This is a genomic window from Gordonia jacobaea, from assembly GCF_001186365.1.
Classification (GTDB): domain Bacteria; phylum Actinomycetota; class Actinomycetes; order Mycobacteriales; family Mycobacteriaceae; genus Gordonia; species Gordonia jacobaea.
The window spans coordinates 173,014-214,903 of record NZ_LDTZ01000021.1; the positions used below are offsets into that span (position 1 = coordinate 173,014).

Sequence of the window (41,890 nt, forward strand, 5' to 3'; positions counted from 1 at the left end):
ACGTTGCACACCAACCCGACCGACAACCATGCACAGATCGAGCAGGCGGCGTTCGAGCCCAACAACGTCGTGCCCGGTATCGGATTCAGCCCCGACCGCATGCTGCTCGGCCGCGTGTTCGCCTACGCCGACGCACATCGTGCCCGGCTCGGCGTGAACTACAAGCAGATCCCGGTAAACGCGCCTCGCAACGATGTCCACACGTACTCCAAAGACGGTGCGATGCGTATCAATCCGGTGACCGACCCGGTCTATGCGCCGAACTCGAAAGGTGGTCCCGCAGCGACGTTCTCGGGTCAGCCGGAGCCGCAGTGGGCCGCCGACGGCGAGATCATCCGCAGCGCCTACGTCGACCATCCCGAGGACGACGACTGGAGCCAGGCGGGCACATTGGTCCGTGAGGTACTCGACGACGCCGCGCGGGATCGACTGGCGGACAACGTCGTCGGCCACCTGCTCAACGGAGTGTCCGAACCGGTGTTGGCCCGGGCGTTCGACTACTGGAGCCGCGTCGACGCCGACCTCGGCGCCAAGATCAAGAAGGGCGTCACGGAGAAGGCCGACGAGCCCGACCCCAAGGCCGCCGACCAGGGCAACCCTGCCCGGTCGTCGATGCAGCAGAAGGTCTGACGCGCACAGTCGCCTGCCTCGAGCGCCCAGTGGGCTGAATACAGCGCACAGTGGGCTGAATACAGCGCACAGTGGGCTGAATACGGCGCACAGTCGACGGGAACTCTCGTCGGCTGTGCGCCGAACTTCGTCGAGTGGGCGCTGTATTTCGTCGACTGTGCGCTCTGTCGTGCCGAGTGGGTGCTCTGTCCCGCCGAGTGGGTGCTTCATCCCGCCGAGTGGGTGCTCCGTCCCGCCGAATGGGCGTGCGTCACCCCTGCGCGGGCAGGATGCGGTGGAGGAATGCCAGCAGGTACATGAGGCCGGCGCCGTCGCGGACGTCGTCGTGGCCCGCGTTGACGGCGTGGAACTCGAAGCGCGTGCCCGCTCGCCGGAACTGCCGCAGCAGGCGCAGCGTCAGCGGCAGCGGTACGCGAGAGTCCTTCCAGCCGTGCACTATCAACACCGGAGCGCCGTAGCCGCCGGTGGGCACGGCCATGTACTCGGCCAGGGAGCGTCGAAAATCGCTGTCGCCCAGAGGTTTCGCCACCACCGAACCCGTCGATACCCCCGCTACGAGTTGTGGCCACGCGGCGCTGCACACACCGGTCATCTCGTCGGAGATTCGCTGACCGACCGGGGTGAGGTAGGAGGGGACGTCCACCTTGGTCGGCGTCGCCGTCATCCCGGTCAGCACCGCCAGCAGGCTGCCGACCGGAAAGCCGGGAATCGACGGCATCTGAGGCCTGGCCATGGCGAAGACGTGCTCGATGTTCGACGCCGGGGCAAGGGCCGCGGTGCCGTGGAAGATCAGGTCGGGTGCATACGTCGCGGCACGGTGCCCGGCCGCCAGTGCCGCGTGACCGCCCTGCGACTGGCCGGCGACGGCCCAGTGCTGCGACAACTCGTCGATGCCCATGCGCGCCGCGCAGACAGCGTCGATCGTCGCGGTCGATTCGGTGTCGGTGTGCAGGTACGGATGCGGACCGATGGTGCCCGGGCCGAGGCCGAGATAGTCGGGGGCGACGACGGCGTATCCAGCAGCGTTGAGCCGACCGATCACCTCGCCGGTCCCAGCCTCGAGATCCGGCGAGCCGGTCAACCCACAGTGCTCCGACAGTCCAGACGTCCCATGGGTCCACGCAACCACCCGCCAACCCTCCGCGGGGGCGGGACCGTCGGGGAGACACACCAATCCCGTTGCGGTGACCGACGTTCCGTCCGGCCCCGGAGTGGTGTACACGAGCCGACTCACGGCGTGCAGCCCGCCCCACGAACCTATCGGGTCGAGTCGCTGCAGCGTCGAACGTCGGCTCATCGTCACCCCCGTGATCTGTCCGCGTCGACCGCCGGTCGGCAATCGCGTGTCGACAGCCATTCAATCAGCACGGGCGCGTTGGTGCGCCGGATCGTCGAGTACGGCTCCCGCCGCCTGACCGGGTTGGCATAGTGAAGAGGTGGACTCCGACACAAGCACGAGCGGGTTCGACCTGAGCGAGGCGATGCGCACGACGTTCGCGGCGCGGTCGTACACCGACGATCCGCTTCCCGACGACGTGCTCTTCGACATCCTCGACGTCGCGCGCTTCGCTCCGAGCGGCGGCAACCGTCAGGGCGCGCACGTGACCGTGGTGCGCGACGCCGAGACGAAACGTCGGATCGCCGACCTCAGCAAACCTGCGGCCCGACGCTACCTCGCGCAAAAGGCGGCAGGCGAGAGTCCGTGGAATCCGGTCAACCCGACGTCGGTCACCGAGAGCGACCTCGAATCCGTCGACGGCGTCGACGCATTCGTCTCCCCGCTCATCAACGCCCCGGTGGTGCTCGTCGTGTCGGTCGACCTCGCCGTCGTCGCGGCGACCGACCAGGACCTCGACCGCATCGGTGTCATCAGCGGAGCGTCGATCTATCCGCTGGTGTGGAACATCTTGCTGCAGGCTCGCGCCCATGGATTCGGTGGCACGGTCACGACGGTGGCCGCGGCGAGCGAGCCCGCCGTCCAAGAACTGCTCGGGTTGCCGACGACGCACGCCGTCGCCGCGGTGCTGCCCATCGGCAGGCCCGTCAAACAACTCACGAAGCTGCGCAGGCAACCCGTCGACGAGTTCGTGACGATCGAAAGATTCGACGGTCCGCCGCTGCGGGCCGCACACGAGTGACACAGGAGACCCATGAGTGAACGCCAGGTGCTATTACCGACCGACGACCATCCGATCACCGTCGAACCTGCCCCAGAGCACGTGCGCATCCGCGTGGCAGATCGCGTCATCGCCGAGACTGACGACGCGCTCATTCTGCGGGAAGCGTCGTATCCGCCGGTCTACTACATTCCGCGCCACGACCTCGACGCCGACGTCTTCACTCCGAGTACGCATCAGACGTACTGCCCCTACAAGGGCGAGGCCGGATACCACGGGATAGTCGGTGCCGACGGTGCGACGCTCGCCGACAAGGTGTGGTTCTACGACGAGCCCTACCCCGCGGTCGCCGAGATCGCGGGTCACGTCGCGTTCTATCCCGACGCGGTGACCATCGATATCACACCGAATTGAGCAGGGGGAGAATCGAAGTGGATGCCCAGACCATCGGGGATACGGTGGAGATCCGGCAGTTGCTGACTCGCTACGCAACCGCCGTCGACGCCCGGGATTGGCCGCTGTACCGCACGGTCTTCACCGAGGATGCCGAAATCGACTACACGGCATCGCCGTTCGGAATCATCGGCAGCGTCGACGACGTCGTGGACTGGCTCGAGCGCGGGCTGTCGTCGCTGGAGATGACGATGCACTACGTGCTGAACATCGACGTCGAGATCAGCGGCGACACGGCGACGGTTCGCGCGCAGTTCCTCAATCCCATGCAGATCCCGGGACTCGGCGAGCAGAGTTCGTGCGGCGGCTACTACCACCACGCCCTCATACGCACACAGGACGGCTGGCAGAGCAGGTCGATGCGCGAGGAGATCGTGTGGTTTGTCAACTCCCCGTTGGGATCTCCCCGCTGACACGGCTCGCCATGCGTCGAGGTCAGTTGTCCGGGTAGTCGGCGAGCGCATCCGCGGCGCGCACAAATGCCAAGTGTGACAACGCCTGTGGCGTATTCCCGACCTGCCTGCGTGCGTCGACGTCATACTCCTCGGAGAACAGTCCGACGTCGTTGGCCGTCGCCATACCCTGAGCCATAACCTTTTCGGCGTCGCCACGCCTGCCGCTGCGGGCGTACTGCTCTGCGAGCCAGAACGTACACGCCATGAAGGGATGTTCGGTGCCGTCGAGGCCGTCGACGTGCGACGACGTCCGGTAGCGCAACACCAAGCCGCCCTGCATCAACGTTTGCTCAATGCCCTCGACAGTGGCGAGCATGCGCGGATCGTCGAAGTCGCAGAAGCCGACCTGTGGGAGTTGCAGTAGTGAGGCGTCGACCTCCGTCGTGCCCGGGTACTGGACGAACCGGCCGGTGTGCGGGTCGACCATGGTCTCCTCGATCTCGGCTCGAATCTTGTCGCGCAGCGCTTTCCAGTGGTTCGCGGGCCCCTTGAGTCCGTGCTCTTCGACGGCGCGTACGCCTCGGTCGAACGCCGCCCACACCATCGCCCGCGAGTGCGTGAACTTGCGCAGCGGCCCGCGGATCTCCCAGATGCCGTTGTCGGGTTTGTCGATGTTCTCCTCGGCCCGTTTGAGTAGTTCGCGCTGCAGCGACCACGAGATCTTGTTCTCCGGCAGGCCTGCGGCACGGGCGGCGTCGAGTGCGACGAGCACCTCGCCGATAGTGTCTGCCTGGAACTGGTCGACGGCGCCGTTGCCGACCCGTACCGGGGCGGAGCCCTCATAACCGGGGAACTGGGGCATCTCGATCTCGGGCAGTTCTCGCTCTCCCGCGATGCCGTACATGATCTGCAACTGACTGGGATCGCCGGCGATGGCGCGCAGCAACCACATCCGCCAGTGCTCGGCCACGCGGATGAATCCGTGGCAGACGAGGACGTCGAGCGTCAGGGCTGCGTCACGTAGCCACACATAGCGGTAGTCCCAATTACGTGATCCACCAATGGATTCGGGTAGCGACGTGGTTGCAGCGGCGACGATCCCCCCTGTGTCGAGATTACTCAACGCACGCAACGTGATCAGCGATCGGACGATCGCCGCGTCGCGTGACCCGGTGTGGTCGATACGGCCTGCCCACTCGGTCCACCAGTCGTGTGTTTCGCGCAGCGCCTGATCGACGTCGAGTGGTTCTGGCTCTTCGCGATATGAGTGGTACCAGGTCAACACCAAATCAAGGGTCTGGCCCGCGTGGATCGTCTTCGTCGCGCGGTGGACGTGGTCGGTGGCCTTCAGAGCGATGCCTCGGACGATCACGGCGTCTGGTCCCGCGACCGCCCTCAGCGCCGGTCGCTCGTTGTCGCCGTGCTGCAGCACCCAGGGGACGACCCGCGAATAGTCGAAGCGCATGCGGAGTTCCGTATCGATCTCGACCTTGCCGCTGATCCCGACCACTCGCCGCACGAGATCGACGCGCCCGCCGTCGATCGGCATGAACTCGTGGACCTCGGCGACACCGGTCGACGTCTCCCACCGCGTCACCAGGATCAACGTCTCACCGTCGTAGCGTCGGCTCACCGTCGCGTCGAGGTCGGTTGGCGCAAGGTGCCACGATCCGTGGTCGGGTTTGCCGAGGAGGCTCCCGAAGATCGAGGCGCTGTCGAAGCGTGGAACGCACAACCAGTCGACGTCACCGTTGCGTGAGATCAGCGCTCCGGTGCGGCAATCCCCGACGAGTGCGTAGTCTTCGATATAGGCGGCCATGCTCTCGATTCTGCCTGTGATCGCAGTTGTCCGACGAAACTTCGCGAGTCGGGCACACGCCAATAGAGTCCGCACGGACGGGCTCATCGTGGAGGAGGACTACGTGACCGGACCGGCGTCGGACAACACCTCGAGCGCTGATGACCAGACGTCACCGCAGGTGACGACGCTGATCATTTTCGGCGCCACGGGTGACCTGACCAAGCGGCTGCTGCTCCCCGCACTCGGCCAGTTGCTCGGTCTCGAACCCGATCTCAACGTGCGTTTGATCGGCGTCGGAAGGCACGACCTGACCGACGATCAGTGGCGGGACAAGGTTCGCGAAGCTTTCGCCGATGAGCGGTCGGACGCGGGGGACCGGGTGGCAGAACAGACCGTGTACCGCCGGGGCGACCCGACCGACGCCGACGATCTCAGAAGTGTTCTCAGCGATATCGACGGCCGTCCCGTGCTGTACTTCGCGGTGCCGCCGTCGGTGACCCGCAAGGCGTGCGAGGCGCTGCGCGACGTCGACCTTCCGCCCGGCACCACGCTCGCCCCCGAGAAGCCGTTCGGGAGCGACCAGAAGTCGGCCCGCGAACTCAACGAGCTCCTGCTGGAGCTGGTACCCGAGAACCAGATCTACCGCGTGGATCACTTCCTCGGTCAGTCGGTGTTGCTCGACCTGCTCGGTGTGCGTCTGGCCAACCGCGTGTTCGAGCCGGTGTGGTCGGGAACACATATCGAGTCGGTCGTCATCCGCTACGACGAGAGCCTCGGATTAGAGGGCCGCGCAGGCTATTACGACGGGGTCGGCGCGCTGCAGGACATGATCCAGAGCCACCTGCTGCAACTGGTGGCCGTCGTCGCGATGGAACCGCCTGCGACACTCGGCGAGCGCGATCTGCGTGACGCGATCGGCGCGGCGCTGCGTGCCGTGCACATCTGGGACGACGATGCCGTGGCATCGTCGCGTCGAGCCCGCTACACGGCGGGCGAAGCGGGCGGCGAGCAGTTGCCCAACTACGTCGACGAGGACGGTGTCGACGCGTCGAACAACACCGAGACCCTGGCGGAAGCCACGTTCGAGGTTCGCACCAACAGGTGGCAGGGAGTGCCGTTCACGCTGCGCTCGGGCAAGGCGCTCGATCCGGAGGCGAAGGAGATCGTGCTGACCTTCCGTCCGCTGCGGCACGTCCCCGAGCAGTTTGAGGACCAAGTCCAGCCCAACGTCCTGCGTTTCACGTTCGGTCACGACGCGATGTCGGTGCGGCTCAACGTCCATCGTGGCTCACATCCCTTCGCGCTCAAGACCGTTGACCTCGACGCCGACTTCGGCAACGCGTCGATGCGGGCATACGCCGAGGTGCTGTCGGGAATCATCAAAGGCGATGAGACACTTGCCGTTCGCGGCGATGCCGCCGAAGAGTGTTGGCGCATCGTCGATCCCATCGTCGACGCGTGGCGTGCCAACAAGGTGCCGATCGACGACTACGCCGCGGGCAGTGCCGGACCCGACGCCTGGCCGACGCTGCCGCTCTAGACGGTGACGTTCATGCGCATTCCGTCGACCGTCCGCCGTGCCGTCGCCGACGTGTCGGTCTCCTTCGACGCCCCGCCCGACGAGGTCTTCGACTACCTCGTCGACCCGGAGAACCGGCCGCAGTGGCAAGCCAGCCTGCGTGCGATCGCCGACCTGATGCCCCTCGGCGATCACCCCGGCGACGTCGGAACGTCGTGGACAGACGTCACTGTCGTCCCGTGTGTCCGCCCACGCATGGACGTCGTGCGGAGCGCTCGACCACGGCGCTGGGTCGAGATCGGGCAGTGGAGATTTGTCGACGCCGCGCTGGTGCTCACCGTCGACCGCGCATCCGATGGGTCGACGACCGTCGGGGCTCGAGCCGTCCTCACGCTGCCGATCATGCTCGCGCCTGTCTTCATCCCTCTGGCAGTGGTCGTCCCGCCTGCCGTTCGCCTCGACCTCCGGAGCGCGGCGTCGGCGATCACGGCGAGGCGGGAGCGTGCCGATCAGGGCAGTTGAATCGCGTTCACGCCTGGGATCACGCTGATCACTTGCGGCGCTGCATTCGGCTGCTCACGCAGCACGCTGACCGTCGCGACGACGGGACCCGACCCGGTCACCGCGACCGCGGACGTCTTCAGCGTCGACGGGTAGCCGCTCACCGGATAGCTCGGTAGCTGCCAGTGCCGCAGAGACACCACGCCGTGCTTGCCGGTCCGCAGGTTGTTCCACGAGATCGACAGGAACCGATGCGAGTACTGGTAGTGATACGACGCCGGTGAGGGCACGGAGAAGGTGACGGCGGCGGGCGGTGGCGGGAACTGCAGGGTGCGCGGCGCCGGTTGCGCGACGACGGTGACCGGACGCAGCGATCCGCCGGGCACGCCGGCCGGACCGGTCTCGACGCCGCCGATCGCGGGAATCGAGAACGTCAGCACATCTGATCGCGTGGGAGCCGATGGCGCGGCATTCGCCAAAGCCGGTCCGCTGACCAGGGTCAACGCGAAGAGAACGAACGCGGTCAGTAGGCGTCTAGCGGCGGTGGTCATCGTCGGCTCCTCTGGTGGTCAACACTGGCTGGTCTGCGTTCATTGGCAAGTCGTGCACGATCGGAGCATCGTGGGAACTACCTACGGCTCCGCGTGCCGCCGACACCACTGCACCACGACTGTGAGAGACGGGCAACGATATGCACACGCCTGCGCCGAACAATGGCTCTCCGGGGGTCAGCGCATCGTCGGCGAAGGGTCGCTGGCTCATCGCGTCGGCTGTCCTCGGTTCGGGTGTCGCCTTCCTCGACGGCACCGTCGTGAACGTCGCATTGCCGACCATCGCGCGCGACCTCGACACCGGGCTCGCCGGACAGCAGTGGGTCGTCGACGGGTACATGCTCACACTCAGCGCGCTGCTGCTGACCGGTGGTGTCGCGGGAGATCGGTACGGCCGCAGGGCCGTATTCGTCGGCGGTTTGATCGTGTTCGCAATCGCCTCGATCGCGTGCGGTCTTGCCCCGACCATCGAGTGGTTGGTGGTGGCACGTCTTGTCCAGGGTGTCGCGGCGGCCGCACTCGTGCCGGGCAGCCTTGCACTGGTCAATGCCGGTATCCGCGAAGAGGAACGAGGGCAGGCAGTCGGCCTGTGGGCGGGGATGTCGGGGGCGACGAGTGCGCTCGGACCGTTCGTCGGCGGATGGCTCGTCGACGCCGCGTCGTGGCGGTGGGTCTTCTTCCTCAGCGTGCCGCTCGCGCTCGTTGCGGCGGCGATCACGTTGCGGCACATAGACGAATCGAAGGAGCCCGACGTGGCAGGGCGGCCCGACATTCCTGGTGCCGTCACCATCACGCTGGGACTCGCGGGTGTGATCGTTGCGCTGATCGAGGGGCCGTCGCGCGGGTGGACGCCGTGGATCATCGCGATAGGAGTCGCTGGGGTTGTGCTTCTGGTGGTGTTCGTGCGGATCGAACTACGCACGCCTGCATCACTTCTCGAGTTGTCGATGTTCCGCTCGGCGCAGTTCACCGGAGCGAATGCGACGACCCTGCTCGTCTATGCCGCGCTCGGAGGGGCGCTGTTTCTTGTTGCGCTGCAACTACAACAGAGCCTCGGGTACTCGGCATTGGAAGCCGGCGCTGCGATGGTGCCGAGCACCGTCGTGATGCTCTTCGGGTCGTCCCTGTCGGGGCGGATTGCGCAGAAGACGGGTCCTCGCATTCCGATGACCGTGGGCCCGATCATCGCGGGCATCGGGTTGGCATTGATGGCGCGGATCGTCCCTGGGGCAAGCTATCTCGGCGCGGTGTTCCCCGCGGTGATCCTGTTCGGTGTGGGTATGACCATCACCGTCGCGCCCCTGACCGCCGCGGCGCTCGCTGCGGTCGACGATGCGCACGCCGGCGCGGCGTCGGGTGTCAACAACGCTGTGTCGAGGATCGCGGGTCTGCTCGCCGTCGCGGTTCTTCCTGCTGTTGCGGGGATCAGTGCTGGACCTGGCCAGCCGCTCGGTCCCGGATTCACCACGGCGATGCTCATCTCCGCGGTCTTCTGTGCACTGGGCGGAGTGGTCGCGGCTTTCACGATCCGGTCCGGTACCGGCTTCCGACCACAGGTGACACCGGCAGTGAACGCCGCGTGTCAGGACCCCGCGACACGGGTGCGTTCGTCGACGTCGGGCTGACGGGTCAGGAAAGCGCCGATCTCGCGGGCGACCGTGGCGGGATCGTCGAGCGAGAGGAGGACCGAGCCGTCGATCGTCCGCAGGCGCGCGGAGGGAATCAGGTCGGCGAGGCGGCGGCCATGCTCGGGCGGCATCACGTGATTGCGAACAGGCCAGAGAATCAACGCATCTCCCGTGAATTCGCGAAGAGCCTCGGTATCACGGATGAGGCTCGATGCGTCGAATCGCGTGGAGGCGTAGGAGGCCAGGTCGCGCGCAACGTTGCGGTCGGAGAGTACGGATTTCGTCCACCCCTCGACAACAGCGTCGGGAATCGGGCGAGCTGTCATCCAGCCGAAGAGCAACGGTGTGTTGCGCAGCCACCGGATTCGCAGTAGCCGTGCCGCGAGAGTCAGGCCGCCAGGAAGATGTGCCGACACGGTGGCCATTTTGCCGGGCAATCCTGGAGGGAAGTTCTCGAACGCCTCGCACGGCAGGATCACGAGTCGTCCCACCCGCTGGTCGCGTTTCGCTGCGGTCAGGAACAGTCCGCCGCCCCAATCGGAGTGAACGAGTGTCACGTCGTCGAGGTCGAGGGCGTCGAGGAAGTCTGCGACGAGGTTCACCATTCCCGGCATCCGCAGGTCGGCGTCGGAGTTCATTGCGCGACGATGCGCGCCAAGTGGGAGGACTGGTCTCAGGTAGCGGAAGCCGGACGGGAGCAACGGCATGACCTGATCCCAGAGGGTGTGGTCCATGAACAAACCGTGCAGCAACACCACGGGCGGACCGCTGCCCTCGTCTGCATAGTCGATGCTTCCTGCGGGCATGCCGACGGAGCTGAGTCGGTGGTTCATCGGACCTCCACTATTCAAGATCTACCGACCGATCTGGAGCAAGTGCTCTAGAGCAACCACTCTAGAGCACTTGCTCTAAGCTGTGAAGGTGTCAACGGGAGCACGGTCGGAAAAAGTCACAGCCGAGGACGGCCAGACTGCGGAGCGGATCGTCGTCGCGATGGGTGAGTCGTTGCGTCGTCGTGGTTACTCGGCCACGGGCATCAAGCAGGTTCTCGACGCCGCGGGAGTGCCCAACGGCTCCCTGTACCACCACTTTCCAGGGGGCAAGCGACAAGTCGCAGGCGCGGCCCTCCGCTCGATGGGTCAGGCATACGCCCAGTTGGTCGGCGGATTGATGATGGCGGGTGACGACATTCCGACGGCGATCGAGTCTGCCTTTCGCGAGGCAGCAGATGCCGCCGAAGGGACGGGCTGGGCCAATATGTGCCCGGTGGGGACCATTGCGGGCGAGGTGGCCGATGTGGAACCCGAGCTGCGCGCGACGACTGGAGAGATCTTCGACGAGTGGATCACCGCGGGCACGAAGCTGTTGTCTGCGCGAGGAATGACAACACCAGCCGCACGCGATCTCGTCGTCGCGGTACTGGCGGCTCTCGAGGGAGCATTCGTGATGGCGCGTACGTTGAGGTCCCGCGATCCGCTCATCTCATCGGGCAAGGCCATGGCCGCGTACGCGGCGCTACTGTCATCGGGTGACGTCGACATCATCGGGTAAGTGGGCCGGAACGTACGCGGGGATACTGGCGGTGCTCGGCATCGCCTTCGTGTTCGCGCCCGCCTATCTCGCGGGCGGCCATTACGGCGGATACGGCGACAACACGCGACTTGTGCAGTCGATGCGCAACGCATTCATCGACTACTCGGGCTCGGGAAGCGCGGTGCTCCCGGATAGCCTCAGGACCGTCGTCGACTACTGGGCGCGCTATCACGTCGCGAAAGCGGTGATCGCCGCGCTGGCGCTGCTGGTGTTGTGCTCGGCGTGCCGACGACTCTGGGCGTCGTATCAGGGTAGGTCGTCTCAGGGGCGCCAGGCTGATAGCCGCGGTCGGACGGTGGCGTACGTCGTCGCCGGCGTGGCTGTTTCACTCGGAACGATCAGTGCCGCTGCGTTGCTCATGGCCAACATCCAGGGTGCGATTGCGCCGCTGTCTTCTGCGGTGTCATTGCTTCCCGCGCAACGTGATTCGTCACTGGCGGGGGCGATCGACGCTGTGCGTCACGGGATCGCCACGCCGGGTGCGTCGCCGGTTGCCGATCACCTCGTGGCCGACTTCGCGCGCTACCACGTCGTGGTGGCGGTGCTGACCGCGGTATTCGTGGCGCTACTCGGCGTACTCGCGGTTCGACTGTGGCGCGGCCGACGTGCTGCATCGAATGGTATTGGTGCACTGAGCTACTCGACGCTTCCGGCAACCGCAACCGCCGCGGCCACGTTGACGGTGGCCGCGGCGGTGCTGGTGCTGTGCGTCGCCAACATATCGAGCGCGCTGGAACCCGCGCGGGCGCTCAGCTTGTTCTTCGCGGGCGGCTGAGGCGGCCCGTTCGCTGCGGTCAGGCGCCCGCTTTGGATACAGCTGTCAGATGCTCAGCAGACGCAGGACGATGTACGCGATCGAGACGAGCATCAGCACGACGACGGGCGCGATGTTCTTGTCGCCCGCGCGCAGGTGGAAGATCGCTGCGCCGAGGAAGTAGAGGAAGGTTCCGATCGCTGCTACGACGCCGATCGGCCACCAGAACAAGCCGACGATGAGGCCGATCGCTCCCGCGAACTCGGCGAGCGCGAGGAGGCCCACCTTGTCCTGGGGGAATCCGACCTCGGTCATCACGCCCATCTGCTTGGGGTCGTGGCGCAGTTTGCCCACTCCCGAGAAGACGAGCATCAGTGCGAACACGATGGCGATGACGACGGTGGCGATGAACATGACAGCTCCTGGGTAAACCGCTGCGGTGGCAGACGGGTTGTTGAATGTTCAACTAAAGCTACACGCAGTTACTTGAATGTTCAAGTCAGCGTATGCTGGGCACCATGTCTGATGCACCATGGCTAGACGACGCGCAGCTCAGGGAGTGGAAATCGGTGATGGCACTACTGACGACGCTGCCCGCCGCGCTCGACTCGCAACTCAAACGCGACGCCGGGCTGAACATGTTCGAGTACCACGTTCTGGTCCGTCTGGAGTCGTCGCCCGACCGCACCCGCCCGCTGTCCGACCTCGCCCTACTGACGCAGAGTTCACTGTCGCGGCTGTCGCATGCGATGACGCGACTCGAACGTTCGGGCTGGGTGGCGCGCATTGCCAACCCTGGCGGCGGGAGGCACACGCTGGCGCAGATCACCGATGACGGCGTGCGCAAGCTGACCGACTGCGCACCCGGACATGCGGCGGAGGTCCGTCGGGCGGTGGTCGACCCGCTCAGTCACGCGGATCTCGCCGCACTCGGGAGATCTGCGCGCTGCATCCTTCGCGAGATCGCCCCGGATGTCGCCGACGTTCTCGAGCGGGAGGGCTAGGTTCGGGGGTTAGTGCTTCACGGGTGAGCACTCGGATCAAGGGAGATCGATGTCGATTCAGCGCAGGGTCCAGGCTCTCGTCCAGCGACGAAGCTTCGTGCCGGGATTCGTCGACGCCGCGCTGGCGGGGCGCGGCCGCGACGTCGCAGGTCTGACCGTCGTGATCACCGGGGCGTCGGCGGGTATCGGTCGGGAGTCGGCGCGCCAACTCGTTGCGAGTGGAGCGCGGGTGATCGGTGTGGCGCGGGGTGAGGAGAAGCTGCGCGAGCTGGCCGCCGAGACCGGCTGCGAGTACCGGGTGTGCGATCTCTCCGACGAGGCGTCCACCGACCGACTCATCGCCGACCTCGCCGAAGAATCCGTAGACGTTCTGGTGAACAATGCAGGCCACTCGATTCGACGCACCATCGTCGACTCGACCGAACGGTTCCACGACTATCAGCGCACAGCACGACTCAACTACCTTGCCGCCGTGCAGCTCTCACTCGGGCTGTTGCCTGGCATGGTCGAACGTGGCGAGGGGCAGCTCGTCAACGTGTGCACCTGGGCGCTGCACGCCAACACGTTTCCGAGGTTCTCGGCCTACGCGGGGTCGAAAAGCGCACTGGCGATCTTCGGTCGCAGCCTGAACGCCGAACGGCCAGAAGGAGTTACGGCTACCAACGTCTACTTCCCGCTGGTACGTACCGAGATGATCGCTCCCACAGCAGAATACGACGACGTCGGCGCGCTGGAGGTCGACGAGGCGGCGAGGTGGATCGTTCGTGCGATCACCCACCGACCCGAGGAGGTGTCGCCGGCTCTCGTGCGCTACCTGCTGCCTGCGATCGACCTGATGTCACCACGCATGTCGGATAGGACCATCGCTGCGATCACGTGAGGCAAGGCTCCGAGTCTCAACTGGCAGTGCGGCTTTCAGTTTGGAGCTGACGAGTGGCGCGACCGGGCCACCACTTCGGCACCCACCAGTTGGCGGGACCCAGCGCGGCAACGAGAGCCGGAGCCAGAACGCCGCGAACAATCGTGGCGTCCAAGATGATTCCGAGTGCCAGCGCTGTCGCGAGTATCTTGACATCGGTCACGGGCACCTGCGCCAGTGAAATGAATGCCAGGAACAGGATGAGCGCAGCCGAGGTCACCAGACGTCCGGTCCGCGCGACGCCGTCGATGGTGGCGGTGTCGGTACTGGCGCCGGCATCGTGCTCTTCCTTGATGCGGCTCAGTAGGAAGACCTCGTAATCCATGGAGAGTCCGAACAGGAAGGCAAAGACGGCCACCGGAATCCATATGGTGATGGCACCTGCACCGTCCTGGCCGAAGAGCAGCGACGTTCCGTGGCCCTCCTGCCAGATGAACACCGTGACCCCGAAAGCCGCCGCCAGCGAGAATGCGTTGAGCACAAGCGCTTTCAGCGGCAGCACTATCGAACGTAGTGCCGTTGCGAGCAGGGCGAACGTCACGACGACGATGAGAAGTAGTACCCACCAGATGTTTCCGTACACGGCGTCGATGAAGTCCGCGTTCTGGGCGGTTATCCCACCGACTCTCCCGCCGTGCTGTTCGGCAACCGTGCGGATGTCGGCGGCGGCGCGACCTCCCTCCGGAGTGGACGAGTCCACCGTCGTCCAGGCGTCGACGATGTGCGTCGAGCCGCGCTGCCACTCGGTCGGTGCCACAACTCCTGCAACTCCCGGCCGGCCGCGAAGTGCTTCGACGATGCTCTGTGGTGAGTCCGTGACGATCTCGACGGGCGTGGTGAGCCCGGACCCGAGTCCGGCGTCGGCGACGGCGTCGACTGCCTGCCCGGCCGGGCCGCCGACAGACGCGAGCGAGGCGTTTGTCGGGGACGAGAGATTCAGCGAGGCAACAGGTATCGCGAGGACGGCCAGAACGATCACGGCGATCGCGGTCGACGCCCAGCGGTGTCTGACCACTACCGTCCCGACGCGTCGCCACAACCGGCTGTCCGGCGATGTCGATCTGCGGTGGGGCCATTCGAGCTTGGTTCCCGCGACGGACAGCAGCGCGGGCACCAACGTCAGCGCGGCGACCACACTGATCAGCGGGATGAGCAGCCCGGTGAATCCGATACTCCGCAGAAACGGCACTGGTAGAGCGATCAGCGCCGCCAGACTCACCGCGACGGTGATGCCCGAGAACAGCACGGCGCGGCCTGCGGTCGCCAGAGTCTGCTCGACTGCTTGCTCGCCGTCGTACCCATTGCCGCGGGCCTCTCGCCATCGGGTGACGATCAAGAGCGCGTAGTCGATCGCCACTCCCAAACCGATCAGCGCGAGGAGATACTGCACGATGAACGACACCTCGGTGATCGACGTCAGTCCCCAGAGAATGAGGAACGTCGTGAGGATCGACGCCGCCGCGGTGAGCAGCGGTGTGATGGCCAAGAACGATCCGAAGACGAGCGCCAGCACCACCAGGGCTCCGACGCCACCGACGATGGTCTCCACGAGAACGTTGACGCCGCCCCCGCCTCCCGCGTTCAGGGCGTCGACGCCGGTGACCGCGACCGATGTGGTTGCCGACGTCGACTCCTTCGCCACCTGCTGCAAGGCGGGCAGGCTTGTGACGTAGGGGTCGGCGCCCGGAACCACCTTCGGATAGACCACCGTGACCGCCGTCGACCGATCGCGGGAGATCAGTTCGGGATGGGTTGTGTAGGAAGCGATTCGGGCTCCCGGTGCCGCCGACGCCGCCGCTGCCGCGATCCGGCTACCGGACTCGACGTCGACGCTGCCGCCCGGCGCGGCCTTGCTGACCACCAACACCGGCGCATTGTCGCCACCGGAGCCGAATTCTCGTGTGATGTCGGCGTTGGTCTCATACCCGGACTGACCGGGGAGGCTGAAGTCGTAGCTCAGTGCGCTTGTCGCGCGGGATGCCCCGAACGCACCACAGAGCGCGACGACGATCCATGCCGCGATAACCCACCACCGATGACGAACCACCAGCCGTGCAAGCGTTGTCACGTGGCCGTCTCCATATTCGTCCGTTGCCTCCGGCGGGGTGTCCCCCACTCACTGTTCGTGGACGGCGGCACATCGGATTGGTTGGCGCGGGGTCACAGTCGACGCGCCTCGCCCTGAATGTGTGTGCAATCGAAGGATGTGGGTGCTGCAGCACCCACATCCTTCAATACGACACATATTTAGCTGGCGGGTTGGCGCCGAAGGCGATGCTTCGGAGCGCTCTAGCCCAGTTCGAACATCCAGGGCGGGTTCTGAATGAGTTCGACGGGCAGATAGTCGGAGTCGACGTCGATCGTCATACCCTCGTCGAACGCCATGGCGCACAGGCCGAACAGCGGGAGCGAGAAGAAGCCGCGAGGATTGCCGCTGCGTTCTTCGCTGGCACCCCAGTACGCCCGGTGGTCGGTCAGGGCGTCGGTCAGCTGCTCGGTGAAGTTGCCCTGGTCGTCGGGTTCATTGCCGATGGTGGCCAGTACCCCGAACAGGTCCAGCTGCAGCAGCCTGGCCTCTTCCTTCGTCGAAATCGTTGGCGTATTGACTTGTGAGACACAGGCGCTGAGCATCTCGGCCCACTGTGGGTCTTTGCGGTCGCGTGCCTGTAGCGCCTCGACGAGTCCGAGCATCGCCGCGTCGTTGCGGCTGCCCTGCGTCAGCAATGCGGGGTCGACGGCGTCGAGCGTCTCGCGTGCAGTCCCGTTGCGTGTGGCGCGCGCCCACCAGTAGGCGTCGAGCCAGGTCTGTGCGTTCACCGCGCGGGGATTGTGCCCGGTGCCTTGACTGCGCAGACCCGCAGAGTCCATCTCGAGGACGAATGGTTCGCCCGGCGGGAGCGCTGCGAGTTGGTACATCCCGAGGTAGATCTGCTCGGCCCGTCGGGCAGCGACGCGGGTCCCGACGCGTGCCCCGGAAGGGTCCGATCCAAAGTGGAGTGCTGCGGCGCCGGTGGCCGCGAGTGCCGCGGTCGGCATCGTCGACTCCGGGTAGAGGCTGATGTCCTCGAAGTGCGATACCAGGGCGTCGTCTGATTCGGTTGCCGATTCACGCAGTTCGTCGATCGATCGGCCAAGTGCGTGCCTTGTCACTGATTGCATCGTGTCGTCCTATCCGATGTCGAAGTTGCGAACGCTGTAGCCTGCCCACTCGTCACCCGACACGCGCGCCTTCACGAGACGGTAGCTGAGTGCACCGCGGTTGAGCGCGCTCCGCATGCTCAATGCGCGTGGGTCGCCGTTTCGGGCCATCTCGTCGATCAGTGCATCCAAGTAGCCGCGGGTTCCCTGTTCGTACCGTTGGCCATCGAGGCCGATCCGAGATCCCGCCTTGGACGACGGCCCCTTGACCTCCTGGACGACCATCCTCTCGGAGCCTCCCGCTTTGGGTCGCACCACGAACACCTGGTCCGGGCTGCCGGCACCCGATTGTCCACGGGCGCTTGTCAGCTCACGAACGTCGTACTTCGACGACGGGTAGTCACGCGCGATGGCCTGTCGTCCCGCCGCCTCGCCGAGCTGCTCGCCCTGCGTGGTTTGCCGACGGTAGGCATCCTTCAGCTCGGACTCGGTCCGTGGATCGACCTTGCCGTCCGTCTTCTGCTGGGTCGCTCTTTCGGCCTTGAGTCGCTTCACGTCACCGACGGCACGATTTCGGGCAGCAACACTCTCGCGCATCTGCGACGATTCGGTACTGGTCGGCGCGCGTTGCTGAGCCGGGCCGTCGAATTTGGCACGGACTGTCGGCGACGAGTGGGATTCGACGAAGCTCCCCGGCTTCTTCGGATTCTCGCGGATGGCCGGAACCAGATCGCCATTCGCGTCGACGCCGCTGCCCGGCTTACGCTTGATGACACCGTCGGATCCCTGCTTCTGGTAGTACTTCGCGCGGTACTCCGGATCGTTGACCTTGGTCTGCATCGGAGCGTTGCGCTGCTCGACGCCGGTCGGCTTCGCGGTCGTGGTTTGCTTCGGTGCGGACTGCTTCGGTGCGGGTTCCGCGGTCTGCGGTTTCGCGGGCGTCGGCTGCGCAGGTTTCGGTGCGGTGGGTTTTGGCTGTGCGGGTGCGGACTTCTGCGGCGCGGGCTTGGCGTCCGACTTCGGGGGCGCGGGCTTCGCAGGCGCCTCTGGCTTCGCCGGCGCAGGCGGCGCAGGTGGCGTCGGCGTGCTGCCGTCGGTATTCGGGATCGCCGGTGCTGTCTCCTTCGAACCGCACGCTGAAAGCTCCGACTGCAGCCCGTTGGCCTGTGCCTGCAGGGCATCGCGCTGGCCGTTGAGTTGCTGAGCTTCGGCGTTGTAGGCGCCGACGGCCCCGGCGTTCGTCCTGTCGACGCCGCCGGCGCGGGAGTTGTGTGCGTCGATCTGGCCCTTGAGCGTGTTCGCCTGCGACTGGAGTGCCTGGACTCGCGAGTGGAGCGTCGAGCAGTCCGGTGCGGGCGCGGCAAACGCCTGTGACGGCGTCGCCACGATCAGGGCGATCGACGCCATTACGGCGAGAATCACGCCGACCACTGCTCGTCTACCAGATCTGAGCAGGCTCCCCGCTGTCGATGGTGGGTGAGCACTCGTGCTTCGAGACATTGTCGGACCTTCCGTGACGTCGAATCGGTATGTGTCGGTTCGATTCGTCCGGCCACCCGAAATGTTCCGGCAGCTGTGAAAGTGGTCCGTTCTCGCAGCGTCGGGGAGTGATTAGGCCCCCGCGCCCCTCAATGTGTGTCCAATCGAAGGATGTGGGCGTTGCAGCACCCACATCCTTCGATAAGACACACATTTAGCCCGGGGCGGCTACGTTCGGCCGGCGCGGGCCCGGCGGCAGATCTCAACGCCCCCCAAATTCCGCCCCAGGCGAAATCTGCCCGGGAACAAACATCCTGCCACCCAGGTTGAGTCCATCAGACTGAACTTTGGAGGTTAAATGTCTGACACGTATTCAGTGCCCGTCCTCTTCGTTCCTGATCTGGTCGTCCTGCCCGGCATGGTTGTGCCGGTGCCTCTCGACGACGCTGCTCAGGCGACAGTGGACGCGGCCCGGGCCAGTGAGTCCGGAAAACTGCTGGTCGCTCCGCGCCTGGACGACCGGTATCCCACCTATGGCGTTCTGGCGTCGATCGTGCAGGTCGGGCGTATGCCCGGCGGTGTGCAGGCTGCCGTCGTCAAGGGCGAAACGCGCGCCCACATCGGCACCGGAACCACCGGCCACGGCAACGCGCTGTGGGTCGAGGTGACCGAGGTCGACGATGTCGAGGCGACGCCCGAGACCAAGGCGCTGGCCGCCGAGTACAAGAAGCTCGTGCTGGCCATGCTGCAACGTCGTGAGGCGTGGCAGATCATCGACGCGGTCAACAAGATGACCGACCCGTCGGATCTCGCCGACACGTCGGGCTACTCGTCGTGGCTCGACGACGTCCAGAAGCGACAGCTTCTCGAGACGCCGGACGTCGGCGAACGACTGCAACTGCTGATCGACTGGACCAGCGAGCACATCGCCGAGACCGAGGTCTCCGACAAGATCGCCGACGACGTCCGCAACGGGATGGAGAAGCAGCAGAAGGAATTCCTGCTTCGCCAGCAACTCGCCGCGATCCGCAAGGAACTCGGTGAGGACGAGCCCGACGGTGCCGACGACTACCGCGGTCGCGTCGAAACGGCCGATCTTCCCGACAACGTGCGCGAAGCCGCACTGCGTGAGGTCGGCAAACTCGAACGCGCAAGCGACCAGTCGCCCGAAACCGGTTGGATCAGAACATGGTTGGACACCGTGCTCGATCTGCCGTGGAGCGTCACCACCGAGGATTCGACAGACATCAAGGGTGCCCGCGAGATCCTCGACGCCGATCACCACGGTCTCGACGACGTGAAGGATCGCATCGTCGAATATCTGGCGGTGCGTGCCCGACGTGCCGAGCGCAAGCTGCAGGTCGTCGGCGGACGCGGTTCCGGTGCCGTGATGGTGCTGGCCGGTCCTCCCGGTGTCGGCAAGACGTCGCTGGGTGAGTCGGTTGCCCGTGCACTCGGTCGCAAGTTCGTGCGCGTCGCTCTCGGCGGTGTGCGCGACGAGGCCGAGATCCGCGGTCACCGTCGTACCTACGTCGGCGCACTGCCCGGACGCATCGTGCGTGCCATCGGCGAGGCGGGATCGATGAATCCCGTTGTGCTGCTGGACGAGATCGACAAGGTCGGCTCCGACTTCCGGGGCGATCCCGCGGCCGCGCTGCTCGAGGTCCTCGACCCCGCGCAGAACCACACGTTCCGCGATCACTACCTCGATCTCGACCTCGACCTGTCCGACGTCGTGTTCCTCGCGACAGCCAACGTCATCGAGAACATCCCGTCGGCCCTGCTCGACCGTATGGAGCTCGTCACGATCGACGGCTACACCGAGGACGACAAGGTGGCCATCGCCCGCGACTTCCTGCTCCCACGGCAGGAGGAGCGAGCCGCGCTCACCAACGATGAGGTCACGGTGACCGAGGATGCGCTGCGCGAGATCGCTGCCAACTACACCCGCGAGCCGGGTGTGCGGCAGTACGAGCGACTGCTCGCCAAGCTGTTCCGCAAGGTCGCGACCAACGTCGAAAGCGGCAAGGCCACAACGCCTGTCACGATCGAGGAGTCCGATCTCAAGGAGTACCTCGGCCGCGCCCGGTTCACGCCGGAGTCCGAAGAGCGTACGGCTGTGCCCGGTGTTGCCACCGGACTTGCCGTGACCGGAATGGGCGGCGATGTGCTGTTCATCGAGGCCAATCGCACCGACACGGGCGAGGGCAAGGGCGGTCTGCAACTGACCGGCCAGCTCGGCGACGTCATGAAGGAGTCCGCGCAGATCGCACTGTCGTATGTCCGTGCACACGCACGCGAACTCGGCGTCGATCCGAAGAACCTGGAGGGCACGATCCACGTGCACGTCCCGGCGGGCGCGGTGCCCAAGGACGGTCCGAGTGCCGGCATCACCATGGTGACGGCCCTGGTGTCGATGGCAACGGGTCGCAAGGTCCGTGCCGAGGTGGGCATGACCGGCGAGGTCACACTCAACGGTCGCGTGCTCCCGATCGGCGGGCTCAAGCAGAAACTGCTTGCGGCACAACGTAACGGTCTGACGCAGGTGTTCATCTCACCGCGTAACGAGGCCGACCTCGACGACGTCCCGGCAGAGATCCTCGACGCCGTCACGGTCACTCCGGTGGCCGATGTCGCCGACGTCGTCGCACAGGCTCTCGAGCCGGTCGCCGACGCCGCGCGGACTGCCGCTTGATCCTGGTCGATCAACCCGACCTCTGAACACGACGGGGCGCACCGATTACGGTGCGCCCCATCGCTTTATCCAGAGAACCTCATCGGTGAAACGATCACATGGTCGGCGGCATGAGCACCGTGTCGATCATGTACACCGTGGCGTTTGCGGTCTTGACGCCACCACAGACGACGCCTGCGTTGTTGACCTTGAGATCGTTGCCCGATCCGGTGACCGTCACATCTTGACCCTCGAGGGTCTTGTGTGTTCCGTCGATCATGTCGGGTGCGATCTGTCCCGAAACGACGTGGTAGGTAAGGATTTTGGTGAGCAGATCCTTATCGGTCTTCAGCTTGTCGATCGTCGCGGCGTCGAGCTTCGCGAAGGCGTCGTCGGTGGGCGCGAAGACGGTGTACTGGCCGTTGTTCAGCGTATCCACCAGGTTCACCTGGGGATTGAGCTGCCCCGACACCGCCTGCGTCAGCGTCTTGAGCATCGGGTTGTGGGATGCCGCAGTGGCTACCGGGTCCATCGCCATACCCTCGACCGAGCCACTGCCCGACGGATTGGCCTTCGCGTAGTCGGCACATCCCGGCCCCACGAGCGACGCCGGTTCGGCGGTACCGCTGCTCATCGGCATTGCCGACGACGACATCGGGGCCATCGACGACGTGGCCGAATCCGACGACGAACTGCTGTCGTCAGAGCATCCCGCGATCACTCCCACGGTCAGTACGGCGCCTGCTGCTGCGAGAGTCAGGCGTTGAAATCTGTTGGCTACCATGATCGATCCCATCATTGAGGAACAAACCCACCGTGCTGTGAGTCTCGGAGGGCATTCGCAGGAGACCAGACCCCGGATGGGTGGAAAGAAAAGAAATCTCACGACCCATCCGCGCAGGGCACTCGAACGAAGTACTGCAGAAGTCGACGATCGACGACGCTGACTTCGGTGAGGAGTGTGGCCATGGGTCAGCGATTGAAAATGCGTCAGCGATCCGAAATACGTCGGCCGTTCGAAACGTGGCTTCGTGCTGTGGTTTCCGGCATGCTTGCCGTGTTCGGCGGTATAGCGGCAGGCGAGTTGGCGGCTATTCCCTTGTCTCGCATGGCCTCGCCTTTCCAGGCGGTAACCGCATTTCTCGTCGACAACTCACCCGCTCCTGCTCGGGAGTGGGCCATCACGACGTTCGGAACCAACGACAAACCGGCGCTGATGATCGGTGTCGCAATCGCTCTCGCCCTACTCTCGATGCTGGCGGGCATTCTGCAGGTGGCGCGGCCCCCGGCGGGCGTCGTTCTCGTCATCCTCGTGGCGGCGTTCGGCGCATTCGCGGCGGCCACACGTCCCACCGCAGACGTGAGCTACGTGATACCGGCGATTGTCGCAGGTGTGGTCGCAGTTGCAATTCTCATAGTGCTGGGTCGCAAATCGATTGTGACGCAAAAGGTTAGCTCAGGTCCCGATGAAGTACTCGAAAACGCCGACGACACAACGAGTTCCGGAACATCGCGACGCGCCTTCCTTGTCGCGGCAGCGGTCGTGGCAGGGGCATCCGCGGTCTCGCTGGTGGTTGCCCGACGCGTCGCCGACGCGGGCGGAGTGATCGCGGAGCGAGCCCGACTCGTGTTGCCCCGCGCAAAGTCTGCTGCGCCACCGATTCCGTCAGGAGTCGACGTGGACGGTGCGACCCCGTTTCTCACCAGCAATGCGGACTTCTATCGCATCGACACAGCCCTGCAGGTCCCGCAGTTGTCGACGTCGGATTGGCGACTGCGAATCCACGGCATGGTCGACCGCGAGATCACGCTCGACTGGAACGATCTCATGGCGATGTCGGCGCAGGAGCGGATCATCACCCTGACGTGCGTTTCCAATGAAGTCGGCGGCGATCTTGCGAGCAACGCGAGGTGGATCGGCTATCCGATGCGTGACCTTCTCGCGATGGCGAAACCGCACGCCGACGCGGACATGCTGCTCTCGACGAGCGTCGACGGCTGGACGTCTGGCACGCCGCTCGAAGCGATCACCGACGGACGTGACGCGATGTTGGCGGTAGGTATGAACGGCACGCCACTGCCACTCGAGCACGGGTATCCCGCTCGGCAGGTCATTCCGGGACTCTACGGCTTCGTCTCCGCCTGCAAATGGGTGATCGATTGGGAGATAACAAGATTCGACCAAGCCCAGTCGTACTGGGCGAAGCGTGGCTGGGGCGTGAAAGCGCCCATCAAGACGGCCTCGCGCATCGATACCCCGGCGCCGCTGTCGAATATCGCCGCCGGTCCGGTCGTCGTCGCGGGAACTGCCTGGGCGCAGCACCGGGGCGTGCGCAAGGTCGAGGTGCGCGTCGACGACGGTGAATGGAACACGGCGACGCTCGCGACCGAATACTCGACCGACACCTGGCGACAGTGGAGCTGGACCTGGGGTGCAACGCCCGGAAACCACACGTTGTACTGCCGCGCGACCGACGCCGACGGCAAGACGCAGACCGACCAGCGGGTGGCGCCGATACCCGACGGCGCCACCGGATGGCACAGCCGCGTCGTCCGTGTTGCCTAGCGCAGGGTCACTTGCGAGACGTCCTGCACAAACACGAACGACGCGGCTGTGCTTTTGGTGTTCGGCTCAGCCGACCTTCAGTGCCAGTGCCTTCTTGCGGCGAGTGAGCACGCCCGCTGCGCCTGCGGCGGAAGCGACCAGAGCGGCAATGCCTGCACCCTCACGTGAGAGGGGATGCTTCACGACGGCGTCGACGGAGTAGCGTCCCGGCCCGGTCAGAGCCAGTGCGGCAGAGGCGAGTCCGAGCACGGCCGGGTACTCGAAGCCGCCCTCCTGAGCGAAGAATCCGCTGGGACGGTGCACGTCGGCGGCGGCGATCATCGCCGCGGCGCCTGCCGCTGCTGCCACGCGGGTGCCGACGCCGAGCGCGACGAGTCCACCGGCGGCCTCGCTGACGCCCGCGGCTACGGCCGAGGTCTTGGCGGGCTCGAAGCCCATGTGCTGCATGCCCGCGGTCGTCCCGTCGATTCCGGGACCGCCGAACCAGCCGAGCAGCTTCTGGGCTCCGTGCGCGAACAGGGTGGCGCCCACGGCGACGCGCAGGGTCAGCAGACCGGCATCGAGCGCGCGGGAGTTGGTTGTCTTCTTCGACATTGTTCTTAACCTTCCTACAGATATGTCCTAAGAGGACTGTAGTCCGCTTAGCGTCGAGCGGCCACGTGTCCCTGGTCACGCAGCCATTGCGGGCGTCCGCGGGCGTCGCGCACGGTTCATGCGAGTAGGTTCCGTGCGCATGCCGGCGGTCGTAGGCTGGCCATTGAGAAGTTTTAAATTGTGGAGTTGCCATTGCGATCGCGAGGAGCCGAGATGCCCGACCTGCCCGAGATCACCGACGCCGAGATGCAGACGATTCTCGAGTACGCCCAGCCGTACACGGTGTCGATCCTCCGTTCGGGACCGAACTTCAGCTCGGCCGATGCCGGACAGTTCCTCAAGGAGCACGGCCGTCGCACCCTCGCGCTGCGCAAGGCGGGCGAGCTGGCCGTCGTCTTGCCCATCCGCGGCAACGCCGACATCCACGGCGTCGGCATCTTCGACCGCGACGTCGACACGGTCACCAAGATCATGAACAACGACCCGGCCGTGCAGGCGGGCGTCTTCACCTTCGAGGTCTATCAGGCCGAAGGTCTACCGGGCGACGCGCTGCCGCCGGCTCCGTGACCAGCGAGACATCGACCTCCACATAGTTGCGCGAACTGCGCTCAACTTTTTTCTCCGAATCGGGAACAACCCGGATCTGTGCACAGTTGGACCTATCGAGAAACCTGAGTCGGTCAGACTCAAGTAGACTTGACGCGGTGAGGCTCAACCAGTAGGACTTGAGTCGGACGCGCTGAAGTCTCTGGTCCCCGACCAGACGCAGGTTTGCATCGACCAACCCCCTCGGTCGTGCCGTCAGCTCGACCAGGGGACCGAGAACTTGGGTGCACACCCACAAACTAGGAGGAAATAACAGATGTCTCGTGCTGTTGGAATCGACCTCGGCACCACCAACTCCGTGGTGTCCGTGCTCGAGGGCGGCGAACCGACTGTCATCGCCAACGCCGAAGGCTCGCGGACCACTCCGTCCGTCGTCGCATTCGCGCGTAACGGTGAGGTACTCGTCGGGCAGCCCGCCAAGAACCAGGCCGTCACCAACGTCGACCGCACCATCCGGTCCGTCAAGCGCCACATGGGCGAGGGCGACTGGAGCGTCGAGATCGACGACAAGAAGTACACCCCGCAGGAGATCAGCGCGCGCACGCTCATGAAGCTCAAGCGCGACGCCGAGTCCTACCTGGGTGAAGACGTGAGCGACGCGGTCATCACCGTGCCCGCATACTTCAACGACTCGCAGCGTCAGGCCACCAAAGAGGCCGGTCAGATCGCGGGCCTCAACGTCCTGCGTATCGTCAACGAGCCCACCGCTGCCGCACTGGCATACGGACTCGACAAGGGCGAGAAGGAACAGACCATCCTGGTCTTCGACCTCGGTGGCGGCACCTTCGACGTCTCGCTGCTCGAGATCGGCGACGGCGTCGTCGAGGTCCGTGCGACCTCCGGCGACAACAACCTCGGTGGTGACGACTGGGATCAGCGCATCGTCGACTGGCTCGTGGAGAAGTTCAAGAGCAGCTCCGGCATCGACCTGACCAAGGACAAGATGGCCATGCAGCGTCTTCGTGAGGCTGCCGAGAAGGCCAAGATCGAACTGTCTGCCTCGCAGAGCACCTCGATCAACCTGCCCTACATCACCGTCGACGCCGACAAGAACCCGCTCTTCCTCGACGAGCAGTTGAGCCGCAGCGAGTTCCAGAAGATCACCTCTGATCTGCTCGAGCGCACCCGCGCTCCGTTCCAGGCCGTCATCAAGGACGCAGGCATCTCCGTCGGCGACATCGATCACGTTGTGCTCGTTGGTGGTTCGACTCGTATGCCCGCCGTCACCGATCTGGTGAAGGAACTCACCGGAGGCCAGGAGCCCAACAAGGGCGTCAACCCCGACGAGGTCGTCGCGGTCGGTGCTGCTCTGCAGGCCGGCGTGCTCCGCGGTGAGGTGAAAGACGTTCTGCTGCTTGATGTCACCCCGCTGTCGCTCGGTATCGAGACCAAGGGCGGCGTGATGCACAAGCTGATCGAGCGCAACACCACGATCCCGACCAAGCGGTCGGAGACCTACACCACGGCCGAAGACAACCAGCCGTCGGTGCAGATCCAGGTCTATCAGGGTGAGCGCGAGATCGCCTCGCACAACAAGCTGCTCGGTTCGTTCGAGCTCGGCGGTATTGCTCCTGCGCCGCAGGGTGTTCCGCAGATCGAGGTGACCTTCGACATCGACGCCAACGGCATCGTGCACGTCACCGCGAAGGACAAGGGCACCGGCAAGGAGAACTCCATCCGCATCCAGGAGGGCTCGGGCCTGAGCAAGGACGAGATCGACCGGATGATCAAGGACGCAGAGGCCCACGCAGAAGAGGACCGCAAGCGTCGCGAGGAGGCCGAGACCCGCAACCAGGCCGAGTCGCTGGTCAACCAGACCGAGAAGTTCCTCAAGGACAACGAGGACAAGGTTCCCGGCGAGGTCAAGGACAAGGTCAACGCCGCGATCTCCGGGGCCAACGATGCCCTGAAGGGCACCGATATCTCGGCGATCAAGAGCGCGATCGAGAAGCTGTCCGCGGAGTCCCAGGAGATGGGCCAGGCGATCTATGCAGCATCTGCTGCTGAGTCGCAGAACGGCGCATCCGCCGAGGGTGCCACCGCAGACGCCGACAGCGACGTCGTCGACGCAGAGGTTGTCGACGAGCCGAACTCCGGGGACACCAAGTGACCTCACCGGAGCCCGAGCTCGACACGACTGCGGCAGACACCGCAGCAGTCGACGTGGAGTCGACGGTCGAACCGACCGCCGACCCCGCGTCGGGTTCGGAAGAGGCGACCGGCGGAAACTCGGCCGAGGTGGCCGAACTGACCGCCGCCCTGCAGCGTGAACGCGCACAGTTCGCCAACTACAAGCGGCGAACCGAAGAAGAGAAGCAGGGACGCGTCGCCTACGGCAAGCAGATCCTGATCGACAAGCTGCTACCGGTTCTCGACGACCTCGACCGTGCCCGCGAGCACGGCGATCTCGAGAGCGGACCGCTCAAGGGTGTGGCCGACAAGCTGATCGCCACACTCGACGCAGAGGGATTGGCGAAGTTCGGTGCGCCGGGCGATCCGTTTGATCCGGAACTGCACGAGGCCGTCCAAAATGACGGCAGCGGAACGGAACCCGTCATCGGCGCGGTCTACCGCGGCGGTTATCGGCTCGGCGACAAGGTGATCCGCACGGCGATGGTCACCGTGACCGACCCGGACCCGCAGACCGATCCCTCGGCACAGCCGAGTACGACCGGTCACAGTGGTGCACAATAATCACCTGCATATGCTCCGACGGCGCGTCGCGTGAGATGACGCGGCGCGCCGTCGGCGCAACAGGGCGCCACAACCCACGACTTTTTCACAACTCAAGACCAGACAACTTCACACAACTACGAAGGAGGTGACGTCTGGTGGCTCCACAACGAGAATGGCTCGAACACGACTTCTACAAGGACCTGGGCGTTGCTTCTGACGCTTCGGCTGAAGAGATCAAGAAGGCTTACCGCAAGCTCGCTCGCGAGCTGCATCCCGATGCCAATCCGGGAGACAAAGAAGCCGAAGAACGCTTCAAGCGGGTGTCTGAAGCCCACAGCGTGCTCTCCGACGCCGACAAGCGTAAGGAGTACGACGAGACCCGTGCCATGTTCGCCGGCGGTCAATTCCGCGGCGGCGGAAACGGTTTCCCGGGAGGGTTCCCCGGCGGCGGCGGGACTCGTTATTCGACGAGCAACGGTGCCGATTTCAACATCGGCGACCTCGGCGACCTGTTCGGTGGCGGAGGTGAATCGAGCGGCGGCTTCGGCGACTTGTTCGGCGATCTGTTCAACCGCGGAGGGTCATCGCGCTCATCGACGGCAACGCGGCCGCGTCGCGGCAACGATCTCGAGACCGAGACCACGCTGTCGTTCAAGGATGCCGCGGTCGGTACGACCGTACCGCTCCGCATAACAAGCCCGGCCCCCTGTACGACATGCCACGGAAGTGGCGCCAAGCCGGGCACGAGTCCGCGAGTCTGCCCGACCTGCAACGGATCCGGGCTGGTGAGCCGCAATCAGGGCGCGTTCGGTTTCAGTGAGCCGTGCCAGGATTGCCAGGGCACGGGATCGCGGATCGACGATCCGTGTAGCGACTGCGACGGCTCCGGCGTGAAGGTCAGGGCGCGCACCATCAACGTGCGTATCCCGGCAGGCGTCGAAGACGGACAACGAATTCGGTTGGCAGGCCAGGGCGAAGCGGGCCGACGCGGTGCACCGTCGGGCGACCTGTATGTGGTCGTCCACGTGACCGCCGACAAGATCTTCACTCGCAGCGGCAACGACCTCAAGGTTCAACTGCCGGTCAGCTTCTCCGAATTGGTGCTCGGTGCAACGGTTTCCGTGCCGACGCTTGAGGGGTCGGTGGGAGTCAAGATCCCGCCGAACACCACAGACGGACGCACTTTGCGTGTCCGTGGACGTGGTGTGCCGAAGCGTTCCGGAGGCGCGGGCGACCTGTTGGTCACCGTGAAGGTCGAGGTGCCGGGCACACTCGACGACGCCGCGACCGAGGCACTGAAGAAGTACGCCGAGGCAGAGAAGGCGAGCGGATTCGACCCCCGTGCAGGATGGGGGCGATGAGCCATGGCGAGTCGAGACTTCGAGGATTCGAGCGCGACGTTCATGATCTCGGTCGCCGCCGAACTGGCAGGGATGCATGCGCAGACACTGCGCACGTATGACCGGCTCGGACTCGTCACGCCGCAACGCACGACGGGAGGCGGACGCCGCTACTCGCCGCGCGACGTCGAACTCCTGAGAGAGATCCAACGTCTCTCGCAGGAGGAAGGCGTCAACCTCGCGGGCATCAAGCGCATCATCGACCTCACCAATCAGGTCGACGCGCTCCAACAGCGAGTCGGTGAACTGCAGAGCCAAGTCGAGCAGTCCGGTCGCCGCGGTGGCGAGTTGGTGCCGGTCCCACGCACGAGCGCGTTGGTCGTCTGGCAACCACGACGCACCAAGCGCAAGGACTGAGCAGACGCTGTTTTCTACCCATGCTCCCCGACGGCCGGTTGGCCGCCGGGGAGCACACGTTAGGCTGACTTCTCACAGCAACGTGGGGAGTCAACGGTGACACAGCCGACCGGGACGCAGGCATCAGGCGCAGGGCAAACAGGGCCGGTGTCCCTGGGCGTGTCTGTTGTCGGCGACGAGATCGCGTCGGTCGTCATTCGCTCCGGCGCCGGCGGTGCAGACGAGATCGCGGCCAGCAATCTCGTCGATCTGCCCGATTACCTCCCCGAATCGGCGGCCGCGGCCATCACGGAACTGGTCGAGTCGGTCCCGTTCGAGGTCGATCACCTCATCGTTTCCTGCTCGCGTCCGAGCACCCGCAACTACCTCGCGCAGGCCTTCACGCCCGGACCGTCGACGCCGCCCTGGTACCGGATCACCAGCGTCGACGACATCGCGGGCGCCATGCTCGCCGTCGCGCGCTCGTCTCCGGGCGGGGCAGGCGTGACGGCCGTGGTGAACCTTGCACGTACAGGCGAGCCCGCCGACGGCGTGTGCGTGGCGCTCGTCGACAACACCACCGGCCAGTTGCTCGACACCCGCGACAACTCGACGCTCGAGGGGATTCCGGTCACCGATCCACAGGGCGCCGACGATGTCGCCCGACTGATCCTCGACGCCGATGGCGGCTCCCGGTTGAGCTCCGTCGTCTGCACCGGGTCGGGCGCAGAATTGCCCGGCGTCGCGCCTGCGCTCGAATATGCGGTCACACGCCCGGTGTCGATAGCCGAGATGCCTGCCCTCGCTCTTGCCGCGGGCGCTGCCGCCACCCCGGCGAAGACGACGGTGTTGCCGGCAGGCGACTCGGAACAGGGCGCGTATGCCGCCGCAGCACCCGCGCGCGCTCCTCGGGATGCGACAGGGCTGCGCTGGTGGGCGCTGGGTGCGGCGATCGGGGTCGCCGTTCTACTCGGCGCAATCGGACTGACGGCACTGCACGCCAGCAACGACAACGAGAGCGCCACACCGAACACCACGCCGTCCACGGTGACGGTCACCGACACCCCGCAACAGGCAACCGTCACGCGCGAGGGCGACGCCGTCACCGAAACGCAGACCGAGACCAGGAGCGAGGTCCGCACGACGACGGTCCGACCGCCGACGGTCACCAGGACGGTGGAAGCCCCGGCAGGTACCGAGACAGAGACCGCGACGGTCACCGAGACCTCCACGGTCACTGTCACCGTGCCCGGGCAGTCCGAAGGCGGCGGCGAGCAAGGGCAGGGGACAGGCGAGAACTGAGGTCGCCGTGGCGCCGTCAGAACACGGGATCGGATTGGATTCTGCTCGCCCGCACGCCGGCGATGATGAGTCGACGACGCGTGGCCGTCACCATCTGCGGAGAGCCGACGACGAGCGCCTGATGGCGGCTCCAATCTGTCTCTGCCGCAACAACATCTGGCAGCACACCGATCCGGTGATCGACGCCGAGTTCCTCGGGTGACGCGATCGAGTTCAACCACCACGGGTCGTCGGTCTCCTGCGACACCGCAGTAACGCGCAACCACGGATTGGTCGACGCGATGCGCGCCAGCACCGCCAGATCGTAGAGTTCGCCGGGGTAGCGCATGCCGTAGAAGATGTGCGTCGACGGCGAGTCGGCCCGCTTCGACATCTCGATCAGCAGCGCACGCAGCGGAGCGAGTCCGGTACCGCCCGCGACCATGAGGACGTCCTGGTCCCGTTCGATGTGCAGTGTTCCGTGGTGCTGCGCCAGCTTCCAGACATCGCCGACGCGCGTCGTCGACACGATCGCAGAACTGACGACGCCACCGGGAACGGCGCGGACGTGGAATTCGATCTCGCCATCCTCATTGGGTGGAATCGCAGGCGAGAGATGCCGCCACTCGTGTGGCCATTGCGGAATTGCCACCTCGAGGTACTGCCCGACCGAAAAGCGCAGCGGATCGTCGCTGACGAGCCGCACGACGGCGAGGTCGCGGGTGATCCGATACTTCTCGACCACCTGCGCGGTCCAGGTCGGCGGCCCGGACGCCATCTCGGCCGCACCTCGCATCACGCCGGTGGTCAACATCATCGCCTGGGTGACCGTCTCCTCGGTGTCGCCGTCCCAGTAGCCGTCGAGCACCGCGCGGAACTCGCCGATGAGCGCGGTGCACATCAGGGGGTAATGCGCAGGCAGCACGCCGAACTTGCGGTGATCGCGCCCGAGCTGTGCGAGCAGTTCGACGAGGTCGGTGTGGCCGTCGTCGGCCGGAATCACTTCGAGAGCGTGGTCGATCACTCCGAAGAACGCCTCACGCAGATGCGACATCTGCGCGGGAAACAGGTCGCGAAGGTCGGGATCGAGAGCAAAAAGGCGCGTGAAGACGCCGCGCGTGAACGCGTCGGGGTCGCGTCCGATGACCTGACGCACGTGATGCAGCGCGTGGCGCGAGTGCCCGCCCATGCTCACCTCCGATCGTGTGGCCTCGTCGACAACCTCCTTATTCTGCCCCCTCGTCGGCGCGGAGTGCCCGAGGCGGCGAAAGGTGTGTCAGTGGAAAGAATCCGCACCTTCCAAACAGCTAATTGATCCAAAAATATGCAGGATGTGGGATCCTGTACTTGTGGTCTCCCTGGAAAACGTGCTTCCGGGAATCGTCGACGCGCATATGTTGCAATGGAATCCGCGTCAGACTCCTTGGCGGGCAAAGGGCCTCGCGCGGGTACGACGACTCACGCCGTGGCTCGGCGAACGCGCATTCACCCTGCTGGTCTCGCAGGCCGACAGAGAATACGTTCTGACGCCGTCGGTCATCGCGCGCCCCTACGAGACCGAACACTATGTCAAAGACATCGCGGGAGTGCCCACGGTCGCAGGCGCCGCGATCGACACCGTCATCGTCGCTGATTCCCACTGGCGGGCATACGCGGGCGACATCGACATGATCTCCGACGTCGAGGCCGAGGAACTATCGGAAACCCGCTACACGATCGGACTTCCCTTCGGTCGCGACGGTGCCCCGCGGCTGGGAGCGATCATCGTGCACGGCGATCCGAGTTCGCCCAACTTTGCGACGCAACTCGACGCACAACTCGACATCACGCCTCTCGTGCGCGCAGTCCGAGTGCTTGCAGCACGCCATCCCGATCCACGCGTCCGTGATTCGACGCCGGATGAGGGTCTGCTGGCGTCGACGTCCGCACTACGCGGCTTCGGTGAGGCGGTGCGTCGGGGCTTGGTGTTGGAGGCGTTTGTCTATTCACATCAGCTCTACGACGTGATCAGTTTGGCGCGCGAGTATCCCGAGGCCACGGTCGTCGTCGACCACATCGGAGCGCCGGTGGGTGTTTTCGGGCCGATGGGTGTGCGGACCGGCAACACCGCCGCGGCGCGTGCAGACATCATGCGCCTGTGGCATGAGCGGCTGGTGAGCCTTGCCGCGCAACCGAATATCGTGATGAAGCTGTCCGGATTGGCGATGCCGATTCTCGGTTACGGACACGACCCCCACGGCAACATCGGGAGCCGAAAGACCCTCGCCGAGATGATCGGTCCTCTCATCGGGCACATGGTGAGCCATTTCGGATCGGAACGACTTCTCTTCGGGTCAAACTTTCCCCTCGACCGGCCCAATGCGACGATGTCGATGGTCGTCGGCGCACTCCTCGACGTACTCAGTCCGTGGGGCGACGATCTCTTGCGAAAGGTCCTCCGCGACAACGCTCTACGTGTGTACAACGTCGACGACGCCCCTCACGGCCAGGCGTGAGGGGCGTCGTACGAAAGAACTGCTATTTGTCCTCGGGGCCCTCCGGAACCGGAGGCTCGGGCATGACGGGATATTCGCCGGTGTAGCCCTGACGCTGCGCCGCGAGTGCCAGCACCTTCGACCGGCAGGCATACCAGCCCGCGACCAGCAGCGGCGCTCCGACGATGATCGCGATGAGATTCCAGATGTCGTCGTAACACATCAGGACGACCACCGCCGCGAGGAAGATCAGCGTGGCGTAGCTGGTGTACGGCGTGCCCGGCAGTCGGAATGAAGGCCGTGTGAGTATGCCCTTCTTCTCCCACCGGTAGAGCTGGATCTGACAGGCGACGATCATCGCCCACGTGGAGATGATTCCGAGCGCGGAGAGATCGAGCGCGATGTTGAAGGCGTCTTCGGGAACGAACAGGTTGAGGATGACGCCGAGGAAGGTCAGCGCTCCGGTCAGCGCGATGCCGCCGAACGGAACGCCGTTCTTGTTCATCTTGCCGGTGAATGACGGTGCAGTTCCGTTGAGCGCCATGGAGCGTAGGGTGCGGCCGGTCGAGTACAGGCCTGCGTTGAGACTCGACATCGCCGCGGTGAGCACGACGAGATTCATGATGCCGCCCGCCGCCGGTACGCCGATCTTCGAGAAGAAGGTGACGAACGGACTCTCGTCCGCCTTGTAGGTGGTGTAGGGCAGTAGGAGGGCGAGAACGATCAGGGAGCCCACGTAGAACACGGCGATACGCAGGATTACCGAGTTGATCGCTCGCGGCATCACTTTCGCGGGCTCGGCCGTCTCGCCCGCAGCGGTGCCGACCAATTCGACTGCGGCATAGGCAAAGATGACGCCCGACGTCACGATCACCAATGAGAACAATCCCGTGGGGAACAGTCCGCCGTTGTCGGAGATGACGCTGAACCCGGTCGATGCGCCTTCGATGTCGAAACGTCCTGCGAGGAAGACGATTCCGACGACGAGGAATGTCACGAGTGCGGTGACCTTGATGATCGACGCCCAGAATTCCATCTCACCGAAGAGTTTGACCGAGATGATGTTCATGGTCAGCACGATGCAGAGGGCGATGAGCGCGATCAGCCATTGCGGGATCGCACCGAACATCCCCCAGTAGTGCACGTAGAGTGCCACGGCGGTGACGTCGACGATCGCGGTGGCGGCCCAGTTGAAGAAGTAGAGCCAGCCGGTGACGAATGCTGTTTTCTCACCGAAGAATTCGCGCGCGTAGGAGACGAAGGATCCCGACGAGGGTCGGTGGAGAACGAGTTCGCCGAGTGCGCGGAGGATGAAGAAGACGAAGACGCCGCACACGGCGTAGGTGATGAACAGGCCGGGGCCTGCGTCGTGAAGGCGGGAACCAGCACCCATGAACAGGCCGGTTCCGATCGCGCCACCGATGGCGATCATCTGGATCTGTCGTGGTTTGAGCGCCTTCTGATAGCCCTCGTCCTCGTGAGCGAGCGCTGAATTGTCGTACTGCGTCGTTGGTTCGGCTGTCATGGCTCCCCGTGCGCTTGTGGACGATAGACCGTGTGGACAACTTGGACGGCCCCTGACGCTATCGGCTCTTCACTACGTCGAGATGACGCAGAATGTTAACGATCTCGACACCCAATGGCCGTCGATTTGACGGCGCGCTGGCCCAATTGTGTTGAGACGCGGCCCGAATGCCGATTCGATGTCCGATTTAACAATCGAACAACTGTGTCGTGTGTCACATATCGAAAGCGGGTCGGGCGTCTCAGAATGTCGCTCGGGCGCCGCTCTCAGGGGCGACGCCACGGCCGGCGCCCCGCGGCGGGCTGAGGGACCGGGACGTCGCGAAGGTTGCGGGCGACGATGTCGGCGAACTCGCTACACGTCGAGTAGCGATCTGCCGGCTTCTTGGCGAGGGCCTTGGCGAATACCGAATTGAGCGCCGACGGAAGCCACGGTCGACGTCGGGTCAGCAACGGCGGGTCGTCGCGCAAATGCGCGTTGGTGATGCCGAACGCCGTCGCACGTGGGTAAGGCGGAGCGCCGGTGAGGAGTTCGGTGAGCGTGCAGGCGAAGGCGTATTCGTCGGTTGCCGGTGAGAGTTGCTTGGCCTGAAGGAGTTCCGGAGACGCGTAGGCGATCGATCCTTGGACTCGGCCGTTGCGCGCGAGTGGCCGATTGTCGTCGACGAGCTGCGCGATGCCGAAATCGGAGAGCAACGCGTCGGTGTCGGGGCGCGATGAGGTCAGCAGGATGTTGGCGGGCTTGACGTCACGATGCAAGACGTCACGGGAGTGCGCGAAATCGATTGCCGCCGCGATCTGTTTGGCCACATGGACAATGGTCGGTACTGCCGGTTCGGTCGTCGGCGAGGGGATCAGGGCAACAGCAGCGGGGCCGTCGACGTATTGCATGGCGATCCACAGCGTCGGCGGAACACGGTCTGCGGGGACGCCGAGAGCCTGTGCTCGGCGGTTCGTCTGTGCGTCGGGTTGGATCTTCCCGCGCGTGTACATCTCGACGATGTTCGGGTGGTGGAGTCGGGATGCGATGGTGAACTCACGCTCGAAACGTTCGGCAGCGCGGGTATTGCCGGTTTCATCGGAATGCAGCACCTTGAGCGCCTCAGGGGTGCGCTCGTCGCCACGGTGAACGCGGTACACATCAGCACTACTGCCGCTACCCACCAGCGCATCGATGGTGTAGCCGGCCACGTCGCTTCCCGGCTGGTACACCTCGTCAGGGTATCCGCGCGGTGACCATCGGGTGGAGCTGCGGTCCGATGGGCATCGTTCTCACCGAATGAGCGGTCCGTCCAACACGCTCATCGATGATGGGCACGAAGCCTAGGCTTGGGATTATGAGCAGTGCGCCACTCGACGAACTGATCGCCTCGCTCGGCGATCAGATGGTCGTCACCGACCCCGACATCCTTGCCGGCTACCGCCACGATCGTGCCAACGATCCCGACGCAGGCACGCCGATGGCACTCATCCGCCCCGTGACGACGGCCGACGTCCAGGTCGTCGTGCGATGGTGTGCCGCTCACGGGATTCCGGTGATCACCCGCGGCGCCGGAACGAGTTTGTCCGGCGGGGCCACGGCGGTCGACGGTGCCGTGATGCTCTCGACCGAGAAGATGCGGAATCTGACGATCGATACCGCGACCCGCACGGCGGTGTCGCAGCCGGGCCTGTTGAACGCCGAGGTCAAAGCTGCCGCCGCGGCACACGGCCTCTGGTACCCGCCCGATCCGTCGTCGTTTGAGATCTGTTCCATCGGTGGAAATGTCGCCACCAACGCGGGTGGACTCTGTTGCGTGAAGTACGGCGTCACCACTGACTATGTGCTCGGACTCGAGGTCGTCCTCGCCGACGGCCGCGCGATCAGGATCGGCGGCAAACAGCTCAAGGATTCGGCAGGGCTGTCGCTGACGAAGCTGTTCGTCGGCAGCGAGGGTCTGCTGGGCATCGTCACCGAGGTGACGCTGCGGCTGCTGCCGCCGCAGGCGTCGGCGTGCACGGTGGTCGGAACGTTTGCGTCGGTGCACCACGCGAGTGAAGCGGTACTCGCGATCACCGCCAAGATCCGACCGGCCATGCTCGAATTCATGGACTCTGTGTCGATCAACGCCGTCGAGGACATGCTCAAGATGGGTCTCGATCGCGAGGCCGGAGCACTGTTGGTCGCCCAATCCGACGCTCCGGGACCAGCGGGCATCGCTGAGGTGGAACTGATCGAGAAGGCGTTCTCCGGGTGCGGAGCGACCGAGGTGTTCGCGACGTCCGACCCCGCCGAGGGCGAGGCGTTCACCGCTGCGCGCCGCGCGGCGATTCCTGCCGTCGAACGGCTCGGATCGTTGCTGCTCGAGGACGTCGGGGTCCCGCTGCCGGCCCTGCCGGAGCTGATTGACGGGGTCGAGGCCATTGCCGCGCAGAACAAGGTGATGATCTCGGTCATCGCGCATGCGGGCGACGGCAACACGCATCCGTTGATCGTGTTCGATCCTGCGGACGCCGACGAGAGCGCGCGTGCGCAGACGGCCTTCGGCCAGGTCATGGATCTGGCGATCGGTCTCGGCGGGACGATCACCGGCGAGCACGGCGTCGGGCGATTGAAGAAGGGATGGCTGCCTGATCAGCTCGGACCCGATGTCATGGAACTCACCGCGAGAATCAAAGCTGCCCTGGATCCGGAGGGGCTACTCAACCCCGGTGTGCTTCTCTAGGGTGAAACAACACCGGTCCGCATGTCGCAACGCCCCCTCTGTGCTGCGACATGCGGACCGGGATCGAGCACAGCTATCGTCTTCAAGTGGAAGGCGCTGACTCCAAGTTTGTACCGCTGAGGACACTGTAATCACCTTTTGCACAACCATCCATCGAGAATATCCGGACAATTGTCAATCTCAGGTTGATAATGGGAGCTATGACGAGTTCATCTGATCGTGACCTGGACCTTCGCCGTCTCAGAATGTTCGTCGAAGTAATCGAAGCGCCGTCATTACGTGTTGCTGCCGAGCGTCTGTTCATCTCGCAGCAGGCGTTGTCGTCGGCGATCAGGGATCTCGAGCGGCAGCTCGGCGTGCAGCTGTTCTCGAGGTCGCGTCGATCACTCACGCCGACTGCTGCCGGGACAGCGCTGTACGAGGGTTCGGTCCCACTGCTCGCCGGTGGCTCGCACCTTGCGTCGGAAGTGCGGATGGTCGACGCACAGAATCCCGACCCCTACGTGATCGGATACACCCAGGGCCTGGCGCCGTCGGAGGTCTTCCAGGTGATCGAGGGGGCGGTACAGGAGGACTCGACGATGCCGATCACCGTCCGTCCGGTTGCCGCGGAATTCATTCGTGAGGAGTTGCTCGCCGGGAGCATCGACCTCGCGCTCGCGCGCACGGTCGAGGCTCCGCCAGACCTTGCGGGTGCCATCGCGACAAGTCACGAACTGCGTCTTGCCGTCAATGCGCGCCACCCGCTCGCGCAGAACGAGACCTGCGCGATGAAGGATGTCGCGTCGTGTCAGATCGTGATCTCCGAGCTCGAGCCCGACTACACCAACATGATCGTGTCGTACTGCCGTCGCGCGGGCTTCGAACCCGAGATCATCGTCTCCAACCTCCGCGGCACTCCGCCGCACACGTCGGTGATCGCACATCCGCAGGCGGTCGCGTTCGTCACCAACCAGCCCGGATGGCTGTACGACGACCAGATCCGCGTCATCTCGTTCGACAATCCGCCGCTGACCCCCGTCATGGCGATGTGGCTGCCCAATACCGCGCCGCGGATGCGCAACCGCATCCTCGACGCCGTGGGTGTCAGTGCCGTTGCAGAATCGCAGTGAGATCTGCACCGACGGGAAGCGTGCCGTACTCGGCCCCACGATCGTTTCCCAGTCGAGCCTCGATAAAGGCATCCGAGACAGGCGTCGGCGAAAACCGAACCAGCAGTGAGGCTTCGAGAGCCAGAGCCATGGATTCGACGACGCGCCGCGCTCGACGCTGAGCCGACGACGCGTCGAGTGTTGCCAACTCGGAGAGCTGCGCACGGACGTTGTCGAGGTGAGCGTCGAGGATTGTGCTTGCGCCCCGTGCGAGGTTGACCTCCGCATCGAATGCGGCGATCGATTCGGGTTCGCGTGTCATCGCCCGCAGCACGTCGAGTGCGATGACGTTGCCCGAACCTTCCCAGACGGCCATCACCGGCTGCTCGCGGTAGCGCATAGCCAAGGGGAAATCCTCGGTATAACCGTTTCCGCCAAGGCATTCCAGTGCCTCGTAGGCGTGGTGCGGGCCGCGCTTGCAGATCCAGTACTTGGCGACCGCTGTGGCGAGACGGCGGAAGGCGCGTTCGGTGTCGTCGGCATCCTCGTCGTGTGCCCGAGCGAGGCGCATCGCGGTGACGGTTGCGGCTTCGGATTCGAGTGCCAGGTCGGCGAGCACTGCCGCCATGGCCGGTTGGTCGGCGAGTGTCGCTCCGAATGCCGCGCGATGGCGGGCGTGCCAGGTGGCCTCGGCGACCGATTGCCGCATACCCGCAGCGCTGCCGAGCACGCAGTCGAGTCGCGTCTGGGCGACCATCTCGATGATCGTGCGCACTCCACGTCCCGGCTCGCCGACCATCAATGCGACGGTGCCGTCGAGTTCGATCTCGCTCGACGCGTTGGACTTGTTGCCGAGCTTGTTCTTCAGGCGCTGGATGCGGAACGAGTTGCGGGTGCCGTCGGGCAGGATTCGGGGGAGGAGGAAGCACGAGAGTCCTTCTCCGCCAGCACCTTCTGCCTGAGCGAGGACGAGAAACGCGTCTGACATCGGTGCCGAGCAGAACCACTTATGACCGGTCAGCAGGTACTCCGCACCCGGGCCGCCGGCCCCGACTGGTCGGGCGACGGTGGTGTTGGCACGGACGTCGGAGCCGCCCTGCTTCTCCGTCATCGACATGCCGAAGATTGCCGAGGGCTTCTCGGCCGACAGTTCGGGAGAATAGCTGCGCGACAGCGCCTTTGGCACCCACTGGGCCGCGACGTCAGGTTGCAGTTCCAGCGAGGGGATGACCGCGTGCGTCATCGACACCGGGCACGCGTGGCCCGGCTCGATCTGTCCGAAGAGCATGAAGATCGCCGCGCGGGCGACATGTGACCCGGGCTGCGGGTCGGCCCAGCAGCGGGTGTGCGCACCGTGCTCGACGGCCGCGGCGATGATGCGGTGATAACTCGGGTGGTACTCCACCTCGTCGATCCGGTTGCCCCAGCGGTCGAAGGTGTGCAGTTCGGGTGTGATGGTGTTGGCCTGCTTGGCGTCGTGCTGGAACTGCGCGCTGCCGACGAGTGTGCCCACGTCGGTGAGTTCGCTTGTGGCCCAAGCAGCGTCGTGCCGGTTGACGGCTTCGACGAGCACGGTGTTGAGCTCGTACTCATTGATGTCGACCCGCGGGGCCGACTGGTTGAACACCGTGTGCGTCACGTGCGGCCGCGGCTGCGTGGTCGGGGTGGTGGAGGTCATCGTGATGCCTTTCGTCGATCGCCGCGCGGGCCGGGTTGCTCCCGCTGCCCACGCTGGTCGAGCTGCTTTCTCCGCTGGTCGAGCTTGTCGAGACCACCTAGCCGAGCCTGGTCGAGCTCCGCCCGCTGGTCGAGCTCCCCTCGCTGGTCGAGCTTGTCGAGACCACCCGGCCCAGCCTGGTCGAGCCCTCCCCGCTGGTCGAGCTGCCTTCTCCGCTGGTCGAGCTTGTCGAGACCACCCAGCGGCGCGTTGAGAACCTCCTCGGAGATGCCGAGGTTCGTGAAGATCACCGTGACCGCGTCGGTGAGTGAAGGCCCCAGACTGTCGTCCGTCGCCGACTTCTGCACCGCCAGACCGAAAATCGCCGACCAGAACGCCTTGGCCTCGACGCCGATCGAGGCGCGCAGTTGCCAACCGGTACGCACCAGCTTCTGCATGAGTGCTTCCTCGCCGCGCTCATGCAGAGTATGCAGCGTCGTGGTGATGAACTCGCGCAGGTCAGGCCGGCGCGATACGAGAAGCATTGCTGTGGTGAACATCTCGACGCCCCGGAGTTCCGGTCCGAGCAGCGTGGTCACGAGTGTTTGAGCGTAGTCGCGGACAGTCGGAGTGGCCTCGGCCGCCTCCTCGGCATGGCGCCCCGCGCGGAGAACCGCGGCGCACGCCACCTCGACGAAGAGTTGCTCCTTCGAGCCGAAGTAGTACGTGACCTGGTTGGGAAACGTCCCCGCGCGTTCACAGATCTGCGCGACCGACGCGGTCTCACCCTCCGTGCGGAACACCTGGTCGGCGGCGTGCAGCAGCGTCTGGCGCGTCTGCTTCCCCGCGCTACGCGTCGCACGCGGCGGTGTAGAAGAAGCCACGCCACCTCGCTATTTGTATGCCCGACAAGTTTGTATGTCACACAATAAATGCGCTCGATGCCGAGGTCAATGGGAACGAACTGTGAGATCCGCGCCTAGTTTGAATATTCCGGATCTATCGTGACCTTGTTTGTACTTGTCCGCGTGTATCGGGCCCGACGGTCGGGCGTCGACGTCTGGCGCCGCGGAGCGGTCCGGTGTGGTCGAGTCAGCCGACGAGGCTACATTCCGCGAGCGTGCGTTTGAGCGGGGTTAAAGGCGCAGTACTGAAAGCGACGGACCTTCAACCCCGTGGTTCCGGGCAGTGAAACGTCGCGAGACCAGCCGCCTTCTCGCGCGCTGTATTGGGGTCCTCGTCGAAAGAACAGTAGGCGGTTGGAAGAAGAAAAATGTCGAATTGTGCTGCGGGACAACGGAGATAAGAAGGCTATGAGGGGCCTGGGGGCACTCCTATATACGTCACCAATGGTGAGTGTACCGGGCGATGGCAGTTCGACCGAGAGCGGAAGCGAGAGGGCCCGTTGCTTGTTCTGCAGCCATAAACTCTCTCACTCAGCGTGGTCGACCGTCTGTGGGCGGCGTGGACAGGACTGCCATCGCGCGGAGCTTTGACGAGATCGCGTGCCACGGCCGGGTCAGGAGGAGGTGAACCGGTGCGTCGGGGCGCCCGGCGGATGGGTCAGTTCCGGACGCGACTGAGACGTTCCCATCAGATAGTCGTTGCGGAGCAACGCAGTCGCGACGACCCTGCTCGGAGGACCCAACGGTCCGACCACCACATAGCGCGGCACAACCGTAAGAATGCCACTCTGAGGGACCGAAACCGATCCCGGCGAGGTCGAATCCGGAATAGATCAAATCCCCGAAGAACTGGGGGCCATTGTTTCGATGCCGAGCAGACTTGTTCACTCAACGTCGAAGAGTCACCAGCTCGCCTAGA

At 65.0% G+C, this 41,890-nt stretch carries 36 protein-coding genes and 1 pseudogene (1 of these 37 cut by a window edge); 22 read left to right on the top strand and 15 right to left on the bottom strand.

Translation table 11 applies throughout. The features are described 5' to 3' along the window. A protein-coding gene (locus ABW18_RS18445) for a catalase (protein WP_049700436.1) crosses the window boundary here: on the top strand, nt 1-630 show its final stretch. 891 nt of this gene lie to the left of the window's left edge; only the last 630 of its 1,521 coding nucleotides appear in the window; its start codon lies off the left edge, out of view; it ends in the stop codon at nt 628-630. A gap of 250 nt (nt 631-880) precedes the next feature. Here ABW18_RS18445 and ABW18_RS18450 read toward each other — a convergent pair whose 3' ends face one another. Continuing rightward, nucleotides 881-1,987: an alpha/beta fold hydrolase gene (locus tag ABW18_RS18450; protein ID WP_235434443.1), complete on the bottom strand. Its 1,107-nt coding sequence runs from the start codon at nt 1,985-1,987 to the stop codon at nt 881-883. Between the two features lie 124 nt (nt 1,988-2,111). Between ABW18_RS18450 and ABW18_RS18455 the strand changes: the two genes are divergently transcribed. From ABW18_RS18455 to ABW18_RS18465, 3 genes are read left to right on the top strand one after another with little or no spacing between them, the layout of a single operon-like run. Then, a complete protein-coding gene (locus ABW18_RS18455; protein WP_049700492.1) occupies nt 2,112-2,768 on the top strand; it encodes a nitroreductase family protein in 657 nt (218 codons plus the stop codon). 12 nt (nt 2,769-2,780) lie between these two features. After that, on the top strand, nt 2,781-3,161 hold the full coding sequence (locus ABW18_RS18460; protein WP_049700437.1) for a DUF427 domain-containing protein: 381 nt from the start codon (nt 2,781-2,783) through the stop codon (nt 3,159-3,161). Nucleotides 3,162-3,178: 17 nt separating this feature from the next. Further along, entirely contained in the window at nt 3,179-3,613 is a 435-nt protein-coding gene (locus ABW18_RS18465) for a nuclear transport factor 2 family protein (RefSeq protein ID WP_049700438.1), read from the top strand. 22 nt (nt 3,614-3,635) lie between these two features. Here the strand turns inward: ABW18_RS18465 and ABW18_RS18470 are convergent, their stop codons facing one another. Continuing rightward, complete coding sequence (locus ABW18_RS18470) at nt 3,636-5,414, bottom strand: glycoside hydrolase family 15 protein (protein WP_049700439.1); 1,779 nt, start codon at nt 5,412-5,414, stop codon at nt 3,636-3,638. Between the two features lie 103 nt (nt 5,415-5,517). Between ABW18_RS18470 and ABW18_RS18475 the strand changes: the two genes are divergently transcribed. Both ABW18_RS18475 and ABW18_RS18480 read left to right on the top strand, forming a co-directional pair. Next, entirely contained in the window at nt 5,518-6,936 is a 1,419-nt protein-coding gene (locus ABW18_RS18475; RefSeq protein ID WP_083444457.1) for a glucose-6-phosphate dehydrogenase, read from the top strand. A gap of 12 nt (nt 6,937-6,948) precedes the next feature. After that, a complete protein-coding gene (locus ABW18_RS18480; RefSeq protein WP_049700494.1) occupies nt 6,949-7,437 on the top strand; it encodes an SRPBCC family protein in 489 nt (162 codons plus the stop codon). On the opposite strand, the gene ABW18_RS18485 is transcribed toward ABW18_RS18480, so the two are convergent. Further along, a complete protein-coding gene (locus tag ABW18_RS18485) occupies nt 7,425-7,967 on the bottom strand; it encodes a hypothetical protein (protein ID WP_235434444.1) in 543 nt (180 codons plus the stop codon). The genes ABW18_RS18480 and ABW18_RS18485 overlap by 13 nt on opposite strands. A gap of 140 nt (nt 7,968-8,107) precedes the next feature. On the opposite strand from ABW18_RS18485, the gene ABW18_RS18490 reads away from it, so the two are divergent. Next, a complete protein-coding gene (locus ABW18_RS18490) occupies nt 8,108-9,592 on the top strand; it encodes an MFS transporter (RefSeq protein WP_049700440.1) in 1,485 nt (494 codons plus the stop codon). Here ABW18_RS18490 and ABW18_RS18495 read toward each other — a convergent pair. Beyond that, complete coding sequence (locus ABW18_RS18495) at nt 9,550-10,428, bottom strand: alpha/beta fold hydrolase (RefSeq protein ID WP_049700441.1); 879 nt, start codon at nt 10,426-10,428, stop codon at nt 9,550-9,552. The two genes, ABW18_RS18490 and ABW18_RS18495, sit on opposite strands and share 43 nt — an antisense overlap. A gap of 88 nt (nt 10,429-10,516) precedes the next feature. On the opposite strand from ABW18_RS18495, the gene ABW18_RS18500 reads away from it, so the two are divergent. Together ABW18_RS18500 and ABW18_RS18505 are read left to right on the top strand one after the other, a co-directional pair. Further along, a complete protein-coding gene (locus ABW18_RS18500) occupies nt 10,517-11,146 on the top strand; it encodes a TetR/AcrR family transcriptional regulator (RefSeq protein WP_235434445.1) in 630 nt (209 codons plus the stop codon). Continuing rightward, nucleotides 11,124-11,963: a hypothetical protein gene (locus ABW18_RS18505; RefSeq protein ID WP_152930137.1), complete on the top strand. Its 840-nt coding sequence runs from the start codon at nt 11,124-11,126 to the stop codon at nt 11,961-11,963. The genes ABW18_RS18500 and ABW18_RS18505 overlap by 23 nt, the downstream gene beginning before the upstream one ends. A 45-nt stretch (nt 11,964-12,008) precedes the next feature. Here ABW18_RS18505 and ABW18_RS18510 read toward each other — a convergent pair whose 3' ends face one another. Then, nucleotides 12,009-12,356 carry a DoxX family protein gene (locus ABW18_RS18510; protein WP_049700444.1) on the bottom strand — a complete coding sequence of 116 codons (348 nt, stop codon included), beginning with the start codon at nt 12,354-12,356 and terminating at the stop codon, nt 12,009-12,011. A gap of 104 nt (nt 12,357-12,460) precedes the next feature. Here ABW18_RS18510 and ABW18_RS18515 point away from each other — a divergent pair, with 104 nt between their 5' ends. Both ABW18_RS18515 and ABW18_RS18520 read left to right on the top strand, forming a co-directional pair. Then, nucleotides 12,461-12,946 (top strand): MarR family winged helix-turn-helix transcriptional regulator, encoded by a 486-nt coding sequence (locus ABW18_RS18515; RefSeq protein WP_235434446.1) that lies wholly within the window; start codon nt 12,461-12,463, stop codon nt 12,944-12,946. A gap of 49 nt (nt 12,947-12,995) precedes the next feature. Further along, nucleotides 12,996-13,826: an SDR family NAD(P)-dependent oxidoreductase gene (locus tag ABW18_RS18520; protein WP_049700446.1), complete on the top strand. Its 831-nt coding sequence runs from the start codon at nt 12,996-12,998 to the stop codon at nt 13,824-13,826. A 16-nt stretch (nt 13,827-13,842) separates the two neighbouring features. On the opposite strand, the gene ABW18_RS18525 is transcribed toward ABW18_RS18520, so the two are convergent. The 3 genes from ABW18_RS18525 to ABW18_RS18535 all read right to left on the bottom strand — a co-directional run bounded on the left by ABW18_RS18525 (nt 13,843) and on the right by ABW18_RS18535 (nt 18,425). Continuing rightward, a complete protein-coding gene (locus tag ABW18_RS18525) occupies nt 13,843-15,933 on the bottom strand; it encodes an MMPL family transporter (RefSeq protein ID WP_049700496.1) in 2,091 nt (696 codons plus the stop codon). Between the two features lie 221 nt (nt 15,934-16,154). Next, on the bottom strand, nt 16,155-17,024 hold the full coding sequence (locus ABW18_RS18530; RefSeq protein ID WP_083444451.1) for an immunity 49 family protein: 870 nt from the start codon (nt 17,022-17,024) through the stop codon (nt 16,155-16,157). A 9-nt stretch (nt 17,025-17,033) separates the two neighbouring features. After that, nucleotides 17,034-18,425 carry a hypothetical protein gene (locus tag ABW18_RS18535; RefSeq protein ID WP_152930138.1) on the bottom strand — a complete coding sequence of 464 codons (1,392 nt, stop codon included), beginning with the start codon at nt 18,423-18,425 and terminating at the stop codon, nt 17,034-17,036. A 415-nt stretch (nt 18,426-18,840) separates the two neighbouring features. Here ABW18_RS18535 and lon point away from each other — a divergent pair, with 415 nt between their 5' ends. Beyond that, on the top strand, nt 18,841-21,177 hold the full coding sequence (lon, locus tag ABW18_RS18540) for an endopeptidase La (RefSeq protein ID WP_049700449.1): 2,337 nt from the start codon (nt 18,841-18,843) through the stop codon (nt 21,175-21,177). Between the two features lie 94 nt (nt 21,178-21,271). Here the strand turns inward: lon and ABW18_RS18545 are convergent, their stop codons facing one another. Next, a complete protein-coding gene (locus ABW18_RS18545) occupies nt 21,272-21,940 on the bottom strand; it encodes a fasciclin domain-containing protein (RefSeq protein ID WP_049700497.1) in 669 nt (222 codons plus the stop codon). A gap of 201 nt (nt 21,941-22,141) precedes the next feature. Between ABW18_RS18545 and ABW18_RS18550 the strand changes: the two genes are divergently transcribed. After that, complete coding sequence (locus ABW18_RS18550; RefSeq protein WP_049700498.1) at nt 22,142-23,722, top strand: molybdopterin-dependent oxidoreductase; 1,581 nt, start codon at nt 22,142-22,144, stop codon at nt 23,720-23,722. A 66-nt stretch (nt 23,723-23,788) separates the two neighbouring features. Here the strand turns inward: ABW18_RS18550 and ABW18_RS18555 are convergent, their stop codons facing one another. Next, the gene (locus tag ABW18_RS18555; RefSeq protein ID WP_049700450.1) at nt 23,789-24,316 is read right to left on the bottom strand and encodes a DoxX family protein; all 528 of its coding nucleotides are present in this window, start codon (nt 24,314-24,316) and stop codon (nt 23,789-23,791) included. Nucleotides 24,317-24,529: 213 nt separating this feature from the next. Between ABW18_RS18555 and ABW18_RS18560 the strand changes: the two genes are divergently transcribed. The 6 genes from ABW18_RS18560 (at nt 24,530) to ABW18_RS18585 (ending at nt 30,636) form a co-directional block, all read left to right on the top strand. After that, on the top strand, nt 24,530-24,883 hold the full coding sequence (locus ABW18_RS18560) for a hypothetical protein (RefSeq protein WP_049700499.1): 354 nt from the start codon (nt 24,530-24,532) through the stop codon (nt 24,881-24,883). Between the two features lie 295 nt (nt 24,884-25,178). Then, nucleotides 25,179-27,032 carry a molecular chaperone DnaK gene (gene dnaK / locus ABW18_RS18565; RefSeq protein WP_049700451.1) on the top strand — a complete coding sequence of 618 codons (1,854 nt, stop codon included), beginning with the start codon at nt 25,179-25,181 and terminating at the stop codon, nt 27,030-27,032. Continuing rightward, nucleotides 27,029-27,616 (top strand): nucleotide exchange factor GrpE, encoded by a 588-nt coding sequence (gene grpE / locus ABW18_RS18570; protein WP_049700452.1) that lies wholly within the window; start codon nt 27,029-27,031, stop codon nt 27,614-27,616. Before dnaK ends, grpE begins: the two co-directional genes overlap by 4 nt. A gap of 137 nt (nt 27,617-27,753) precedes the next feature. Beyond that, complete coding sequence (gene dnaJ / locus ABW18_RS18575) at nt 27,754-28,959, top strand: molecular chaperone DnaJ (RefSeq protein WP_049700453.1); 1,206 nt, start codon at nt 27,754-27,756, stop codon at nt 28,957-28,959. Between the two features lie 3 nt (nt 28,960-28,962). Further along, nucleotides 28,963-29,355, top strand: coding sequence for a heat shock protein transcriptional repressor HspR (locus ABW18_RS18580; protein WP_049700454.1), 393 nt, complete (start codon nt 28,963-28,965; stop codon nt 29,353-29,355). 96 nt (nt 29,356-29,451) lie between these two features. Continuing rightward, on the top strand, nt 29,452-30,636 hold the full coding sequence (locus ABW18_RS18585) for a DUF7159 family protein (protein ID WP_049700455.1): 1,185 nt from the start codon (nt 29,452-29,454) through the stop codon (nt 30,634-30,636). A 16-nt stretch (nt 30,637-30,652) separates the two neighbouring features. Here ABW18_RS18585 and ABW18_RS18590 read toward each other — a convergent pair whose 3' ends face one another. Continuing rightward, on the bottom strand, nt 30,653-31,804 hold the full coding sequence (locus ABW18_RS18590) for an FAD-binding oxidoreductase (protein ID WP_049700456.1): 1,152 nt from the start codon (nt 31,802-31,804) through the stop codon (nt 30,653-30,655). A 142-nt stretch (nt 31,805-31,946) separates the two neighbouring features. Here ABW18_RS18590 and ABW18_RS18595 point away from each other — a divergent pair, with 142 nt between their 5' ends. Continuing rightward, nucleotides 31,947-33,110 (top strand): amidohydrolase family protein, encoded by a 1,164-nt coding sequence (locus ABW18_RS18595; RefSeq protein WP_083444452.1) that lies wholly within the window; start codon nt 31,947-31,949, stop codon nt 33,108-33,110. Between the two features lie 22 nt (nt 33,111-33,132). Here the strand turns inward: ABW18_RS18595 and ABW18_RS18600 are convergent, their stop codons facing one another. Continuing rightward, complete coding sequence (locus ABW18_RS18600) at nt 33,133-34,614, bottom strand: amino acid permease (protein WP_049700458.1); 1,482 nt, start codon at nt 34,612-34,614, stop codon at nt 33,133-33,135. Nucleotides 34,615-34,880: 266 nt separating this feature from the next. Then, on the bottom strand, nt 34,881-35,825 hold the full coding sequence (locus ABW18_RS18605) for a serine/threonine-protein kinase (protein ID WP_049700459.1): 945 nt from the start codon (nt 35,823-35,825) through the stop codon (nt 34,881-34,883). 125 nt (nt 35,826-35,950) lie between these two features. Here ABW18_RS18605 and ABW18_RS18610 point away from each other — a divergent pair, with 125 nt between their 5' ends. Continuing rightward, on the top strand, nt 35,951-37,318 hold the full coding sequence (locus tag ABW18_RS18610; protein WP_049700460.1) for an FAD-binding oxidoreductase: 1,368 nt from the start codon (nt 35,951-35,953) through the stop codon (nt 37,316-37,318). A gap of 200 nt (nt 37,319-37,518) precedes the next feature. Then, nucleotides 37,519-38,430: a LysR family transcriptional regulator gene (locus ABW18_RS18615; RefSeq protein ID WP_268760686.1), complete on the top strand. Its 912-nt coding sequence runs from the start codon at nt 37,519-37,521 to the stop codon at nt 38,428-38,430. On the opposite strand, the gene ABW18_RS18620 is transcribed toward ABW18_RS18615, so the two are convergent. Continuing rightward, on the bottom strand, nt 38,405-40,087 hold the full coding sequence (locus ABW18_RS18620) for an acyl-CoA dehydrogenase family protein (protein ID WP_049700462.1): 1,683 nt from the start codon (nt 40,085-40,087) through the stop codon (nt 38,405-38,407). The two genes, ABW18_RS18615 and ABW18_RS18620, sit on opposite strands and share 26 nt — an antisense overlap. 239 nt (nt 40,088-40,326) lie before the next feature. Next, nucleotides 40,327-40,950, bottom strand: a pseudogene (locus ABW18_RS18625) (TetR/AcrR family transcriptional regulator C-terminal domain-containing protein); the annotation flags it as partial. Nucleotides 40,951-41,890 lie beyond the last annotated feature (940 nt).

Bases quoted from the DNA above. Each gene is read 5' to 3' on its own strand.
- ABW18_RS18450 (WP_235434443.1), bottom strand. From the start codon at position 1,987: ATGGCTGTCGACACGCGATTGCCGACCGGCGGTCGACGCGGACAGATC.
- ABW18_RS18455 (WP_049700492.1), top strand. From the start codon at position 2,112: ATGCGCACGACGTTCGCGGCGCGGTCGTACACCGACGATCCGCTTCCC.
- ABW18_RS18460 (WP_049700437.1), top strand. From the start codon at position 2,781: ATGAGTGAACGCCAGGTGCTATTACCGACCGACGACCATCCGATCACC.
- ABW18_RS18470 (WP_049700439.1), bottom strand. From the start codon at position 5,414: ATGGCCGCCTATATCGAAGACTACGCACTCGTCGGGGATTGCCGCACC.
- ABW18_RS18480 (WP_049700494.1), top strand. From the start codon at position 6,949: ATGCGCATTCCGTCGACCGTCCGCCGTGCCGTCGCCGACGTGTCGGTC.
- ABW18_RS18485 (WP_235434444.1), bottom strand. From the start codon at position 7,967: ATGACCACCGCCGCTAGACGCCTACTGACCGCGTTCGTTCTCTTCGCG.
- ABW18_RS18490 (WP_049700440.1), top strand. From the start codon at position 8,108: ATGCACACGCCTGCGCCGAACAATGGCTCTCCGGGGGTCAGCGCATCG.
- ABW18_RS18495 (WP_049700441.1), bottom strand. From the start codon at position 10,428: ATGAACCACCGACTCAGCTCCGTCGGCATGCCCGCAGGAAGCATCGAC.
- ABW18_RS18510 (WP_049700444.1), bottom strand. From the start codon at position 12,356: ATGTTCATCGCCACCGTCGTCATCGCCATCGTGTTCGCACTGATGCTC.
- ABW18_RS18515 (WP_235434446.1), top strand. From the start codon at position 12,461: ATGTCTGATGCACCATGGCTAGACGACGCGCAGCTCAGGGAGTGGAAA.
- ABW18_RS18520 (WP_049700446.1), top strand. From the start codon at position 12,996: ATGTCGATTCAGCGCAGGGTCCAGGCTCTCGTCCAGCGACGAAGCTTC.
- ABW18_RS18530 (WP_083444451.1), bottom strand. From the start codon at position 17,024: ATGCAATCAGTGACAAGGCACGCACTTGGCCGATCGATCGACGAACTG.
- lon (WP_049700449.1), top strand. From the start codon at position 18,841: ATGTCTGACACGTATTCAGTGCCCGTCCTCTTCGTTCCTGATCTGGTC.
- ABW18_RS18545 (WP_049700497.1), bottom strand. From the start codon at position 21,940: ATGGTAGCCAACAGATTTCAACGCCTGACTCTCGCAGCAGCAGGCGCC.
- ABW18_RS18550 (WP_049700498.1), top strand. From the start codon at position 22,142: ATGCGTCAGCGATCCGAAATACGTCGGCCGTTCGAAACGTGGCTTCGT.
- ABW18_RS18555 (WP_049700450.1), bottom strand. From the start codon at position 24,316: ATGTCGAAGAAGACAACCAACTCCCGCGCGCTCGATGCCGGTCTGCTG.
- ABW18_RS18560 (WP_049700499.1), top strand. From the start codon at position 24,530: ATGCCCGACCTGCCCGAGATCACCGACGCCGAGATGCAGACGATTCTC.
- dnaK (WP_049700451.1), top strand. From the start codon at position 25,179: ATGTCTCGTGCTGTTGGAATCGACCTCGGCACCACCAACTCCGTGGTG.
- ABW18_RS18580 (WP_049700454.1), top strand. From the start codon at position 28,963: ATGGCGAGTCGAGACTTCGAGGATTCGAGCGCGACGTTCATGATCTCG.
- ABW18_RS18590 (WP_049700456.1), bottom strand. From the start codon at position 31,804: ATGGGCGGGCACTCGCGCCACGCGCTGCATCACGTGCGTCAGGTCATC.
- ABW18_RS18595 (WP_083444452.1), top strand. From the start codon at position 31,947: ATGTGGGATCCTGTACTTGTGGTCTCCCTGGAAAACGTGCTTCCGGGA.
- ABW18_RS18600 (WP_049700458.1), bottom strand. From the start codon at position 34,614: ATGACAGCCGAACCAACGACGCAGTACGACAATTCAGCGCTCGCTCAC.
- ABW18_RS18610 (WP_049700460.1), top strand. From the start codon at position 35,951: ATGAGCAGTGCGCCACTCGACGAACTGATCGCCTCGCTCGGCGATCAG.
- ABW18_RS18615 (WP_268760686.1), top strand. From the start codon at position 37,519: ATGACGAGTTCATCTGATCGTGACCTGGACCTTCGCCGTCTCAGAATG.
- ABW18_RS18620 (WP_049700462.1), bottom strand. From the start codon at position 40,087: ATGACCTCCACCACCCCGACCACGCAGCCGCGGCCGCACGTGACGCAC.